This is a genomic window from Rhizobium sp. K102 (genome assembly GCF_022385315.1).
Classification (GTDB): domain Bacteria; phylum Pseudomonadota; class Alphaproteobacteria; order Rhizobiales; family Rhizobiaceae; genus Rhizobium; species Rhizobium croatiense.
In genome coordinates this window covers 4,332,925-4,388,995 of sequence record NZ_CP092436.1, presented here as the reverse complement: position 1 = coordinate 4,388,995, position 56,071 = coordinate 4,332,925, and the positions used below count along the sequence as shown (strand labels likewise).

52 protein-coding genes, 1 tRNA gene, 3 pseudogenes and 1 riboswitch (2 of these 57 running past the window's edge) are annotated in these 56,071 nt (G+C 61.6%); of the genes and pseudogenes, 30 read left to right on the top strand and 26 right to left on the bottom strand.

All coding sequences use genetic code 11. The features are described 5' to 3' along the window. Positions 1-497, bottom strand: partial view of a sensor histidine kinase gene (locus MHI61_RS27440; RefSeq protein WP_239791296.1) — the 5' end (the start) only. The gene continues 1,378 nt to the left of window position 1, outside the view; only the first 497 of its 1,875 coding nucleotides appear in the window; it begins with the start codon at positions 495-497; its stop codon lies off the left edge, out of view. Between the two features lie 111 nt (positions 498-608). On the opposite strand from MHI61_RS27440, the gene MHI61_RS27435 reads away from it, so the two are divergent. After that, positions 609-1,271 carry a sulfite oxidase-like oxidoreductase gene (locus tag MHI61_RS27435; RefSeq protein WP_239791295.1) on the top strand — a complete coding sequence of 221 codons (663 nt, stop codon included), beginning with the start codon at positions 609-611 and terminating at the stop codon, positions 1,269-1,271. Here the strand turns inward: MHI61_RS27435 and MHI61_RS27430 are convergent. The 3 genes from MHI61_RS27430 to MHI61_RS27420 are packed head-to-tail and all read right to left on the bottom strand — an operon-like array spanning position 1,256 to position 2,836. Then, positions 1,256-1,882, bottom strand: coding sequence for a hypothetical protein (locus MHI61_RS27430; RefSeq protein ID WP_239791294.1), 627 nt, complete (start codon positions 1,880-1,882; stop codon positions 1,256-1,258). The genes MHI61_RS27435 and MHI61_RS27430 overlap by 16 nt on opposite strands. Next, positions 1,879-2,613: a CbtA family protein gene (locus MHI61_RS27425; protein ID WP_239791293.1), complete on the bottom strand. Its 735-nt coding sequence runs from the start codon at positions 2,611-2,613 to the stop codon at positions 1,879-1,881. The genes MHI61_RS27430 and MHI61_RS27425 overlap by 4 nt, the downstream gene beginning before the upstream one ends. Positions 2,614-2,626: 13 nt before the next feature. After that, complete coding sequence (locus tag MHI61_RS27420) at positions 2,627-2,836, bottom strand: CbtB domain-containing protein (RefSeq protein WP_239791292.1); 210 nt, start codon at positions 2,834-2,836, stop codon at positions 2,627-2,629. Between the two features lie 50 nt (positions 2,837-2,886). Then, positions 2,887-2,962, bottom strand: a riboswitch (cobalamin riboswitch). Between the two features lie 132 nt (positions 2,963-3,094). On the opposite strand from MHI61_RS27420, the gene MHI61_RS27415 reads away from it, so the two are divergent. The 4 genes from MHI61_RS27415 (at position 3,095) to MHI61_RS27400 (ending at position 9,589) form a co-directional block, all read left to right on the top strand. Then, a complete protein-coding gene (locus MHI61_RS27415; protein WP_239791291.1) occupies positions 3,095-3,649 on the top strand; it encodes a histidine phosphatase family protein in 555 nt (184 codons plus the stop codon). Between the two features lie 484 nt (positions 3,650-4,133). Then, the gene (locus MHI61_RS27410) at positions 4,134-5,705 is read left to right on the top strand and encodes a bifunctional diguanylate cyclase/phosphodiesterase (RefSeq protein WP_239791290.1); all 1,572 of its coding nucleotides are present in this window, start codon (positions 4,134-4,136) and stop codon (positions 5,703-5,705) included. Positions 5,706-5,951: 246 nt separating this feature from the next. Continuing rightward, the gene (locus tag MHI61_RS27405) at positions 5,952-7,130 is read left to right on the top strand and encodes an acetate/propionate family kinase (protein ID WP_239791289.1); all 1,179 of its coding nucleotides are present in this window, start codon (positions 5,952-5,954) and stop codon (positions 7,128-7,130) included. 71 nt (positions 7,131-7,201) lie between these two features. Continuing rightward, positions 7,202-9,589, top strand: a complete 2,388-nt coding sequence (locus MHI61_RS27400) for a phosphoketolase family protein (protein WP_239791288.1) — start codon at positions 7,202-7,204, stop codon at positions 9,587-9,589. Between the two features lie 50 nt (positions 9,590-9,639). Here the strand turns inward: MHI61_RS27400 and MHI61_RS27395 are convergent. After that, positions 9,640-10,529 (bottom strand): annotated as a pseudogene (locus MHI61_RS27395) (helix-turn-helix domain-containing protein). A gap of 118 nt (positions 10,530-10,647) precedes the next feature. On the opposite strand from MHI61_RS27395, the gene pobA reads away from it, so the two are divergent. From pobA to MHI61_RS27360, 7 genes and pseudogenes are all read left to right on the top strand, one after another. After that, positions 10,648-11,820, top strand: a complete 1,173-nt coding sequence (gene pobA, locus MHI61_RS27390) for a 4-hydroxybenzoate 3-monooxygenase (protein ID WP_097604041.1) — start codon at positions 10,648-10,650, stop codon at positions 11,818-11,820. Positions 11,821-11,996: 176 nt separating this feature from the next. Next, complete coding sequence (locus MHI61_RS27385) at positions 11,997-13,169, top strand: ABC transporter substrate-binding protein (RefSeq protein WP_239791287.1); 1,173 nt, start codon at positions 11,997-11,999, stop codon at positions 13,167-13,169. Positions 13,170-13,235: 66 nt separating this feature from the next. Continuing rightward, on the top strand, positions 13,236-14,099 hold the full coding sequence (locus MHI61_RS27380; RefSeq protein WP_097604040.1) for a branched-chain amino acid ABC transporter permease: 864 nt from the start codon (positions 13,236-13,238) through the stop codon (positions 14,097-14,099). Between the two features lies 1 nt (position 14,100). After that, on the top strand, positions 14,101-15,105 hold the full coding sequence (locus tag MHI61_RS27375) for a branched-chain amino acid ABC transporter permease (protein WP_239791286.1): 1,005 nt from the start codon (positions 14,101-14,103) through the stop codon (positions 15,103-15,105). Next, positions 15,102-15,865: pseudogene (locus MHI61_RS27370) on the top strand (ABC transporter ATP-binding protein). The gene MHI61_RS27375 and the pseudogene MHI61_RS27370 overlap by 4 nt, the downstream one beginning before the upstream one ends. After that, the gene (locus MHI61_RS27365; protein ID WP_239791285.1) at positions 15,846-16,562 is read left to right on the top strand and encodes an ABC transporter ATP-binding protein; all 717 of its coding nucleotides are present in this window, start codon (positions 15,846-15,848) and stop codon (positions 16,560-16,562) included. Before MHI61_RS27370 ends, MHI61_RS27365 begins: the two are co-directional and overlap by 20 nt. A gap of 334 nt (positions 16,563-16,896) precedes the next feature. Further along, entirely contained in the window at positions 16,897-17,721 is an 825-nt protein-coding gene (locus MHI61_RS27360; protein ID WP_239791284.1) for a VCBS domain-containing protein, read from the top strand. A gap of 423 nt (positions 17,722-18,144) precedes the next feature. Here the strand turns inward: MHI61_RS27360 and MHI61_RS27355 are convergent. Further along, positions 18,145-18,221, bottom strand: a tRNA-Met gene (locus tag MHI61_RS27355). Between the two features lie 136 nt (positions 18,222-18,357). Next, on the bottom strand, positions 18,358-19,557 hold the full coding sequence (gene mnmA, locus MHI61_RS27350; protein ID WP_239791283.1) for a tRNA 2-thiouridine(34) synthase MnmA: 1,200 nt from the start codon (positions 19,555-19,557) through the stop codon (positions 18,358-18,360). A gap of 500 nt (positions 19,558-20,057) precedes the next feature. Between mnmA and MHI61_RS27345 the strand changes: the two genes are divergently transcribed. After that, positions 20,058-20,324 (top strand): hypothetical protein, encoded by a 267-nt coding sequence (locus MHI61_RS27345; protein WP_239791282.1) that lies wholly within the window; start codon positions 20,058-20,060, stop codon positions 20,322-20,324. Positions 20,325-20,404: 80 nt separating this feature from the next. On the opposite strand, the gene serA is transcribed toward MHI61_RS27345, so the two are convergent. The 14 genes and pseudogenes from serA to ybgC form a co-directional block, all read right to left on the bottom strand. Next, positions 20,405-22,000, bottom strand: coding sequence for a phosphoglycerate dehydrogenase (gene serA, locus MHI61_RS27340; protein WP_010035565.1), 1,596 nt, complete (start codon positions 21,998-22,000; stop codon positions 20,405-20,407). 77 nt (positions 22,001-22,077) lie between these two features. Beyond that, entirely contained in the window at positions 22,078-23,256 is a 1,179-nt protein-coding gene (locus MHI61_RS27335; RefSeq protein WP_239791281.1) for a phosphoserine transaminase, read from the bottom strand. 186 nt (positions 23,257-23,442) lie between these two features. Beyond that, complete coding sequence (locus MHI61_RS27330) at positions 23,443-24,279, bottom strand: outer membrane protein (RefSeq protein ID WP_239791280.1); 837 nt, start codon at positions 24,277-24,279, stop codon at positions 23,443-23,445. 299 nt (positions 24,280-24,578) lie between these two features. After that, positions 24,579-25,931, bottom strand: a complete 1,353-nt coding sequence (glmM, locus tag MHI61_RS27325) for a phosphoglucosamine mutase (RefSeq protein WP_239791279.1) — start codon at positions 25,929-25,931, stop codon at positions 24,579-24,581. A gap of 242 nt (positions 25,932-26,173) precedes the next feature. Then, positions 26,174-28,106: pseudogene (gene ftsH, locus MHI61_RS27320) on the bottom strand (ATP-dependent zinc metalloprotease FtsH). 96 nt (positions 28,107-28,202) lie between these two features. Continuing rightward, positions 28,203-29,684 (bottom strand): tRNA lysidine(34) synthetase TilS, encoded by a 1,482-nt coding sequence (gene tilS / locus MHI61_RS27315; protein ID WP_239791278.1) that lies wholly within the window; start codon positions 29,682-29,684, stop codon positions 28,203-28,205. Between the two features lie 11 nt (positions 29,685-29,695). Beyond that, entirely contained in the window at positions 29,696-30,685 is a 990-nt protein-coding gene (gene ybgF, locus MHI61_RS27310; protein ID WP_239791277.1) for a tol-pal system protein YbgF, read from the bottom strand. Between the two features lie 159 nt (positions 30,686-30,844). Beyond that, on the bottom strand, positions 30,845-31,378 hold the full coding sequence (pal, locus tag MHI61_RS27305) for a peptidoglycan-associated lipoprotein Pal (RefSeq protein WP_239791276.1): 534 nt from the start codon (positions 31,376-31,378) through the stop codon (positions 30,845-30,847). Between the two features lie 151 nt (positions 31,379-31,529). Continuing rightward, entirely contained in the window at positions 31,530-32,837 is a 1,308-nt protein-coding gene (gene tolB / locus MHI61_RS27300; RefSeq protein WP_239791275.1) for a Tol-Pal system beta propeller repeat protein TolB, read from the bottom strand. A 20-nt stretch (positions 32,838-32,857) separates the two neighbouring features. Next, positions 32,858-33,271 (bottom strand): TonB C-terminal domain-containing protein, encoded by a 414-nt coding sequence (locus MHI61_RS27295; protein ID WP_239791274.1) that lies wholly within the window; start codon positions 33,269-33,271, stop codon positions 32,858-32,860. Further along, positions 33,272-34,411: a cell envelope integrity protein TolA gene (locus MHI61_RS27290; RefSeq protein ID WP_239791273.1), complete on the bottom strand. Its 1,140-nt coding sequence runs from the start codon at positions 34,409-34,411 to the stop codon at positions 33,272-33,274. Between the two features lie 8 nt (positions 34,412-34,419). Further along, positions 34,420-34,875 (bottom strand): protein TolR, encoded by a 456-nt coding sequence (gene tolR / locus MHI61_RS27285; RefSeq protein WP_003566333.1) that lies wholly within the window; start codon positions 34,873-34,875, stop codon positions 34,420-34,422. Between the two features lie 18 nt (positions 34,876-34,893). After that, a complete protein-coding gene (gene tolQ / locus MHI61_RS27280; protein WP_004671617.1) occupies positions 34,894-35,613 on the bottom strand; it encodes a protein TolQ in 720 nt (239 codons plus the stop codon). Positions 35,614-35,987: 374 nt separating this feature from the next. Then, entirely contained in the window at positions 35,988-36,443 is a 456-nt protein-coding gene (gene ybgC / locus MHI61_RS27275; RefSeq protein ID WP_239791272.1) for a tol-pal system-associated acyl-CoA thioesterase, read from the bottom strand. 163 nt (positions 36,444-36,606) lie between these two features. On the opposite strand from ybgC, the gene MHI61_RS27270 reads away from it, so the two are divergent. The 6 genes from MHI61_RS27270 (at position 36,607) to MHI61_RS27245 (ending at position 42,223) form a co-directional block, all read left to right on the top strand. Further along, complete coding sequence (locus tag MHI61_RS27270) at positions 36,607-37,827, top strand: NAD-dependent epimerase/dehydratase family protein (RefSeq protein WP_239791271.1); 1,221 nt, start codon at positions 36,607-36,609, stop codon at positions 37,825-37,827. A gap of 184 nt (positions 37,828-38,011) precedes the next feature. Next, entirely contained in the window at positions 38,012-38,836 is an 825-nt protein-coding gene (locus MHI61_RS27265; RefSeq protein WP_239791270.1) for a glycosyltransferase, read from the top strand. Beyond that, on the top strand, positions 38,833-39,750 hold the full coding sequence (locus MHI61_RS27260) for an NAD(P)-dependent oxidoreductase (protein WP_239791269.1): 918 nt from the start codon (positions 38,833-38,835) through the stop codon (positions 39,748-39,750). Before MHI61_RS27265 ends, MHI61_RS27260 begins: the two co-directional genes overlap by 4 nt. A gap of 107 nt (positions 39,751-39,857) precedes the next feature. Further along, on the top strand, positions 39,858-40,445 hold the full coding sequence (locus MHI61_RS27255; protein ID WP_010028170.1) for a 5-formyltetrahydrofolate cyclo-ligase: 588 nt from the start codon (positions 39,858-39,860) through the stop codon (positions 40,443-40,445). A 3-nt stretch (positions 40,446-40,448) separates the two neighbouring features. Then, a complete protein-coding gene (locus MHI61_RS27250) occupies positions 40,449-41,273 on the top strand; it encodes a TIGR00282 family metallophosphoesterase (protein WP_239791268.1) in 825 nt (274 codons plus the stop codon). A 101-nt stretch (positions 41,274-41,374) separates the two neighbouring features. Next, positions 41,375-42,223 (top strand): MBL fold metallo-hydrolase, encoded by an 849-nt coding sequence (locus MHI61_RS27245; RefSeq protein ID WP_239791267.1) that lies wholly within the window; start codon positions 41,375-41,377, stop codon positions 42,221-42,223. A gap of 33 nt (positions 42,224-42,256) precedes the next feature. Here the strand turns inward: MHI61_RS27245 and MHI61_RS27240 are convergent, their stop codons facing one another. Further along, positions 42,257-42,760, bottom strand: a complete 504-nt coding sequence (locus MHI61_RS27240) for a pyridoxamine 5'-phosphate oxidase family protein (protein ID WP_097664113.1) — start codon at positions 42,758-42,760, stop codon at positions 42,257-42,259. Positions 42,761-42,901: 141 nt separating this feature from the next. Between MHI61_RS27240 and MHI61_RS27235 the strand changes: the two genes are divergently transcribed. Beyond that, entirely contained in the window at positions 42,902-43,648 is a 747-nt protein-coding gene (locus MHI61_RS27235; RefSeq protein ID WP_239791266.1) for a YebC/PmpR family DNA-binding transcriptional regulator, read from the top strand. 259 nt (positions 43,649-43,907) lie between these two features. Here the strand turns inward: MHI61_RS27235 and MHI61_RS27230 are convergent, their stop codons facing one another. Both MHI61_RS27230 and MHI61_RS27225 read right to left on the bottom strand, forming a co-directional pair. Continuing rightward, complete coding sequence (locus tag MHI61_RS27230; protein ID WP_239792920.1) at positions 43,908-44,909, bottom strand: LLM class flavin-dependent oxidoreductase; 1,002 nt, start codon at positions 44,907-44,909, stop codon at positions 43,908-43,910. 125 nt (positions 44,910-45,034) lie between these two features. Further along, positions 45,035-47,350: a methyl-accepting chemotaxis protein gene (locus tag MHI61_RS27225; RefSeq protein ID WP_239791265.1), complete on the bottom strand. Its 2,316-nt coding sequence runs from the start codon at positions 47,348-47,350 to the stop codon at positions 45,035-45,037. Positions 47,351-47,593: 243 nt separating this feature from the next. Between MHI61_RS27225 and ruvC the strand changes: the two genes are divergently transcribed. From ruvC to MHI61_RS27175, 10 genes are read left to right on the top strand one after another with little or no spacing between them, the layout of a single operon-like run. Continuing rightward, a complete protein-coding gene (ruvC, locus tag MHI61_RS27220; RefSeq protein ID WP_239791264.1) occupies positions 47,594-48,103 on the top strand; it encodes a crossover junction endodeoxyribonuclease RuvC in 510 nt (169 codons plus the stop codon). A 57-nt stretch (positions 48,104-48,160) separates the two neighbouring features. Then, positions 48,161-48,412, top strand: a complete 252-nt coding sequence (locus MHI61_RS27215) for an AbrB/MazE/SpoVT family DNA-binding domain-containing protein (protein WP_116274670.1) — start codon at positions 48,161-48,163, stop codon at positions 48,410-48,412. After that, positions 48,412-48,825 carry a type II toxin-antitoxin system VapC family toxin gene (locus tag MHI61_RS27210; protein ID WP_239791263.1) on the top strand — a complete coding sequence of 138 codons (414 nt, stop codon included), beginning with the start codon at positions 48,412-48,414 and terminating at the stop codon, positions 48,823-48,825. Before MHI61_RS27215 ends, MHI61_RS27210 begins: the two co-directional genes overlap by 1 nt. Positions 48,826-48,838: 13 nt before the next feature. After that, positions 48,839-49,456, top strand: coding sequence for a Holliday junction branch migration protein RuvA (gene ruvA / locus MHI61_RS27205; protein WP_239791262.1), 618 nt, complete (start codon positions 48,839-48,841; stop codon positions 49,454-49,456). A gap of 54 nt (positions 49,457-49,510) precedes the next feature. Continuing rightward, positions 49,511-49,771: a type II toxin-antitoxin system PrlF family antitoxin gene (locus MHI61_RS27200; protein WP_097604013.1), complete on the top strand. Its 261-nt coding sequence runs from the start codon at positions 49,511-49,513 to the stop codon at positions 49,769-49,771. Further along, positions 49,768-50,166 carry a type II toxin-antitoxin system VapC family toxin gene (locus MHI61_RS27195; protein ID WP_239791261.1) on the top strand — a complete coding sequence of 133 codons (399 nt, stop codon included), beginning with the start codon at positions 49,768-49,770 and terminating at the stop codon, positions 50,164-50,166. The genes MHI61_RS27200 and MHI61_RS27195 overlap by 4 nt, the downstream gene beginning before the upstream one ends. Next, positions 50,163-51,203 carry a Holliday junction branch migration DNA helicase RuvB gene (ruvB, locus tag MHI61_RS27190; protein ID WP_064683337.1) on the top strand — a complete coding sequence of 347 codons (1,041 nt, stop codon included), beginning with the start codon at positions 50,163-50,165 and terminating at the stop codon, positions 51,201-51,203. Before MHI61_RS27195 ends, ruvB begins: the two co-directional genes overlap by 4 nt. Next, positions 51,204-52,106: a metallophosphoesterase gene (locus tag MHI61_RS27185; RefSeq protein ID WP_239791260.1), complete on the top strand. Its 903-nt coding sequence runs from the start codon at positions 51,204-51,206 to the stop codon at positions 52,104-52,106. It begins immediately after the preceding gene. Positions 52,107-52,113: 7 nt separating this feature from the next. Further along, a complete protein-coding gene (locus MHI61_RS27180; protein ID WP_239791259.1) occupies positions 52,114-52,626 on the top strand; it encodes an NUDIX hydrolase in 513 nt (170 codons plus the stop codon). A 49-nt stretch (positions 52,627-52,675) separates the two neighbouring features. Continuing rightward, positions 52,676-53,239 (top strand): DinB family protein, encoded by a 564-nt coding sequence (locus tag MHI61_RS27175; protein ID WP_239791258.1) that lies wholly within the window; start codon positions 52,676-52,678, stop codon positions 53,237-53,239. Here the strand turns inward: MHI61_RS27175 and MHI61_RS27170 are convergent. Together MHI61_RS27170 and mprF are read right to left on the bottom strand one after the other, a co-directional pair. Further along, positions 53,236-54,618: an AcvB/VirJ family lysyl-phosphatidylglycerol hydrolase gene (locus MHI61_RS27170; RefSeq protein WP_239791257.1), complete on the bottom strand. Its 1,383-nt coding sequence runs from the start codon at positions 54,616-54,618 to the stop codon at positions 53,236-53,238. The two genes, MHI61_RS27175 and MHI61_RS27170, sit on opposite strands and share 4 nt — an antisense overlap. Then, positions 54,615-56,071 carry the 3' portion of a bifunctional lysylphosphatidylglycerol flippase/synthetase MprF gene (mprF, locus tag MHI61_RS27165; protein WP_239791256.1) on the bottom strand. Its footprint extends 1,147 nt past the window's final position, so the window shows 1,457 of its 2,604 coding nt (coding positions 1,148-2,604); the start codon falls outside the window, past its right edge; its stop codon occupies positions 54,615-54,617. The genes MHI61_RS27170 and mprF overlap by 4 nt, the downstream gene beginning before the upstream one ends.

Genomic DNA, 56,071 nt, shown 5'->3' with positions numbered 1-56,071 from the left:
GTGCCGAGCGCATAAAATCGAGCCTGCCGGCCTTCGATCGCCTCCTGGAAATAGGGCCGATAGTTGAAATTCTGCCCGACGAAGCTTCCCGGTCCATCATAATTGCTGGCTGCGATCGTCTCCCCGTCCGGCTTCACCACATAGATGTCGGAGGATTTCAACAGCTCGTTGATCTCTTTGAGGTAGAGGTTGGCAGCATCACGCAGCGCCATGTCGTCAGGCGCGCTGACCAGTTCCTTGATGTCGTCATGATCGGCAATCAGCGCCGGCAGCGCCTCGTAGCGGTTGAGATGGCCGCTGAGCGCCGAAACCGCGAGACGCAGCGCCGTTCCCGCCTGCGCCGAGGCCTCCTCCATATAGGCGCGAGTCGCAATCGCGCTTCCATAGGTGAAGAAGGCGAAAATGACGATCGGCACCACCAAAAGCGCCGCTATCGCACGATATCTCGAAGACAGATCCGGCTCCTCCCTTTCTGCCTCCACTCCCCAGCAAGGCATGCCCGACGGGCTCCAAGTCTAATGATACGGACGGGGATTTCCAAGGGTCTGCCGAAACTTGACACCCCGTCGGCCGAATGTCCTATTGCGGCAACGCAAGGAGACCCGCTCATGAGGGACGACCAGACGCCCGCCGACAGCAAGCTGACCAGTTCCAAGCGCCGCTGGGCGGCGGAGGGCAAATTCCTGACCGGCCGCGTCAGCCGTCCGGAAGCCGAGCGCCTGCCGCCCGGCCAGCACCTCGTCAAGAACTGGCCGGTGCTCGATCTCGGCCAGCAGCCGGTCATCTCCACCGCCAGCTGGCGGCTCGAGGTCCGCGGCCTGGTCGAAACGCCGCTCACCCTCAACTGGGCCGCCTTCCAGGCGATCGAGCAGAGCACCAGGATCAGCGATATCCACTGCGTCACCACCTGGTCGCGTTACGACAACAACTGGAAGGGCGTTTCGACGCGGGATCTGCTCGATCTCGCCATGCCGAAGCCGGAAGCGGCCTACGTCCTGCTGACGGGTTATGACGGCTACACCACCAACCTGCCGCTTGCCGATTTCGCCGCCGAGGACGCGATCCTGGCGACCTCATGGGAGGGACTGCCGCTGACGCCGGATCATGGCGGCCCGATGCGCCTCGTCGTGCCGCATCTCTACTTCTGGAAAAGCGCCAAATGGCTGCGCCGGATCGAGCTGATGCCCGCCGACGAGGCCGGGTTCTGGGAAAAGAACGGCTACCACATTTATGGCGATCCGTGGCGCGAGCAACGCTATTCCGACGACTGAGCCTTCGGCCGCAAGACGCGTCCAAGCGCAAGGACAGCAAGACCGAACAGGGCAGCCAGTCCCGTCAACGATGCCATGCTGGCAGGATGAAGCGGCAGCCTGCTCCAATTTGGCTTGACGACCTGGGCGGTGTTGAAAGCCTCGCCGCTGAACTGGCAGGTGATGAGCGCAAGCCCGCGCCGCGCCATGTCGATGTCGATGGCTGAGATGATTTCGCCCGCCGCGGTCGCCTCCCGCGGCATCTCCCGCATCGCCATCAGTACGGCTTTCGTCGCCGCGAGATAGGCATGAGCGCATTCGTTGAAAGGGCTTTCCTCATCCGTGACGCTGCCCGGCATTCGGCCCCAGACGCAATAGGAATACTGGATCTCGGCGTAGTTCAGGACGCGGCGGAACGGTTCGTTCGTATCGACCGCCCGCGACGCCAGCGCTATAATCCCGGTGCGGTAATCGGCAATGACCGCCATCTCGCCGTGGGAAATGGCCGGGATATCGAGGCCGGCATGACTGCCGCCGGCGCTGCGCTCATGGGCTGAAGTGTTTCCCGCAATCAATGGGAACAGGCTTGCGATCAGAGCGAGAGGCGCAAGCCTGCCGATGCGCGGGATCACCGGAAGGCGGGCCGCAGCCCGCCCTTGAGGGCAAGCCGCCTTTCCGCCAGCGCTCCGAAGGCAAGGCCGAGCGTTGCCCAGAGAATCGCGTGCATGCCGAGTGAGGTCGTGCGGAACCGCCAGAGCACCATCGCCGAGAAATTCTCCGGCACTTCGTTGATTGGCGGCAGCAGATAAAGCACGACGCCGATAAAGACGAGATAGGCGAGAGCGGCGACGATTGCGCCGTTCCAAAGCCCGAAACGCTCGGAAAGGCGGCGCGACAGCGCCACGGCGGCAATCAGCGCCCCGACCGAAACAACGATCATCAGGAAGAACAGCTCGGTCCTGACGCCGATCGTGTCAGGATTGCCGACCGCCGGCGGGTTGGCCGGATATTTGATGCCGGGGACGAGAACGATGGCCACGAAGGCGGCAATGGCGATGGCGGCCGAGGTGCCACGCGCCGAAAGAGCGCTGAAGCGGCCATGCACGAAAGCAAAAGCGATGGCAAAAAGCCCGCCGACGGCAACGCTGTAGGCCATAACGCCGGTGAAGAGGCCGAGACCGGCCTGCGTGGCGCGGCTGACGACTTCAGGTTCGGCGGCTTGCCCGGCCGCCTGCGCGCTCGCCTCTTCGAAAGCGATCGCCGCATCGACCAGCGGTTCGCCGAAGATATGGGCGAAAGCGAAAACGAGAATGCCAGCAATCACGCCCGCGAACATGCCGCGAAGCAAAAGGTTTCCAACCATGTCGGGAACTCCCTTAGTGGCAGGGAAAGCCGAGGAGATGACGGCCGTCATGCACGAATTCATGCACATACATGCCGTTGAAGAGCGCCATCGCGCCTTCCTCGGTGCCGACGAAATAGATGGCGATGAGCGTTAGCAGGCCGCCGAAGATCGCCCACGGAAGAATTTCGCCGACGGGGATCGGCGCCGGCGCCGCGACGGGCGTGAAAGTGGTGTCAGACATGTATTCCTCCGGAATGACGCGTTCAGTCGAAAGAGTGCTTGTGCGGCAGGGTCTGACTTCCAGCGCGAAGAGCTTTCGACACGCTGGTTACAGTGGCGCGACCGCGCCGGATTTCCACCGGCTTCCAAACCCGCAACAGCCCGGTTATAGCTGCACGCTGAAGAGACTGTCAACGAAACTTCGCAAGCCGGCAAAGCGTCCTTTGGGCGCCGGAACAGACGCGCGGCGCTGCAGTCGTATCGAGAGGTCAGAACGATCGTGAATACGCGCCTCACCTGGATCTGCCACGGCGCGACGGCGGCGAGCCGCAAGGCCCTTTTCCCGCTCGACGAACCGCTTGAGGCCAAGGCGGAAGAGGAAGCCGGCAAGATCGCCGCCCTCCCCCGCGCGGATCGTATCGTCACGAGCCCCGCCTTGCGCGCCCGCCAGACCGCCGAGGCGCTACGCCTCGAAGCCCTGGCAGATCCGGCGCTTCGTGATTGCGACCACGGCCGCTGGGCCGGCAGGCCGATCGCGGCGGTCGAGGCGGAAGAACCGGAAAGCCTCATGGCCTGGATGACCGAGCCGGCAGCCGCACCGCACGGCGGCGAGAGCCTTGTTGATCTGCGAAAGCGCGTCGCCGGCTGGATGGACACCCAATCGGCCCTCGGCGGTCACGTCATCGCCGTCAGCCATGCGGCCGTCATCCGGGCGGCGGTCGCGCATGTGCTTCAGGCGCCGCCCTCCTCCTTCTGGCTGAGCGACGTCGAGCCGCTCGCCATCCTTCGCATGACCAGCAACGGCAGCCGCTGGTCCCTGCGCTTCCAGCATTAGAGGCTCCTCATTTTATCCAGCCTTACACAAGCAAATTGCGTCATCCCTGTTGAACCCGGTTTTGCGGGGACTACTTCCTTGTCCCAAGGAGATGGAAGAATGACATATGATTGGAGTGGAGAACGGACGCGGCGGCTGCGTTTCATGCGCGTCGCCACGTTCACGGTTCTGGCCGGTCTCATCGTCAGCGTTCCGCTGCTGATCGTCACCGCCTGAAGCACGAGAAAGGGCGAGCATGCGACAGCACGCTCGCCTTCGTTCTTCTTCCTGATCTTTGCAGTGCCAACCATCTGCAGCAATTATTCTCCCTCTGGTCGAAATCAGTGAAACGGCCGCGCTGCCAATTCTGGTTGCATCGCAAGCGTCATCCAGGCTCCTGACGGCGCAGCAGCGCACTTCCCCGTCTGATAATTCGCCTTCTGGTTTCAACGAACATTTCAGACTTTTGTGATATGTCGACGCGGGTGGAGACGGAGAAGGCATAATGCCGGTGTTTTTCCAGAGCAGAGCCGGAAGGCAATGTATGTCGATCGTCGGTTTGGGGATAATCCTCTGGCTCCTCGGGACGCTGCTCCGGTTCGACGACAGCCTCGCTTCATTCATGACCGATTTCGGCGCGTACGGTGCTGACAAGCTCGTTCTCGGGCTCGGCATCGCCGGCGCCATGAGCTTCGTCTATTCGGTGCTGCGCATTGCCGATCTGCGCAAGGAAATGGAATTGCGCGTCGCCGCTCAGGCGAAGGCCGATTGGACGGCAACTCATGATCATCTGACCAAGCTGCCGAACCGTTACGCCTTCGAGCGCAAGGCTCTCGCACGGCCGATCAAGAACGACGAGGCCGAAATCGAGGAATGGGACGACAACGTCACCATCTTTTCCGTCGATCTCGACGGCTTCAAGAAAGTCAACGATCTCGTCGGCCACAAGGGCGGTGACGTGTTGTTGATCGAAGTCGCCAGGCGCATCTGCGCGCTCGGCAATGCCGATTGCGTCTACCGCTTCGGCGGCGACGAATTCATCATCGTCGCCTTTGCCCTGACGGCGCAGCGGGAGGAGCGTTTCGCCAAGCTGCTGATCCAGGCCGTGACCCGGGCGATCCATATCGATGGCTTTGCCGTCGAAGTCGGCGCCAGCGTCGGCTACGATCGCTGGGCTCAGGGAGCCGAACCGCTGGAAGATGCCGCCCACCGTGCCGACCTCGCCATGTACGAGGCCAAATCACGCGGCCCCAACCATTTTCTCGTCTTCGAAACCTCGATGCAGGACAAGGTAACCGAGCGCGCCGCCTTGGAAACCAGGCTGCGCGCCGCCATCGCCAATAAGGACATCAGGCCGTTCTATCAGCCGCTGATCGACCTGAAGACCGGCCAGCTCTGCGGTTTCGAAGCGCTCGCGCGCTGGACGGGCGAGGATGGCATCCACATTTCGCCGCCGGTCTTCATCGACATTGCCGAGGAAACCGGCATGATCACCGCCTTGTTCGAGGATCTCCTCGCCCAGGCCTGCAGCGACGCGCTCACCTGGCCGGCGCATGTCATGTTGTCCTTCAACGTCTCGCCGGTGCAGATGGAAGACAAGCTCTTGACATCCCGCATCCTCAAGGTGCTGTCGGCAACCCGGCTGCCGCCGCAACGCCTGGAAGTGGAGATCACCGAGAACGCGCTGATTCAGGATCCCGCTGTCGCCGCCGTCATTCTCGAAGAACTGCATGCTGCCGGCATCCAGATCGCCCTCGATGATTTCGGCACTGGCTATTCGAGCCTCGCCCAGCTCGCCCGCTATCGCTTCGACAAGATCAAGATCGACAAAAGCTTCATCGCCACCTATCGCGACGACGAACGCCAGGAAAAGATCGTCCGCGCCATGCTTGGCCTCGGCAGAAGCCTCAATATCAAGACGACTGCGGAAGGCGTCGAGGAGCATGGCCAGCTCGCCTTCCTGCTGCAGCTCGGCTGCGACATCGGCCAGGGCTATCTTTTCGGCAAGGCGATGCCCGCCGCCGAGGCGGGCATCTTCATCAGCGATCGCAATGCCAGCCTGGCCTCAACGGCCTGACGCTATGCCTTAAAAGACTTGGGCCGCAGACTAGGACGAGCCCGAACAGCGGCAAGAACCACCTGCCGGCCGAATTCGAGCTGTGGAGTGGGTGGGAAGATGAAGATGCCGCGTCACAATCGCACTCGAAGAAGACGATAGGCTGCACCGGGGCAAAATGACCGACGGACGAATGGATACCTTTCCGCCGGCTGCGCCGGCGCTAAGTTCGACCCATCATCACGACCGTATGGAGTCTGCAAAGACATGCCCTCGAACGACCTGCTTCTGACCTTCAATGCCGGCTCCTCGACGGTCAAGATCGGCATCTTTGCCATGGAAGGCGCCAAGGCGCGGCGCATCGGCAAGGGCGTGATCGATTTCCGCGCCGAACCGCTTTCACTCGGACTGAGTCGGGGGCCGCAGACATTCGACATGCCGTTGAAGGCCGAGGCGACGGAAGACCTGCACGATGTCATCGACGAGACCTTCGCGCGTATCGCCGATCATTTCGACATGGCCGCCAGCCGCGCCGCTGGCCACCGCGTCGTCCATGGCGGCGACCGCTTTACGAAAGCGAGCGCCCTCGACGCCGCGGCAATCGGCGCCATCGATGCACTGACGCCGCTTGCGCCCCTGCATCAGCCGCAGGCGCTGCGTTTCATCCGCGCGCTGGCGCATCTGAAGCCGCATCTTGTCCAGACAGCCTCCTTCGACACCGCCTTCCATGCCACGCAGGACGATCTCGTTCGCCGTCTCGCCATACCGCGCTCGCTGCATGACGAGGGCATCAAGCGTTACGGCTTCCATGGGCTTTCCTACAAGTTCATCGCCGGTGAACTTACCCGCAAGGCGCCGCAGGCGGCCAAGGCTGTGGTCGCCCATCTCGGCAGCGGCGCCAGCCTCTGTGCGCTGGAAGGCGGCATCAGCCGCGATTGCAGCATGGGCTTTTCCACCCTCGACGGCATCCCGATGGCGACGCGCCCAGGCTGGCTCGATCCCGGCGTCATCTTGTATCTGGCCGGAGAGCGAAAGCAATCCCTGGGAGAAATCGAGGATCTGCTCTATCGCCGCTCAGGCCTGCTCGGAGTTTCCGGCATCAGCGCCGACACGCGCGATCTGTTGAAGGATGGCCGGCCGGAGGCGCGCCAGGCGATCGACCTCTTGACGCTGCGCATTGCCGGCGAGATCGGCCGCATGGCGGTAACCCTCGGCGGCCTCGATGCCGTCGTCTTCACTGCCGGCATCGGCGAAAATCAGCCGGAGATCCGCGCCGGGGTGGCCAAACGACTGTCCTGGCTCGGCCTTTCGATCGACGAAAAGGCCAATGCCGCCAATGATTTCACGATCAGCACCGGGCAAAGCCGCATGACCGCCCATGTCATTGCCACGGACGAAGAACAGGTGATCGCCGACGAGGCGCTGTCCCTGCTTGCCGCTCGCTGATCCAGATCAATGGCGCGCCGGCGCCGGCGGCTAGAATTGACGTTGAACGCGTTTTCGAACGGGAGAAGCCCATGGAAAAGCATGTCTCGACCGCCGCCGCCTTGACCGATGCCGAACTCACCCAGATCGACCGCTATTGGCGGGCCGCCAACTATCTCTCGGTCGGCCAGATCTACCTACTTGCCAATCCGCTACTGCGCGAGCCGCTGAAACCGGAACACATCAAACCCCGCCTGCTCGGCCACTGGGGCACGACACCCGGCCTCAACTTCATCTATGCGCATCTCAACCGCCTGATCCGCGCCCGCGATCTCGACATCATCTATATATGCGGCCCCGGCCACGGCGGGCCGGGCATGGTTGCCAATACCTATCTCGAAGGCACCTACAGCGAGATCTATCCCAATATTTCCGAGGATGCCGAAGGCATGCGCAAGCTCTTCCGGCAATTCTCCTTCCCCGGCGGCATCCCGAGCCATGCGGCTCCGGAAACGCCAGGATCGATCCATGAGGGCGGCGAACTCGGTTACGCCCTCGTCCATGCCTATGGCGCCGCCTTCGACAATCCCGACCTGATCGTCGCCTGTGTTGTCGGCGACGGCGAGGCCGAGACCGGGCCGCTGGCGGCGAGCTGGCATTCCAACAAGTTCCTCAATCCCGCCCGCGACGGCGCCGTGCTGCCGATCCTGCATCTGAACGGCTACAAGATAGCCAACCCGACCGTTCTCGGCCGTGCCGGAGACGATGATCTCCGCCGCCTCTTCGAAGGCTACGGTTACGAACCCTTCTTCGTCGACGGCCATGAGCCGCGCGACATGCATCAGCAGATGGCCGCGACGCTGGACCGGATCTTCGACCGCGTTCGTGAGATCCAGAGCCAGGCTCGTGACGGCGAGGCTCCGGACAGCTGCCCGCGCTGGCCGATGATCGTGCTGCGCAGCCCCAAGGGCTGGACCGGCCCAAAAGAGGTCGACGGCAAGAAAGTCGAAGGCTTCTGGCGTGCCCATCAGGTGCCAGTTTCCAACTGCCGCGAGAATGACGGCCATCGCAAAATTCTTGAGGACTGGATGCGCAGCTACGGGCCGGAGGACCTGTTCGGCGCCGATGGCCGGCTGAAACCCGAGCTGCGGGCGCTGGCGCCCGCCGGCAAACGCCGCATGGGCGCCAATCCGCATGCCAATGGCGGTTTGCTGCGCCGGGAACTCGATACCCCCGATATAAGCGGCTATGCAGTCGCGATCGGCAAGCGCGGCAGCGTCGCGGCCCAGTCGACGGAAATTCTCGGCCATTACCTGCGCGACACAATGAAGCGCAACGCGGCGGCGGCGAATTTCAGGATCTTCGGCCCCGACGAGACGGAATCGAACCGCCTCGGCAGCGTCTTCGAGGTCACCGACCGCGTCTGGATGGAGGATATCGAGTCCTATGACGTCCATCTCTCCCGCGATGGACGCGTCATGGAGGTGCTCTCCGAACATCTCTGCCAGGGCTGGCTGGAAGGTTACCTCCTAACCGGCCGCCACGGCCTCTTCTCCTGCTACGAGGCCTTCATCCACATCATCGATTCGATGTTCAACCAGCACGCCAAATGGCTGAAGGTGACGCGCGAGCTTGAATGGCGAAAACCGATCTCGTCGCTGAATTACCTGCTGACCTCGCATGTCTGGCGTCAGGACCATAACGGCTTCAGCCACCAGGATCCCGGTTTCGTCGATCTCGTCGCCAACAAGAAGGCCGATATCGTCCGCATCTATCTGCCGCCGGATGCCAATACCCTGCTCTGGGTCGGCGACCATTGCCTGCGCACCTATGACCGCATCAACGTCATCGTCGCCGGCAAGCAGCCGGAGCCGCAATGGCTTTCGATGGACGAGGCGGTGAAACATTGCGAGGCCGGCATCGGCGTCTGGCACTGGGCAAGCAACGAGGAAGACGCCGTCGCCCCCGACCTCGTCATGGCCTGTGCCGGCGACGTGCCGACGATGGAGACGCTTGCCGCCGTCGACCTGTTGCGCAAGGCCGTGCCGGCGTTGAAAATCCGCACTGTCAATGTCGTCGATCTCTTGGCGCTGCAATCCCGGGACCAGCATCCACACGGCCTGACCGACGAGGCCTTCGACGCCATCTTCACGCCGGACAAGCCGGTGATTTTCGCTTATCACGGCTATCCCTATCTCATTCACCGCCTGACCTATAAGCGCACCAACCACGAGAACATCCATGTCCGCGGCTTCATCGAAGAGGGTACGACGACGACGCCCTTCGACATGACCGTCCTCAATGAGCTCGATCGCTACCATCTCGCGATCGAAGCGATCGAGCGCGTACCGGGCCTGAAGGAAAAGGCGACGGACGCGCTTGCTGCCTTCCGCGATAAGCTTGCCGAGCATCACGATTATGTCAGGGAACACGGCGAGGACATGCCGGAGGTGCGGAACTGGACATGGCCGGCGGCGTGAGACATCGGTGACGTGCGCCCGCGAATGCGACGTCGCCGGATGCCAGAGCCCTATGCGCGGTCGAGTCGGGCCTTTTCCGTCGTGCGCCAGACCCGCGGCGTTTCGCCGGCATATTTCAGGAAGAAGCGCGAGAAATAGGCGGGGTCGGCAAAGCCGAGGCGGAATCCGATCTCCTGAACGCTGCCGAGCGTGAAGACAAGCTGACGCTTCGCCTCCTCGACCAGTTTGGCGGCGATCAGCTCGTGCGGCGTGCTGCCGGTCATCGACCGGACGATCCGGGTAAGGTGCGTCGGCGAGACCCCGAGTTCCCTGGCATAGAAGGATGCCGGCTTGTGGGATCGAAAATGCTGCTGAATGAGCTCGCCCAGCATGTCCATCCGTCGCTCGTTTTCGTTTGACGCAAGCTCCCCCGAATTCCCCTCATGAGAGATCCGAGCCGTCAGCCGCAGCGCCAAACCGACGTAGGCTGCCAAGACCTCGTTGCGGCCACTGCGGCGATTTTCGAATTCGTCGCCCAGCCGCCGCAAAGTCTGCATCACATGGGCAGCCTCGGCATTATCAGGATCGAGCGGCGTCAGATGCGGCGTCGCCAGCCATTCGCCGAGATGGCTCCGCTCACCGGGTGGATGGCTGAGATGGGATCGCAATATGGTGATGACAAGACCGTCGATGTCGCGTGAAAAACGAAAGCCGTGATTGAACCCCGGGGAACCGTAATGACCGCCGGCGGCCGGATGGCATGGCTCCTGTCGCCGAAGATCGCATCGCCCGAACCGGCTTCGATGTACAATATCTGAAAGAAGCTTTCGTGGCGGTGCAGTCGGATTTCCCATTGATGCAGGCTGCTCCGGGAGCGAATTGTTTCGCAATGCAACCAAAATTCCGGCGATCGTCCGACGTTTTCGCCGTAGAGCTCGTAGGTCGGTATATGTCTGCTCATCGGCTCCCTCCCATGCCAATGTTCGATTAGTGCAATTTTTAGGCTGGAATGTCCATTGTGGCGATCCGGTCGGCGCGGCAGAATCTGACAAAACGCAAAAATGGGAGGGAGGAAGCATTTGCGAACTCAGGTCGCCATCATCGGTTCGGGACCATCCGGCTTGCTGCTCGGTCAGCTTCTGACCGAAGCCGGCATCGACAATGTCATTCTCGATCGCGTCAACAAGGACTACATCCTCGGCCGGGTGCGCGCCGGCGTTTTGGAGGATGGCACCGTCGGTCTGCTGGACCAGGCCAAAGCCGGCGCCAGGCTGCACGCCGAAGGCCTGCCGCATGACGGCTTCTCGCTCGCCTTCGACGGACGCGACCACCGCATCGATCTGCATGAACTCACCGGCGGCAGGCGCGTCACCGTCTACGGCCAGACCGAGGTGACGCGCGACCTGATGGAGCGGCGCGAAGCAAGCGGCGCCCTGTCGATCTACGATGCCGCCGATGTCGCACCGCATGATTTCGACGGCCGCTCTCCTTTCGTTACCTATACAAAGGACGGCGCTGCCAGGCGCATCGATTGCGATTTTATCGCCGGTTGCGACGGCTTTCATGGCGCAAGCCGCAAGGCCGTCCCCGAAGGGGCGATCAAAAGTTTCGAGAAGGTCTATCCGTTCGGCTGGCTGGGCCTGCTTGCCGAGGTGGCGCCGGTCAGCCACGAACTGATCTACGCCAACCATCCGAGGGGCTTTGCACTCTGTTCGATGCGTTCGGCGACGCGCAGCCGCTATTACCTCCAATGTCCGCTCGACGAGAAGGTCGAGGACTGGAGCGACGATCGCTTCTGGGACGAGCTCAGACGGCGTCTGCCGGCGCACCACGCCGAGGCGTTGAAAACCGCGCCGTCCTTCGAGAAATCGATCGCACCTTTACGCTCCTTCGTCGCCGAGCCGATGCGTTTCGGCCGGCTTTTCCTTGTCGGCGACGCCGCCCATATCGTGCCGCCGACCGGCGCCAAGGGGCTGAATCTTGCGGCCAGCGACGTCCATTACCTATTCTCCGGGCTGATCGAGCATTACCGCGAAGGCTCGGATCATGGCATCGACGCCTATTCGCAGGTTGCACTTGCCCGTGTGTGGAAATCCGTGCGGTTTTCCTGGTGGATGACGACGATGATGCATCGTTTCCCCGATACCGGTGATTTCGATCAGAGGATTCAGGAGGCCGAACTCGACTATCTCACGCATTCCCGCGCCGCCTCGACGGTCCTTGCCGAAAATTATGTGGGGTTGCCGTTCTGAAGGATTGCGGATGAAGGCTGCGCGGAACGGTGAACACCGGGCGTTCGGGACGCAGAACACATAACCAACAGATCATGTGTTTGGGGTTTTATTTCATTTTACATCACCATTTCGCATGAGAAGCTAACATGAAGTTTAATACGGCGCCGGAGTACGCCGAAAAGGGAGAGAGAAGAATGAGGAAGCTGTTTCTGGCCGCCGCTGCGGCCATCGTCATGGGCACGAGCGCCTATGCCGACACGATCAAGGTCGGCGTCATCGGCCCGTTCTCCGGTCCGTTCGCGCTTCAGGGCAAGAACTTCAAGGCCGGCATCGACGCCTATATGGCGGCCAATGGCAGCAAGGTCGGCAACGACACCGTCGAGATCGTCTATCGCGACGTGCCGCAGGCCGATCCTGCCCAATCCAAGGCGCTTGCCCAGGAACTGATCGTCAAGGAAAAGGTCCAGTATCTTGCCGGCTTCTATTTCACCCCAGATGCCATGGCGGTGACGCCGATCCTGAAGCAGGGCAATGTGCCGATGGTCGTTATGAACGCCGCGACCTCGACGATCGTCACCAAGAGCCCGCTCGTTGTGCGCACCTCGTTCACGACTTGGCAGACCTCGACGCCGATCGCAAAAGTCGCCTTCGACGCCGGCGTCAAGAAGGTAATCTCGGTCGTCAGCGATTACGGCCCGGGCGTCGATGCCGAGAATGCCTTCAAGACCGGCTTCGAAAAGGCCGGCGGCCAGGTGGTCGAGGCGATCCGCATGCCGCTAGCGACCAACGATTTCAGCCCGATCATGCAGCGCATCAAGGATTCCGGCGCTGAGGGCGTCTTCGCCTTCCTGCCATCGGGACCGACGACGCTCGGCTTCGTCAAGGCTTACAACGAAAACGGTCTGAAGGCCGCCGGCATCAAGTTCTTCGCACCGGGCGACCTGACGCAGGAATCCGACCTGCCGGCGCTGGGTGACGCCGCGCTCGGCATCCAGACGACCTTCCACTATGCCGTGTCGCACGATTCTCCCGAGAACAAGGCTTTCGTCGAGGCGGCCACCAAGGCGATCGGCAACAAGGCCGAACTCTCCTTCCCGGCAGTCAGCGCCTATGACGGCATGTATGTCATCTACAAGATGATCGAGGCGACGGGCGGCAAGCAGGATGCTGAAAAGGCTGTCGATGCGGTGAAGGGCCTTGCCTGGGTGAGCCCGCGCGGCCCGGTTTCGATCGATCCGGAAAGCCGCCACATCACGCAGAACATCTATCTGCGCGAAGTCGCCAAGGCCGACGACGGGACCTACGTCAACAAGGAGGTCCAGACCTTCGAGAAGCAGGGCGATCCGGGCCTGGCAGCGGCCAAGTAACATCGGGCGTCAGAACATGCGGCGGACTTGGAATCCCCGGTCCGTCGCATCCAAACAGGTAGTTCCATGCAGACAGTCTTCAGCATAGCCGTCGATGCGCTAGCCTATGGCATGGTGCTCTTCGTGATCTCGATCGGCCTTTCCGTCACCATGGGGCTGATGCGCGTCGTCAACCTCGCGCACGGCGCCTTCGCCATGATCGGCGGCTACATCGCCTCCTATGCCGCACGTGACCTCGGCCTCGGTTATGCCATGGCGATCATCGCTGCCGTGGTCGCCACGATCATCATTGCAATCCCTCTCGAGCGTTTTCTCTATCGCCGGATCTACGGCGCGCCGGAACTGACCCAGGTGCTGATGACGATCGGCATCACCTTCTGCATCATCGGCATCGCCAATTACCTGATGGGACCAACGCTGAAGACCATACCGCTTGCCGCGGCGCTGCAGGGTTCGGCCGATCTCGGCTTTCGCACCATCCCCGTTCACCGGCTTTTCGCCATCCTGTGCGGCCTCGCCGTGGCGCTGGCGCTCTGGTTCGCGATCGAAAGGACCAGCTTCGGCGTCAAGCTGCGCGCCTCCGTGGATGACGCGGCGATGGCCGCAGCACTCGGCGTGCGCACCGAGATCATCTATGCGGTGAGCTTTGCCATCGCCGTCGGGCTTGCCGCCTTCGGCGGCGTGGTCGGCGCCGAACTCTTGCCGGTCGAGCCCTATTATGCGCTGCGCTACATGGTGACCTTCCTGGTCGTCGTCTCCGTCGGCGGCGCCGGCTCCATTCCCGGCGCGCTGATCGCCTGCCTGCTGCTCGGCGCGATCGATACGACGGGCCGCTATCTGATGCCGGAGTTCGGGGAATTCTTCTTCTATCTTGCCGTGATCGCGATCATTTGCGTCTTCCCGCGCGGCCTTGCCGGGAGGGCGAAGTGAGATGGCGCTTGTGTTGAACAACGAAAACGGACGTCTCCAGCATCGGCGCGGTTATGTCAGCCGCGATCTCGCCGGCATCATGGTGATCATCGCCGTTGCCGCCATCGGCTATTTCGCCTTCCCTGATAATCTCGCGCTTCTGACGCGGATGATCACCATCGCGCTGCTCGTGCTCTCGCTTGATCTCGTGACCGGTTATTGCGGCGTTGCGACGCTCGGCCATGCCGCCCTGTTCGGCTCCGGCGCCTATGCCGCCGGCATCCTGTCGGCGCATTACGGCATCAATGATCCGCTGCTGATGCTGCTTGCAGGCATTGCCGGCGGCGTAGCTTCCGGGCTGCTCAGCGGCGCGATCATTCTGCGCGCGCATGGCCTGCCGCAGCTCGTGCTGTCGATTGCCCTCATCCATCTCTTCCACGAATTCGCCAACAAGGCCTCCTCATGGACAGGAGGCAGTGATGGACTTTCCGGCATCGCGCCCGACCCGGTCCTCGGCTTTTTTGAATTCGATCTTTATGGCCGCACCGCCTTCTTTTTCGGAATGACGCTGCTGCTTGTTGTCTTCGTGCTGCTGAGACTGCTGGTGCGTTCACCCTTCGGCATGCTCTGCCGCGCCATCAAGCAGGACCCGTTGCGTATCCGCGCCATGGGTGGTTCGCCGAAGGGCGCGCTCATCAGGATGTACGCCATCTCGGGCGCGGTTGCCGGGGTCGGCGGCGCCTTGAACGCGATCTCGACGCAGGTCGTCGGTCTGGACAGCCTGTCCTTCACGCAGTCGGCGGAGGCGCTCGTCATGCTCGTACTCGGCGGCACCGGCTCTCTCTTCGGGGCGCTCTCCGGCACGATTATCTTCATGCTCTTCGAGGACTATGTCTCGGCCGCCAATCCCTTCCACTGGCTGACCATGGTCGGTGCGCTCTTGATCGCCGTCGTGCTCTTCGCGCCGAAAGGGCTTTACGGAACGGCCGCAAATTTCATTGACCGCCGCAGGGAGCAGCGCTCATGAGCCATGTCTTCGAAGTCGCCAATCTCCGGAAAGCCTTCGGCGGCCTTGCCGTCACCAACGATGTTTCGCTGGCGATGGCCCCCGGCGACCGCGTCGCGCTGATCGGCCCGAACGGCGCCGGCAAGACCACCTTCGTCAACCTCGTCACTGGCAATCTCCCCCCGATTCCGGCGAGGTCCGCCTTGGCGGCGAAACGGTGACGGCGGTCAATGCGATCGGCAGGGTCAAACGCGGCCTCGTCCGCTCCTTTCAGGTGACACGGCTTTTCCAGGACATGACGCCCGCCGAACATGTGGGGCTCGCTGTCCTGCAGCGGGACGGAAAGACCTGGAACATGTTCGGAAATTTCCTCTCGATGCCCGACGTCATGGCCGAGATCGACGACCTCCTGGGAAAGCTCGGACTGACGCCGCTGATGCATCGCAAGGTCAGCGAGATTGCCTATGGACAGCAGCGGCTTCTCGAACTTGCCGTCGCGCTGGCGCTGAAGCCGAAGGTGCTGCTGCTCGACGAGCCGGCCGCCGGAGTGCCGCAAAGCGATACCGGCCGCATCGAGCAAGCGCTTGCTGATCTGCCCGCCGATCTCGCCGTGCTGATGATCGAGCACGACATGGATCTTGTCTTTCGTTTTGCCAAACGTGTCATCGTCCTGGCCGCCGGCGCGATCATCTTTGACGGCCGGCCTGAAGATGTCACCAGGGATGCGCGTGTGCGCGAGGCCTATCTCGGGAGTTATGCCAATGCCAGCCCTGTCGCTTGAGGTCGAAAATCTGTCGTCCGGATACGGGCCGACGCGGGTGTTGGAAGGCATTTCCTTCGCAGTGCCGGCAGGCGCAAGGCTTGCCGTGCTCGGCCGCAACGGCATGGGCAAGACGACGCTGCTGGCAACGCTCGCAGGCCAAACCAGACGCTACGAGGGCCGCATCACCCTTGGCGATGCGGACGTCACAACAGCACCAAGCGCAACACGCGCGCACAAGGGTCTCGGTTATGTGCCGCAGACACGTTGCGTCTTCCCGACGCTGACCGTCGAAGAGAACCTTTTCGTCGGTTTGAAGGCGCGGCCGAAGACGGCGCTGGAGGAAGCCTATGCGCTGTTCCCGCGCCTGAAGGAGCGCCGCCGCAACCTCGGCAACCAACTCTCCGGCGGCGAACAGCAGATGCTTTCGACGGCCCGCACCATTCTCGGCCGCCCGTCGGTCCTGCTGCTCGACGAACCGCTCGAGGGTCTCGCCCCCGTTATCTGCGAGGAACTGATGACAGCCTTCGCCGGACTCGCCAAGTCAGGCGATATGACCATCCTTCTTGTCGAGCAGCGGATCCAGAGCGCGCTCGATTTCGCCGATCAGGTCGTCATTCTCGAACGAGGGCGGCTGGCCTGGGCGGGAACGCCGGCAGACCTATCCAAGGACCACGAAGCCGTCGAAAGCTTGCTCGGAGTGGGCGGCCTGCATTGAAGCAATCAATGCCGTATATCGTCATGATGACGTCATCATCAGACTGGCATTAATACGTTGCCGGAAATACTTCTGCTGGCCGAGAATTGATAGAATGCTTGAAGAGGCAGAAATACCGCATTCCCAGAAGCGGCATCAGCGTAAGACAGCGCATAAATCTTCATTTCCAAGGGAATAGACGCCGGCGTCAGTCCCTTTACTTGGATCTTGAGCTTCAGACAAATTGTGCCTGTTGGATTTGACAGGCTGAATTGATCTGATGCTCGTCAAAATCTCGTTGCCAAGCACCCGATAGGGTTGCATGTTTAAACAGAACTTCAGACGGGAGGTAGAAATGGCAAACCACAAGCCGGTCGCAGCGGACGTATACCAGCCCATTTTCGACATCGACAAGCCGGTTGACGGCAACATCCTGGACGGTTCCAAGGATGCCGACGGAGATCTTCTGCGTCTCAACTTCGTGAACGGGCAGCGAATTCCGCAACCGGCCAATTCGGATGGACGGACCACGACGACGATCGAGGGAAAATACGGCACGCTGACCGTCTATTCCGACGGCTACTACACCTATGAACTCGATCACTCCAATCCCGTGGTATTGGCGCTCGGCCCGGGAGATCAACTCCTCGATCAGTTCAATTTCAAGATCTCGGACGGCAAAGGCGCCACCGACTTCGGCTTGCTCAATATCACTGTCGATCTGCCGGAGCGTGGCGACATCTTCGTCAATTTCGAGGATGTCGGCAAATATGATTTCCCCACAGGCTACAAGGGCTTCGATTGGGGCGCTTGGTACGATGGTGACGATGCAGTGATACAAAAGGAAGCCGACGGCAACCATTATCTGTCAGGCGGCGTCTTCTGGACACCCATCCAGGCCGCCGATGGCGGCACCTTCCAGATCGAGCAATTCAGCGTGGCAAATGGCACATCCGATTATGACAACGTTCTGACGATCGAAGGTAGGCTGAACGGCGATACCGTGTTCTTGGTTACGGTCAACGTGACCGCCGACAGCATTCATGACCCGCAAGTGATTGATCTCAGCGCCTATGGCCAGATCGACTATCTCGTGCTCGACACCGAGCCCGTCATCACCGAAACGAGCGGCCCCGACTATTATGGTGCGCAATACGACAACTTCCACTTTGTCGTTTGAGAGAGAGAAAACGGGCGCCGCATCGCTAAACATTGCATCTTTCCGAGCGCGCGCTGCAGCGACGATCCAGTAGCGATTTCTTGCGATAGCTGATCGACCTGCGCCCTGCTAGCAATAGATCGTCCGAGGAGGGACGATTATCTGGGATGGAGGAACTGATGCAGTCAATGGGAATCAGGTTAGCCGCGGTCATGTTCTCGCTGGCCTTATGGGCAATTATTATCGCTGCTGCATCCCATCTTTGGGCGATGAAAATGCCCATATTGCATTTTATGCTCTACAGATAGTGCTCGCCTCGGCGTCAGCGAAATCCCGAGGTTATTGTCCTGTCGCCGCGCCTTTTGGCGGAGGGACACACTACCGCGGCCGTCGGAACCAGCTCAAAATCGAGCGGCCAGAATCGCAAATTCTGCAATGAAGTGATGGTAGCGGAGGAGGGATTTGAACCCCCGACACAAGGATTATGATTCCTCTGCTCTGACCTACTGAGCTACTCCGCCACTGGTCAAACGATACCTGCTCGCGAAGCGCTGCGGGCTCGTGGGATGAGCGGCTTATAAGGTGCGCTTCGGCTTTGTGTCAAGCGCATGATGGAGAAAAACGCCGGGCTTTGTTGACCGTCGTTTCCTGAGGGTTTCAAGCGGCGACGGGGCTGGCGAGCAGCGCCTTGAGCGAAGCCTCGGCCGAGGGTTCGCGCTCGGAGCGCTCGATGAAGCCGCCGCCGAAGACGCGGGCGTCGTCGCCGGGCGCGGAATAAAGCGCGCAGGCCTGGCCGGGTGCGATACCAGCCTCGCCGACCGTCAGATCGACATAGGTGCCGGTGGCATCGACATGCAGCACGGCCGGTGCCGGCGCCCTGGTCGAGCGGACCTTGGCGTAGCAGGCAAAGCCTTCGCCGGACGCTGCTTCCGTAAGCGTCTCGTCGCCCAGCCAGTTGACGTCGCGCAGATAGACGCGGTGGGTTTCCAGCGCCTCCTTCGGTCCGACGATGACGCGACGCGAGCGGGCATCGAGATAGACGACATAGAGCGGTTCGCCGGTGGCGATGCCGATGCCGCGGCGCTGGCCGATGGTGAAGTGCAGGATGCCTTCATGGCTTCCCAATACGCGGCCGTCGAGATGAACGATCTCGCCGGCGAGCGCCGCATTCGGCTTCAGCTTGGTGATGATGTCGGAATATTTGCCCTGCGGCACAAAGCAGATGTCCTGGCTGTCGGCCTTCTTGGCGACGACGAGGCCCATCTCTTCGGCCAGCCGGCGGGTCTCGGCCTTCGGCAGGCCGCCGAGCGGAAAGCGCAGATAGTCGATCTGCTCCTGCGTCGTGGCGAACAGGAAATAGCTCTGGTCGCGGTCGGCGTCGGCCGGACGGAACAGCGCGCGGCGGCCGGGATGTTCGGGCGAAGGGTTCGGCCGCGAACGGATATAGTGGCCGGTCGCCAGCGCATCGGCGCCAAGCTCCTTGGCGGTCGCCAGCAGATCGGCGAACTTGACGGTCTGGTTGCAGGAGACGCAAGGGATCGGCGTTTCGCCGGCCACATAGCTTTCGGCGAAGGGATTGATCACCGTCTCACGAAAGCGCTTTTCGTAATCGAGCACATAATGCGGAATGCCGAGCGTCTCGCAGACGCGGCGGGCATCGTCGATATCCTGGCCGGCGCAGCAGGACCCGGCGCGATGAACGGCGGCGCCATGATCGTAAAGCTGCAGCGTAATGCCGAGCACGTCGTAACCCTGCTGTTTGAGAAGGCCGGCCACGACGGAGGAATCGACGCCGCCCGACATGGCGACGACGACGCGGGTCTCTTCCGGCTTCTTGTCAAAATCCAGTGTGTTCAACGGTGGTGCCAAATTCTGCGCGCTCATCATCCGCCATTGCGCTGCAATTGCGGCGGATTGCTGTATCAGGCGGGATCGGCCGCCTTTCGATAAGCGATCGATATAGAAAGGATTGTATCGGGACGCAAGGGCCGGCGTTCGAGCGGCCGGTCATTTCGCCGGTGAGAAAGGAAGGCGCGGCCGAAGCCCCGCCTTGAAAGCGGGGGTGCGGCTCAGGTGCCGATCAGCTTGTTGCAGGCGAATGCGATGCCTGGATTGGCGATCACGGCGGTCATGAGCGCCAGTCCGATTATCGAGAATGAATAGCGTTTCATATGCATCCTCCTTCCAGCCAATGCGAATTATGCCGCTCCGGCCGCCGTTCTCAAAATAACGAATGCTTGAGCACCAGCCCGCTCAACCGGAAATCGTCGAGTAAATAATTATCGCCCTATGGAACTATTCTTTCGATCATGCGTTACGGGTGATCAATGTCGCAATCGAATGCTGCGGAGGGTTTCATGGCCAGGTTCGGCACGACGGCGGATTACAATAGGATCAGACACTGGATCGAAGAGCGAGGCGGCCATCCCGCCCGCATCAAGGACGCAAGCGACAGCGAAACCGTCCGCGTCGATTTTTCCTCGGAAACGCAGGAGGAGATTTCCTGGGACGAGTTCTTCCAGGGTTTCGAAGACAGCAGGCGCGCCTTCCTTCATCGCACCAAGGCTGAGGACGATAGAGCCCGTTTCGGCAAGATCGTCCGCCGCAAGCGCTTGCCTCACTGACATGTACCCATTGCTGGCGCAGAAAACCCGGCGCCGTTTCCGGCGCCGGGTTTTCCCTGTTTCCTTGGGAGGAGGAAAACTCAGTCTATGTTGAATGTCAGCAGCTTTGCCTGGCGGATTGCCTGGTGCGCCGTCAGCCGTTCGAGCACGCCGTCCTCCACCTCGCCGTCGACATAGAGCAGCGCGATGGCGTCGCCGCCCTGCTTGTCGCGACCGAGCTGGAAGTTGGCGATGTTGACGCCGGCAGTACCGAGCGTCGTGCCGATGAAGCCGATCATGCCAGGGACGTCGGTATTGGTGATGTAGATCATGTGCGAGCCGACATCGGCATCGAGATTGATGCCCTTGATCTGGATGAAGCGCGGCTTGCCGTCCGAAAACACCGTGCCGGCGATCGAACGCGTCATGCTCTCGGTCGTCACCGTCAGCTTGATATAGCCGTCGAACACGCCTGTCTTATCGCGCTTGACCTCGGAAAGCACGATGCCCTTTTCCTTGATCATGATCGGCGCCGAAACCATGTTGACGTCGGCGACCTGCGGGCGGATGAGACCGGCGAGCACCGCGCTCGTCAGCGCCCGCGTGTTCATGTTGGCGGTGACGCCGTCATAAAGGATCTCGATTTCCTTGATCGGCTCCTCTGTGACCTGGCCGACGAAGGCGCCGAGAACGTCAGCAAGACGGATGAACGGCTTCAGGATCGGCGCTTCTTCCGCGGTGATCGACGGCATGTTGATAGCGTTGGAGACCGCACCCTTGACGAGATAGTCCGACATCTGTTCGGCCACCTGCAGAGCGACGTTTTCCTGCGCTTCGGTCGTCGAAGCGCCGAGATGCGGCGTGCAGACGACGTTCGGCAGGCCGAAGAGCGGGCTTTCCTTGGCGGGTTCGACCTCGAAGACGTCGAAGGCGGCACCGGCAACGTGGCCGGACTTGATGGCTTCGGCGAGAGCCGCTTCATCGACCAGTCCGCCACGGGCGCAATTGATGATGCGCACGCCCGGCTTCGTCTTCGCCAAGGCTTCCTTGTTGAGGATGCCGCGTGTCCTGTCGGTCATCGGCACGTGCAGCGTGATGAAATCGGCGCGGGCGAAAAGCTCGTCCAGCTCGACCTTGGTGACGCCCATCTCCTCGGCGCGCTCCTTGGAGAGGAACGGGTCATAGGCGACGACATGCATCTTGAGGCCGATGGCGCGGGCGCAGACGATCGAGCCGATATTGCCGGCGCCGATCACGCCGAGCGTCTTGCCGGTGATCTCGACACCCATGAATTTCGACTTCTCCCATTTGCCGGCCTGCGTCGAGGTATCGGCTGCCGGAAGCTGGCGAGCGACGGCGAACATCAGCGCAATCGCGTGTTCGGCCGTCGTGATCGAATTGCCGAAGGGCGTGTTCATGACGATGATGCCGCGGCGCGAGGCCGCCGGAATATCGACATTATCGACACCGATGCCGGCGCGGCCGACGACCTTGAGGTTCTTCGCCCCTTCGATGATCTTTTCAGTCACCTTGGTGGCGGAACGGATGGCGAGGCCATCATATTTGCCGATGACTTCGAGCAGACGGTCCTTGTCCTTGCCGAGCTGCGGTTCGAAATCGACTTCGACGCCGCGGTCGCGGAAGATCTGGACGGCGGTTTCCGACAGTTCGTCGGATACGAGAACGCGAGGTGCCATGAGGGACTCCTTCAAAAATGTTCAGCGATGGATGAAATCAGGGGCTCCGCCCTATGGCGGAGCCGGATGCGATCACGTCAGGCAGCAGCCTGAGAGAGCTGCGCCTTCTGCGTTTCGAAGGCCCAGGAAAGCCAGGGCATCAGCTTCTGCATGTCGGATGCCTCGATCGTGGCGCCGGCCCAGATGCGCAGACCCGACGGCGCGTCGCGGTAATGGCCGATGTCATAGGCGACACCTTCCTTTTCCAGCAGGCCGACCAGGCCCTTGGCGAAATTCGCCTGGCCATCGTCGTCGAGCGCCGCGATGTCCTTGTCGACGATCTTCAGGCAGACGGAGGTGTTGGAGGCCGTTTCCGCCTTGACGGCGAGATTGGCGATCCAATCGTTCGCCGCGACGAAATCGTGGATGACCTTGGCATTGGCATCGGCGCGGGCGATCAGCGCCTTGAGGCCGCCGAGCTCCTTGGCCCAAAGCAGCGCATCGATATAGTCCTCGACGCAGAGCATCGACGGCGTGTTGATCGTCTCGCCCTGGAAAATGCCTTCCGTCAGCTTGCCGCCCGAGGTCATGCGGAAGATCTTCGGCAGCGGCCAGGCCGGTGTATAGGTGGCGAGGCGCTCGACGGCGCGCGGCGAAAGAATGATGACGCCATGTGCGCCCTCGCCGCCCAGAACCTTCTGCCAGGAGAAGGTGACGACATCGAGCTTGGCGAAATCGAGTTGCTGGGCGAAAGCGGCCGAGGTGGCGTCGCAGATCGTCAGGCCCTTGCGGTCGGCGGGGATGAAATCGCCGTTCGGCACGCGCACACCTGATGTGGTGCCGTTCCAGGTGAAGACGACGTCACGGTCGAAATCGACAGCCGAGAGATCGGGAAGCTCGCCGTAACCGGCTTCGAGCCTGCGCACATCCTTGAGCTTCAGCTGCTTGACGACATCGGTGACCCAGCCGGCGCCGAAGCTTTCCCAGGCGAGCATGTCGACACCGCGTTCGCCGAGCAGCGACCAGAGCGCCATTTCGACGGCGCCGGTGTCGGAGGCCGGAACGATGCCGATGCGGTACTCCGCCGGCACATCGAGAATTTCACGGGTAAGGTCGATGGCCTGCTTGAGCTTGGCCTTGCCGACCTTCGCGCGGTGCGAACGGCCGAGAGCCGCGTCGGAAAGGGCTTCGAGCGACCAACCGGGGCGCTTCGAGCAGGGGCCAGAAGAAAAATGGGTATTATACGGACGGATGTCCGGCTTTGCGGTCTTCGCCATGATGCTATCCTCTCAGATAGAAAGCCCTTCGTTGGGGAAGGGTGTCCCGCCGCCGTGTGTATGGATCGGCGGCGTCATAGTCAAGATCGAAGTGTCGCAACCGGTAGATATTTTGACGCAGGCGGAGTGGCGAAACTGAAAAAAGCCGCCCCACCGGGGCGGCTCTTTGATGCAAGCGGATTGAATCTACTTGTAGACCGGCTGCTGCAGCGGGATTTCCGGCGGCGGTTCGTAGCTCGCCTGGGCGCAGCCGCCGAACAGATAGCGGGCGCCGACGCGGGCTTCGTGGACGCTCAGACCCTTGTCGCGGCCCGGGCCGCCGTTATCGGCATAGCCGAACATGTTGCCGCCGTCGATATGCAGGTAGCGGTAGCCGACATCGGCCTTGATGTTGCAGGTAACGTCGACCGAGGCACCGGCCATGAGGGCGTAAGTAAAGCGCCAGTTGCCCTTGCCGCCATGGGTGACCTCGTCATCGCAGAAGCTGCCGTCATCGGCGCAGGCGACGTTGCGCAGGTTTTTCCACTTGACGTAGGAGCCGCCGATACCGGCGCCGACATAAGGCGTGACGTAGCCGTAGGTGCCGAGATCGACATAGGCGTTGGCGAGCAGCGTATAGGCCGTCAGCGACGAGCGGTCGCGCGAGGTGCAATCCACCAGCGGGAAGCCGCACTGACCGACCGTCGAGCCGCGGAAGTCGGCCTGGGTGAGATAATCGAAGGTCAGATCGGTGCGCAGGTAGCTGTTGATCTGGTAACCGACACCGCCGCCGATCGTCCATGCGTCGTCGAGGTCAGCGTCGTCGAAATCGACTTCGGTGGCATTGCTGCCTTGGAAATAACGGGCGCCGCGCAGATCGGTAAAGGCATAACCGACATCGCCGCGCAGGTACCAGCCCGTCGCTTCACTGACCGTCACCTCGGGCGGCTGCTCCGGGATGGGCTCGGCCGGAGCGAAGTCGGCGGAATAGGCATTTGTCGTGATCAACAATGCCGCGAAGATGCCGGACAAGCTTCTTTTCATGGATCCCACTCCAAAATCCGTTACATCGGCAGGCTCAAGTCGCCGCCAATCTGATACGCTTCGTATGGATAATGAACCGGAAACGTTAAAAGCTGCTTAACCACGATTATTTACTGTATTCGACAGATACTCCTGGAAGAAAAACAGGGGCGCAGTGATGACAATTCGATTTGCAGCGACCACAGATTGTGGCTGGACCAATGCGCAACCAAAAAGCCGGCGCATATGCACCGGCTTAGTTTGTCGACGCCCCCATATCCGACGTCATCCTCGGCCTTGAGCTGCCTTGAGCCAAAAAATCAGGCGGCGGTCCGGACGTTTGAAATCGTGCCAATCAGCTCGTTGACGATGCGCTCGATCTGGGCGCGATCGTCGCCCTCGGCCATGACGCGGATCAGCGGCTCGGTGCCGGAGGGGCGGATGACAAGCCGGCCGGTCTTGGCAAGCTCGGCTTCGGCATCAGCAATCGCCTTCTGCACATGGATATCCTCCAGCGGCTTGCCGCCGCTGATGCGGACATTGCGCAGCAGCTGCGGCACCGGCTCGAAGCGGCGGCAGACCTCGCTGACGGTCCTGCCGGTGCGTTTGACGGCGGCAAGGATCTGCAGTGCGGCAACCAGGCCGTCGCCCGTCGTGCCGTAATCCGACAGCACGATATGGCCCGACTGCTCGCCACCAACATTGTAATTGTGCTGGCGCATATGCTCGACAACATAACGGTCGCCGACCTTCGTGCGGGCGAGCGCCATGCCGCGCTCGTCGAGAAAACGCTCGAGGCCGAGGTTGGACATGACAGTGGCGACGATGCCATTGCCACGAAGCTGCTGGCTCTCGGCCCAGCTCTCGGCAATGACGGCCATCAGCTGGTCGCCGTCGACGATCGAACCATTCTCATCGATGATGATGACGCGGTCTGCATCGCCATCGAGCGCGATGCCGATATCGGCACGCACCTCGTCGACCTTCTTCTGCAGCGCGACCGGGCTGGTGGAGCCGCAATTGAGATTGATATTGGTGCCGTTCGGCTCGTTGCCGATGGTGACGACGTCGGCGCCGAGCTCCCAGAGCACGGCAGGCGCCACCTTGTAGGCGGCGCCGTTGGCGCAGTCGATGGCGATCCGCAGGCCCTGCAGGGTCACGTCGCGCGGCAGGGTACGCTTGGCGTGTTCGATATAACGGTCATGCACGCCGTCGACGCGCTTGGCGCGGCCGATGTCATCGGACTTGGCGAGCTGCGCGCTCAGATCCTTTTCGAGCAAATCCTCGATCTCGGCCTCGATGTCGTCGGACAGCTTATAGCCGTCCGGCCCGAACAGCTTGATGCCGTTATCCTCATAGGGATTATGCGAAGCCGAGATCATCACGCCGATATCGCAGCGCAGCGAACGGGTCAGCATGGCGACGGCAGGCGTCGGGATCGGGCCGAGAATGAAAGCATCGAGACCGGCGGCCGTGAAGCCTGCGACCATGGCGTTTTCGAGCATATAGCCGGAAAGGCGCGTATCCTTGCCGATGACGACGCGATGGCGATGGTTGCCGCGGCGGAAGATCGTGCCGGCGGCGATGCCGACCCGCATGGCGAGATCCGGTGTCATCGGGAAGACATTGGATTGGCCGCGAATGCCGTCGGTCCCGAAATAGCGTCTTTTCATCTACACTCCTGCACTTTCCGCGCGCCATTCAAGGCAGCGCACCGTTCCAAGCGAATCTGGCTTCAATGGAATGTCGTCGATCCAGGAGCGTGATTCATGCTTGCCTCAATTCAGCGGAATGCCACAAAATGCGGCGATCGGCACGTAAATTAGCAAGAAAAATGATTATATCCCGTTACCAATAGAAAAGGCCGGATCTCCCGCTTGGGAAATCCGGCCTTGTCGAAGATGGCGTTGGCGGCTCAATGCGGCTGCGGTTCGAGGCCGGCTTCGGGCTCGTCGCCCTTGGTCGCAGGCCGCGCGCCGGCCTTCGGCACCGCCGAACCACGGCTCGGCGGTGAAGTCGTCGCCGAGATCGCGAGACGGCTTCTCGCCGCGAATCAGCGCCTTGATCTCTTCGCCGGTCAGCGTCTCGTATTCCAGCAGTCCCTCGGCGAGAGCGACGAATTCGTCGTGCTTTTCCGTCAGGATCGTACGGGCCTGGGTATAGGCTTCGTCGATCAGGCGGCGCACTTCATTGTCGATCTTCTGCGCGGTCGCTTCCGAAACGTTCTTCGACTGAGAAACCGAGTGGCCGAGGAAGACCTCCTGCTGGTTCTCGCCATAGGCGACCTGACCGAGTTGATCAGAGAAGCCCCACTGCGTGACCATGGCGCGGGCAAGCTTGGTCGCCTGCTCGATGTCGGAGGAGGCACCCGAGGTGATGTTCTCCTTGCCGAAGGTGAGTTCTTCGGCGACACGGCCGCCCATCATGATGCAGAGGCGCGACACCATCCACTTGTAGCTCATCGAGTAGCGGTCGCCCTCGGGAAGCTGCATGACCATGCCGAGCGCGCGGCCGCGCGGAATGATCGTCGCCTTGTGCAGCGGATCGGCGACAGCGACATTGAGCGCGGTGATGGCGTGGCCGGCTTCGTGATAGGCGGTGAGCTTCTTCTCCGCCTCGGTCATCGCCGAGGAGCGGCGCTCGGCGCCCATCATAATCTTGTCCTTGGCGTCCTCGAATTCCTGCATGGTGACGACACGCTTGTTGCGGCGAGCGGCCATCAGGGCGGCTTCGTTGACGAGGTTCATCAGGTCGGCGCCGGAGAAACCGGGCGTGCCGCGGGCGAGAACCTTGAGATCGACATTCGGCGCCAGCGGCACATTGCGGGCATGCACCTTGAGGATGCGCTCGCGCCCGACGATGTCAGGGTTCGGCACCACGACCTGACGGTCGAAACGGCCGGGACGCAGCAGCGCCGGGTCGAGAACGTCGGGACGGTTGGTGGCGGCGATCAGGATCACGCCTTCATTCGCCTCGAAGCCATCCATTTCGACCAGCAGCTGGTTCAACGTCTGCTCGCGCTCATCGTTGCCGCCGCCGAGGCCGGCGCCGCGATGGCGCCCGACCGCATCGATTTCGTCGATGAAGATGATGCAGGGCGCATTCTTCTTCGCCTGTTCGAACATGTCGCGGACGCGGCTTGCGCCGACGCCGACGAACATTTCGACGAAGTCGGAACCGGAAATCGTGAAGAATGGCACATTGGCTTCACCGGCGACCGAGCGGGCGAGCAGCGTCTTGCCGGTACCCGGAGGGCCGACGAGCAGCACGCCGCGCGGGATCTTGCCGCCGAGACGCTGGAATTTCTGCGGATCACGCAGGAATTCGACGATTTCTTCGAGATCCTGCTTGGCCTCGTCGACGCCGGCGACATCATCGAAGGTCACGCGGCCATGCGCTTCGGTCAGAAGCTTGGCCTTGGACTTGCCGAAGCCCATCGCGCCGCGCGAGCCACCCTGCATCTGCCGCATGAAGAACAGCCAGACGCCGAGAATGAGAAGCATCGGCAGGAGCGTGCCGAGATAGCTCAAAAACCCCGAGGAACCATCCGTTTCCGGACGGGCGGAAACCAGAACATTCTTCTGCTGCAGGCGATCGAGCAGGCTGTCGTCGATTACAGGGGAGTAGGTCTGAAAGGTGGTGCCGTTTTCAACATAGCTTCCGGAAACACGGTTGCCCGTGACCACGACGTCCTTCACCCGGCCCGCATCGACCTCACGCAGAAACTGCGAATAAGGGATTTCGCGGGAGCCCGTCTGCGCCGGCGCCGTCTGAAACATACTGAACAGGGCGATCAGCAGAAGCGCGATGATCGCCCACAAGGCAAAATTACGTAAGTTAGGGTTCATTGAACTCCCCAGCACTGGAACAGCCGCCTCATGGCGACCGTCTTATTCATTCTAACATAGGGTTGCGCCGTGCTGTTGCCAAGGCAATCCCCCAGGTCAGATGGTTTTTCCGTCAATACTTCTTAAAGGCGGTCCCGCATAGGGCGCCATCGCGAAAACCGCCGAAAGCCTGTCGGCAAAGATGAAATCAAATCGTGTCAAAAAGCGGTCGAAGGGTGCGAAATAGGGCGCCAGACGGATCGAGCCGACAGATTCCAGAGATAGAGGGTGTCCATCGACGGAAAAAGCCGGCGCTGAGGCGGCGGCACGTTTCCATGCCGCCTTGGGCAGGCCCCTGCTCCACTCCCCCTCATTCCTGTGCTCGTCATAGGATTCCAGCACGCCCAAGTCCTTGGGCGCGGAAGACTTGTCCTGTTTTGTCGAGTTATTCACCGCGTCGACGCGCGGTAGCTGGATTCCTGTGACATCCCTCAGGCGAAGCCCTGAGGATACAGGAATGAGGGAGGAGCGGGCGGCCTGCGCCTCTATCCTTATGATCGCTCCGGAGCCGTTTGCGGCTTCAAACCTCCCGTCCCAAACCCCCGCCTCCCCAGGGCGTAGCGTCAAAGGCAATATCCCTCGGCTCTCGCGCGAGAGATAAAGCCCGTCACGCCTCAGATCGAACACCACTCGACCGACAGTCATCCGCCCCGGTTCCCCGCCGGTGACAAATGAGAGAAGGCGCTCCATATGCGCCCTCCCCGGCACGAATGCCTGCCCGCCGAAGACGGCCGTCAGGCGGCCGAGCGCATAGTCCAGAACTGCGCGATCCTGCCGCAAACCATCGACAGATACCTGCCCAAGCAGGCCGCCATGAAGCCTGAAATGGCGGTCCAGCCATTCGGCGGCGCGTAGCGATAGAGCCAGCCGCGTTTCCCAGGCCGCGCGAATATCCGTCTCCGTCGCTCGATCGGCGGATAGCTGCCGGCGCACCCGCACGCGCTCGTATTTCACATCCTCATTGCTGGGGTCGTCGATCCACGAAACACCCTGATCTTTAAGAAAAGCGCGGATATCAGCCCGGCTGGAAAAGAGAAGCGGCCGCAAAATCCAGAACCGCCGGTCGAAGAGCACCGCATCGGCGATACCTGATGAAAGTTGCTCTGTTCGCACGCCGCGCATCTGCAATGTTTCGCGCTGATCGTCGAGCGTATGGCCGGTGACGATGAGATTGGCGCCGAGCCTCTCTGCCGATTCCGCCAAGAGGTCGTAGCGAGCCTCGCGGGCCGCAGCCATGATGCCGGTTTTCGGCTTTTCGCCCTTCCAGGCTGCGATGATGTGGGAAATGCCGAGCGATGCACAGAGCGCGGCCACCTGTTGCGCTTCGTCCGCGGAGCCGGCGCGCAGCCCGTGATCGACGGTGGCAGCACAAAGGGAAATCTTGAGATGAGGCGCGGCCTTGACGGCTTCGTCGAGGAGGAGAAGCAGGCCGGTGGAATCGCTGCCGCCCGATATCGCGACGAGAAGGCGCGCAGGGCTTTGAAGCGATTCGAGAAACTGGAGGATCGCCGCTTGAGGCGATGCGGCTTCCGGAGACATTCCGGAAGACCTTAGCAGGCGAGGCGTTTCTGTTCGCTCGCAACCTTGCTTATGACTGCGCGTGACGCCTTCGGATAGCGCTTCGAGACTTCGCGCAACGTCGCGCAGGCCGTCTCCTTATTATCGAGGGCCGCAAGCGACATGCCGAGTTTCAGCAGCATTTCCGGCGCCTTTTCCGAGCTGCCGTATTTCTGATGCGCGTTGAGGAAGGTCTTGGCCGCCTCGTTATATTTACCCTGCGAGTAGAGCGCTTCGCCGAGCCAGAAATTGGCGTCGGCCGCCCGCGCGCTGCTCGGGTAACGGGCGATGTATTGGTTGAATTCCTGCTCTGCGGTGCCGTAATCGCCGGAAAGCACGTGGCCATAAGCTGCCTTGTACTGATCCGCCTCACTGCCGAGTGAGGCAGTCTGCTGCGGTGTGCGGCCATTGGCATCGGGAATCGGGCCGGAGCCGATGCTGGCATTTTCGTCGACGGTTCCGCCGATCGGGTTGCCGTTCTGATCGAAGTCGATCGAGCCAAGCTGCTTCGGCGGCTGGCCGAGGCCGGTATTATCAGGCACATCGGTGGAGGGAGCCGTTTCGGCTCCCTGCGGTGCTTGGATCACCCTAGCGACATCGTCCCCGCCGGACGCTGCCGGAGCGGGATCAGTCTCGCTCTTCTTGACGGGAGCCTTGGCGCCACCGCCGCCGGAACCGGTCTTTTCGAGCTGCTGGAAGCGGAATTCATTGTCTTCCTGCTGCTTGCGGATCGTCTCCTGCATCTGCAGCAGCTGGAAGCTCATCTCCTCGATTCGGCCGTTCAGCTGCCGCAGCTGCTCTTCGAGCTGTTGCACGCGAACCTCGGCGTCGCCGCTCTGCACCTTGACAACGGGCGCTGACGCCTGGTTCTCCGCGGATCGGCCGCCGAGATGCAGCCCCAAGAACGAGGCCGAATAGGCCACCCGCTCGCTCCCGGTCACAGCCGCGAGGCACAGCATGCCTGCCACGACAAGTTTCTTCATATGTATCGTCCTGTCCCAGTGATTCTTCGCGCCTTGAGGCACGAACAGGAGATTTTTCCAATTGCTGTCAAAAAGCAACGGAGTCTGGCCAAAGTGTGGTCAAAAAGAAAAGGCGGCCCCTCACGGGACCACCTTCCGAAAACGAATTATATCCGAAGATTACATGCCGGCGCCACCGAGCACGGTGACCGCGCGGCGGTTCTGCGACCAGCAGGAAATATCGTCGCAGACGGCGACCGGACGTTCCTTGCCGTAGGAGATCGTCTTCATGCGCTGCGCCGGAACGCCGCGCGAAGCGAGGTAATCCTTGGCAGCAGCGGCACGGCGGGCGCCGAGCGCGAGGTTGTACTCGCGCGTGCCGCGTTCGTCGGCATGACCTTCGACAGTGATCTGGTAGTTCGGGTAACGGCCGAGCCACTGCGCCTGACGGTCGAGCGTCTGCGAGGCATCGGCGCGGATCGACGAGGAGTCGGTATCGAAGAAGATGCGGTCGCCGACATTGACCGTGAAGTCCTGGGCCGAACCCGGCGTTGCGGCACCACCCGCGCCGGCGCCGAGGCCGAGCTCACCGGCGCTGTTCGGCGGCTTCTTGGCGCAGCCTGCAAGCGCGAGACCGGCCAGAAGCGCGATCATGACGGGGTTGCGGGCGAAATTCTGCATGCGGCTCATTGCCGGGGTGTGAATTCGGCTCATGGCCGGGTCTCCTTGCGATTTCAGGGTTTCCGGACAGTAACCGCACTCGGTTAACCGCCCCTCAAAGATTATGGTTAACAATTTACTGATTTGTCCCGTAGTCGCCCGGTTTCCATGATTTTGGGGCGACATGAAGGCATTGCCGCGCCTCTTACTCCAGAAGCGGCGACCAGGCCGGGTCTGAACCATAGGTCGGCGTTTTGACGAGTTGTTCGTTGTAGCCGGTCAGGTCGATCGAATAGAGCTGCGGACCGCCGGAGCCCGCCGCCTGGCGGAAGAACATCAGCACGCGGCCGTTCGGCGCCCAGGTCGGGCCCTCATTATGGAAGCCCGTCGTCAGGATGCGTTCGCCCGAACCGTCCGGCTTCATCACGCCGATCGAGAACTTGCCGCCGGACTGCTTGGTGAAGGCGATGAGATCGCCGCGCGGCGACCAGACCGGCGTCGAGTAGGACCCGTCGCCGAAGGAAATGCGGGTCTGACCCGAGCCATCGGCATTCATCACGTAGATCTGCGGCTTTCCGCCGCGGTCGCTTTCGAAGCTGACACGCGCGCCGTCAGGCGAATAGGAGGGCGAGGTGTCGATTGCCGCCGTCGACGTCAGGCGCGTCGTGGTGCGCGAGCGCAGGTCCATCGTATAGATGTTGGAATTGCCTTCCTGCTGCAGGCTCATGATCACCTTCTGGCCATCCGGCGAAAAGCGCGGCGAGAACGTCATGCCGGGAAAATTGCCGACGACCTCGCGCTGCCCGGTTTCGAGCTGCAGCAGATAGACGCGCGGCTGCTGATTGGCAAAAGACATGTAGGTGACTTCCTGCCGGCTCGGCGAGAAGCGCGGCGTCAGCACAAGATCGCTGCCATCCGTCAACATGCGCACGTTGAAGCCGTCCTGATCCATGATCGCCAGCTGGCGCTTGCGCTGCTGCTTGGTGCCGGATTCGGAGACGAAGACGACGCGGGTGTCGAAATAACCCTCTTCACCGGTGATCTGCTTGTAGATCGCATCGGCGATGATGTGAGCCACACGGCGCCAGTTCTCCGGCTGCGTATAGAACTGCTGACCGGTCATCTGCTGTCCGGCGAACGGGTCCCAAAGCCGGAATTCGGCACGAAGGCGGCCATCCGCTTCCTTGGTAACCCGGCCGGTGACCAGCGCCTGTGCATTGATGACCTTCCAGTCCTCGAAACGCGGCGATGCATCCGGATTGGAGATCTTTTCGATAAAGGCGGTTTTGTTGATCGGTGCGAAGAGACCGGACCGCTGCAAGTCGGCGGCGATGACTTGCGAGACCTGTGCCCCCAAATCACCCTGGAAATCGGTCACCGCAATCGGCATCGGCTGAACGTTGCCTTTTCGAATATCGAGGGTGACCAGTGCGTTGGCCGGCGTCGCAAAGACGGCCGCGGCCATCAGACCGACTGCAACCAAAATGGCGCGGAAAAAGGAACACTTTGTCATACCAAACAGCCTTTCAGCATCTATGGAGCCGGATCGCCGGATTCGAAGTGCAGGACGACTTCGTTCCAGGATTCGTATTTTTCTTTCGGGAGCATCGTGAATGGCGACGAGCGCTGCACCGCCCGAAGAGCCGCGGCCGACATGCTTTTTCGAGCAGCGTCATTGCCGCCCGAGGCTGTTACCTCGGGTGAACCAACGATCGCCCCGTTCTTGTCGAGCCGCAGATGGATGGTGATCACGACTTTGCCGCCGCTCGCCTGCCCGGGAGGAACATTGAAGGAGGAAGCGATTGCGTGCTGTAAATCCATGGCTGACCTCTCGGAAGCCGCTGCGTCGGCCGACTGTGCCAGCACCTCAGGCGCACCAGCCAGAATCGCTCCAAGCATGATGGCGGCTGCAAAAGACTTGTTGCCATGGGACAGATCCGTCAGCATCTAGATTCCCATAGAGCTCGGATCGAAATTCAGGTCGAACTCATTCCAAGCCTCATACTTGTCCTTCGGAAGCATCGAGAAGGGGGCGGACTTCATGACAGCTCTATAGGCCCCGCCCTCCAACGCACGGCGTGTGGCATCGCTGCTGCTGCCGCCCGATGACTCGACTTCTGGCTGACCAATAATATTGCCATCCTTGTCGAGTTTCATATGCACCTTGATGACCATGCCGGAAAGGCCTTCCATCCCTGGGGTGACAAGCCAATTCCCCTCGATCAAGCCGCGCACCGCATCTTCTTCGCTCTGGCTGAGCTTGGAACCACCATTGCTCTTCTTCGCACCCAGCGACGCTTCCTGCGTCGAGCGCTTGGCGCCGCCGGCAGAAGGATCGGTCTTGTTGAGCAAGATCGAAATCTCATCCGCGTTGAAATCGCTCTTCATTGACGAGGCGGATTTCGCCACTTCCTGTTTCTTGTCGGCTTTCTTCTTGTCTGTCGGTTTTTCCGCAGCCTTCGGCTGGTCTGGAGTCTTTTCCGGCGGCTTTTCAGCAGCCTTCTGTGGTTCCGGCGGCTTTACCTGCGGCTTGACGACCGGCGTCGGCACCTTGTCCGGCAATGCTTCCGCATCCGGCTTCGGCGGCTCCTCAGGCTTGGCCTGTTCTTCCGGCGGCTTTTCCTCGGGCTTCGGCGGTGTCGCTTCAACCGGCTTCGGCGGCGGAATGGAAGCAACTTCCTTCGGCTGCTCGACCTCGGTCTCTTCCTTGTTGACTTCCTTGACGTCGTTCGGCTTGGGATCGACCTGTGGCTGCGGCTTTTCGCTGGAATTGGCGGCAGCCGCTTCGCTGTTGCTGGGCTTGGCGTTCGGAACCGGCGGCGTCTTCAGGTCGATATTGTTGTCACCGGCATTTTCGGCCGGCTGGGCGATCGGCGGCCGCGTCGTCGGCACCGGCGCGGAGGTCTCCTTCTTCGGAGCCTTCTTGTCGCCCTGCTGCATCTGGGTGATGGATTCCACCGGAACGAGATCGACCGGCATCGCCTCGAAATCCTCCACCTTGAAGGATTCCGGCGCGCCAAGCGATACCATCGCCCAGGTCAACACCAGGCAGTGCAGAACAGCAGATGTGACGACGCTGGTCTTCATCTTGAACGCTACTGGTCCTTCTTCTGCTGCGTCACCAGGCCGATATTCTTGAAGCCGGCGCCCTGGATGCGCGCCATGACGTCGGCGATGACGCCGTAGGGCGCCGTTGCATCACCGCGCACGAAGATACGTTCGTTATAGCCGGTGGTCGCGATCGCCTCGAGCTTGGCGGCGATCTCGGCGGCCGGGATCGGCGTTTCCTGCAGGAACACCTCGCCGTCGTTCTTGACGGAGATGGTGATCGGCTGCGTCTCGGAATTCAGCGCCTTGGCCTGCGTTTCCGGCAGGTCGATCGGCACGCCGACCGTCATCATCGGTGCGGCGACCATGAAGATGATCAGAAGCACCAGCATGACGTCGACGAGCGGCGTCACGTTGATTTCGGAGATCACGGCCTTGTTCCGACCGCCGCGACGGCGGCGTCCGCCGCCCCCGCCGCCATTGCCTCCAACAGCCATACCCATGTCAGTATTCTCCGTTGGTTATTGAGCGGCAGCGCGCGGCTGCAGCTTCTCGTCGATCTGGCGCGAAAGTATGGCGGAGAATTCATCCGCGAAACCTTCCATGCGCGCCGAGAGCTTGCCGGCGTCGGCGGAGAACTTGTTGTAGGCGATGACCGCCGGGATAGCGGCGACGAGGCCGATCGCGGTGGCGAGCAGCGCTTCCGCGATACCGGGGGCGACGACCGCGAGATTGGTCGACTTCGAGCCGGCGATCGCCTGGAACGAGGTCATGATGCCGACGACGGTGCCGAAAAGGCCGATGAACGGACCGGCCGAACCGATCGTCGCAAGCGACCCGAGACGGGCGCCGAGATATTCGGTTTCACGGGCGAGCGTCACGTCCATCGCGCGGTCGATACGCATCTGCAGGCCGATCGGCGAGCGGGCGCCGCGTTCGAAGGACTTCTTCCACTCGCGCATGGCTGCGACGAAGATCGACGCCAGGCCGGTATTGTTGCGCTCCGACAGGGAGCGATAGAGTTCTTCCAGCGACTGGCCCGACCAGAACACCTGCTCGAACTTATCGAACTGGCGCCGTGCGCGGCCATAGGCCAGGTATTTGTCGATGACGATCGCCCAGGTCCACACAGAGGCTGCGATGAGCCCGAGCATGACGAGCTTGACGACGATGCCGGCCTGCATGAAAAGCGACCAGAGGCTGACGTCCGTCGTGGCTGCTGCCAATCCTACTTGTTCCATTGATCCAAAATCCCCGAATCCAAACGCCCGGTGCTGGACCGGGCGGCACAAAGTGATCTCGCAAGAAGTGTCCGGCGGCCGCCGCCCAAAGCCCTGGTCAAGCTTCCAAGCTCATCTTCCGCCTTCTTGCCGTCAAATTTGGTCAAAGGAAGGCGTGCACCGCACAAACTCCGACTTTCCCAGTAAGACACTATTATGGTTAATAGATCGTTAGTGCCGGACTGTGACAGCAAGCCTGTATTCGCAAGATTTTATTCCTGGATTACTTGACCGGAGCAAGCTCCGGCTGCCGAAAGAGCGCTCATCCTGCGGCGCGGAAATTCCTTCACATAAAACTCAAGTTTTTACAAGGCCGAATTTCGAGCGATTCGGCGCTATAGCGGCGTGCTGCCTTCCAGGAACTTCGCCGCCAGCGTTTCCGGCAGCCGTCGCGGCCGCCCCTTGGCGTTGATGACGGCGATGATCACCTTGGCTGAAATTAGCAGCGTCTCGGCGCAACGGATCTGCTGGTTGAGTACCATCTTGGCGCCGCCGGCCTTCTCCGTATGCGTCAGGATCGTCAGCACGTCGTCCATGCGTGCCGGGCTCTTGAAATCGATCTCCATACGGTGGACGACGAAGACGAGCCCCTCCTCGTCGGCGCTGACGAGCTCGCGCTGCTCGACGCCGAGGCAGCGCAGATAATCGGTGCGGCCGCGCTCCAGAAAATGCAGGTAGCGGGCGTGATAGACCAGCCCGGAGAAATCCGTGTCCTCATAATAAACCCGCTGGACGAGGCGATGTCCGGCCTCCGTCAGCTCTCCCGAAATGGAAAAAGGGCGTTCCGTCATAATTTTCTCCAAACTGAGGTGCCCTCTTTGGCGCAACGCCTCTCGACAGGCAAGCATTGAATGCCCGGCAGGCAGGCCTTGAATGCGCCGCCGCCAGGCATTGAATGATTGTCATAATTTCTAACTATTCCCGATAATGAGCGACCGATCAGGAGACGATATGATGAAGATTGCGGTTATGGGCGGAGACGGTTTCATTGGTTGGCCAACGTCGCTGCATCTCTCCGACGCCGGTCACGACGTCCATATCCTCGACAATCTCTCGCGCCGCTGGATCGACACCGAACTCGGTGTTCAATCGCTGACGCCGATGGATTCGATCCAGGAGCGCACCCGCATCTGGCATGCCGAAACGGGACGCCGCATCCACTTCAACCTGATCGATCTCGCCAGGGATTACGAACTGCTGAAGAAATGGCTTTCCGAGAATCGCCCCGATGCCATCATCCATTTCGCCGAGCAGCGGGCGGCGCCCTATTCGATGAAGAGCGACCGCCATAAGAACTACACGGTCAACAACAATGTCAGCGCCACGCACAACCTTTTGAACGCCCTGACCGAGCTCAACCTCGACGCTCATCTCATTCATCTCGGCACCATGGGCGTCTACGGCTATTCAACGGTCGGCGCGGCGATCCCGGAAGGGTACCTGCCGGTCGGCATTGAAACAGCGGGCGGCGAGACGGTCAGCCAGGAAATCCTCTATCCCTCCAATCCCGGCTCGATCTACCACATGACCAAGTGCCTGGATCAGCTTCTCTTCCAGTTCTACGCCAAGAACGACGGCTTGCGGATCACCGACCTGCACCAGGGCATCGTCTGGGGCACGCATACTGAACAGACGCGCCGCCACGCGCAGCTCATCAACCGTTTCGACTATGACGGCGATTACGGCACGGTGCTGAACCGCTTCCTCATCCAGGCGGCGATCGGCTATCCGCTGACCGTGCACGGCACCGGCGGCCAGACCCGCGCCTTCATCCACATCCAGGATTCGGTGCGCTGCATCGAGCTGGCGCTGCAGAATCCTCCCGCCCGCGGCGCCCGCGTCGAAATCTTCAATCAGATGACGGAAACCCACCGGGTGCGCGACCTTGCCGAAATGATCGCCAGGATCAGCGGCGCGACGATTGCCTGGCTGCCCAATCCACGCAAGGAAGCCGCCGAAAATGAACTGATCGTCCGAAACGAAAAGTTCCTCGATCTCGGCCTCGAACCGATCACCCTGGAAACAGGGCTGCTCGGCGAGATCGTCGACGTCGCGAAGAAATTCGCCTACCGCGTCGACCGTGCCCGCGTGCCGGCCGTCTCCGCCTGGACCAGGGATATTGCCGCGACGATCAACCACGATCCGGAAGGCATGCGGCTGAAATCGGTGTCATGAGCAATGGTTTGTTATTAGAACGCCGTCAGTCCGACGAACTCCCCCTCATTCCTGTGCTTGTCACAGGAATCCAGCGCGCCCAAGTCTTTGGGCGCAGAAGAGTCATTCACGGCGCGGACGCGCCGTGGCTGGATTCCTGTGACAAGCACAGGAATGAGGGCACGCGTGGAGGCGGCAGGGACCGATGACGTCTACCTCGAGCCTCGCCTACGTCACCCTCGTCACCAACGCCGACTACGCCATGGGCGCGACTGCGCTTGCCCGCTCCTTGCGCCGAACCGGCACCACCGCCGAAATCGTCGTCCTCCATACCGGCGGCGTCGATGCAGCCGCCCTCGCCCCGCTCGCGACCCTCGGCTGCCGCCTGATCGAAGTCGAGCACCTGCCGCTGTCCGACGCCTTCAACGAACGCCACGCCCGCGGCCAACTCCATTCCGCAGCGCCTTTCACCAGGGGCCGCAAGCCGGCGTTCCATTCGCCGCTCGACAATTTCTGCAAGCTCAGGCTGTGGCAGCTCGTCGAATACGAGCGCTGCGTCTTCATCGACGCCGATGCCCTGGTGCTAAAGAACGTCGACAGGCTCTTCCTTTATCCGGAATTTTCCGCCGCCCCCAATGTCTACGAAAGCCTCGCCGACTTTCGCCGCATGAATTCCGGTGTCTTCGTCGCCACGCCGTCGCATGACACGTTCCGGCACATGCTCGAAAGGCTCGACACGCCGGAAGTCTTCTGGCGCCGCACCGATCAGACCTTTCTTGAGACCTTCTTCCCGGATTGGCACGGCCTGCCGGTCTATTTCAACATGCTGCAATATGTATGGTTCACCATGCCGGCGCTTTGGGACTGGAAGAGCGTCTCGATCCTGCACTACCAGTATGAAAAACCGTGGGAAAAAGATCATCCCAAGGCAGCGCAGCTACAACCTTTGATCGATTTATGGCATCGTTTCCACGATGGCGGCGATGTGCCCGAGATCGCGGCGCTGGACAATCCGGAAGGGGCAGCATGAAGGTATTGGTATCCGGCGGAACGGGTCTCGTCGGCCGCTATGTCGTCGAGGAGCTTCTGACCACCGGCTATCAGGTGATCGTCGGCGGCCGCCGGGCGCCGCATCCCCGCCTCTTCTCCCGCCCGGTCGAGTTCGCAGCGCTCTCCCTCGATCCCGATCAGGATCAGATCGACATTTTCGACGACGCCTATTTCTTCGTCCACGCCGCCTTCAGCCATGTTCCCGGCAAATATCGCGGCGGCGAAGGCGATGACCCGAAGAGCTTCCACAGGTTGAACCTCGACGGCACCGTCCGGCTTTTCGAAGCGGCCAAACGCGCCGGCACACGCCGCTGCGTCTTCCTGTCCAGCCGGGCGGCCTACGGCGAACACCCTCCTGGAACCGAGCTTACCGAAACAATGCTGCCGAAGCCGGAGACGCTCTACGGCCAGATCAAGCTCGACGCCGAAGGCGCGCTGACCCACCTCTCGACGCCGGGTTTTGCCGGCATCAGTCTGAGGGCGACCGGCGTCTATGGCGATCTTTCGCCGAACAAATGGGACGGCCTCATCGCCGATTATCGCGCCGGCCGGCCGGTCGCTCCCCGCGCGGCAACGGAGGTTCACGGCCGTGACCTCGGGCGCGCGGTGCGGCTGATGCTGGAGACGGAAAGCACTCGCATCTCCGGCGAGATCTTCAACGTGTCGGACATCGTCGTCGACACCCGCGACATCCTTGCCCCCATCCGCCGTGAGACGGAATGTCGTCATGCGCTGCCGGCTCCGGCCGACAGGACAACGCTCAATCCGATGAGCACGGCAAAAATCCGCGCGCTCGGCTGGATGCCGGGCGGAACCCCTCTGTTCGAGGAAACAATGCGGCGGCTGGCCGTCGCGCTGCCGGCGTCGCCACACGAATCGACGCAGGAGCGATAGGCATGCTCCACACGGCGTGAAACCGCTGCGCTCCTGTCGCACCCTGCATTTGCATCGGACCTCCAGCCGTCTATGCTCGGCCGAACCTCTCACATCTGGCAGATCGAATGACCGCACGAGAACTGAAAGCGCAGTTGCGCAATGAACGGCTGGCCGCCCGCGACGCCATCGCTCCTGAGGAGCGTATCTCCAAAAGCCTTGCAATGGCAGAACATGCCGGCGAGGCGGTCGCCTTTGCGCCCGGCACGATCGTCTCCGGTTTCCTGCCGATCCGGTCCGAGGCCGATCTGCGGCCGCTGATGGCCCGGTTTGCAGCGCGCGGCGCACGGCTGTGCGTGCCGGCGATCCTCGACAAGCAGACCATCGCCTTTCGGGAACTGACGCAAGACGTGCCTCTCATCGAGACCGGCTTCGGCACGGTGGCCCCCGGCACGGAGGCCGACATTCTCGATCCCGAGATCATGCTGGTGCCGCTTTCGGCCTTCGATATCCGCGGCCATCGCATCGGCTACGGCGCCGGCTATTACGACCGCGCCATCAGCCGGCTAAGAGAGAAACGCCTGCATCCGAAGCTGATCGGCATTGCATTCGACTGCCAGGAAGTGGCACATGTGCCCGACGAGCCGCATGACATAAGCCTGGATGCCATCCTGACAGAAAGCGGCCTGCGCTTTTTTGCCTCTTGGATTGGATAGGGAATGCGGCTGCTTTTTTTGGGTGACATGGTCGGCAAGACGGGACGCACGGCGGTCTGGGACCGCCTCCCCGGCCTGATCTCCGACCTCCGGCTCGATTTCGTCATCGTCAACGGCGAGAACGCCGCCGGCGGCTTCGGCATCACCGAGGACATTTTTCTGGAAACGATCAATGCCGGCGCAGATGTCGTAACGACCGGCAATCACGTCTGGGACCAGAAGGAAGCGGTCGCCTTTGCCGGGCGCCACGATCAGTTTCTGCGGCCGGCCAACTATCCCCAAGGCACGCCCGGCCGCGGCTCCGGCCTTTTCTATGCCAGGAACGGCGCGCGCGTGCTCGTCGCCAATGTCATGGGCCGGGTCTTCATGCATCCGGAACTCGACGATCCCTTCAAATCGGCGGAGGTGATCCTCGACGCCTGCCCGCTGAAGGAGCAGGCCGATGCGATCATCTTCGATTTCCATGCGGAAGCGACCAGCGAGAAACAGTGTTTCGGCCATTTCGTCGACGGCCGCGCCAGCTTCGTCGTCGGCACGCATACCCATGTGCCGACCGCCGACGCGCAGATCCTGAACGGCGGCACGGCCTATATGTCGGATGCCGGAATGTGCGGCGATTACGATTCCTCGCTCGGCATGGACAAGGAGGAGCCGCTCAACCGCTTCATCTCCAAGATGCCGAAGGGCCGTATGGAAGCGGCGAGCGGCCCGGCGACGATCTGCGGCGTCGGCGTCGAAATTTCCGACGCGACAGGACTGGCCGAAAAGATCGCGCCGCTCCGGCTCGGGCCGCGCCTGTCCGAGACCGTGCCGGAGTTCTGGCGGTAACCCACCGCGACCAACACGCAAATGTGAGCAGCCTCGGTCTGGACCCCTGCGACCTCTTGCCGCATTCTCCGGCCTTCACGTGAAAGCGCCGGAGGGGTGGCATGAGGCCGCAACATCTTGTCCTCGCGATCGCATGCCTTACCGCCTTCATCGTGTCGGGTCGCGCAGCAACGGCGCAGGAACAGCGAGCGCCCGTCAGCCAGTGCCAGGCGATCGCGCAGACCATCCCCAAGGCGACCTTCGCCAGCTTTTCCGGCGCCCAGCCGGTCACACCTGCCGTCTCCGAGGGCGAGGACGTCAAATTCACCTTCCTCGGCCACTCCACTTTCGAGATCGATACGCCCGCCGGCATCATCATCGCGACCGACTATAACGGCTGGTACCGGCCGGCGGCGCTTCCAGATGTCGTAACGATGAACAAGGCGCATACGACCCACTTCACCTTGGCGCCTGAGCCGGGGATCAAGCATGTGCTGCATGGCTGGAGCGATGTTCCCGGCGAGGCAGCCAAGATCGATCTTGTGGTCGGCGACGCCCATATCCGCAACATCGCCACGGATATCCGCTTCAGCTATGGCCTCGGCGGCTCGCAGCAGAATGGAAACTCGATTTTCGTCTTCGAAATTGCCGGCCTTTGCATCGGCCATCTCGGTCACCTGCATTACGAGCTGACGGATATCCATTATACCGAGATCGGCCGCCTCGACGTCGTCATGGTGCCGGTCGACGGCGGCCTGACCATGGGCGCCGACAGCATGAGCCGTGTGATCAAGCGGCTGCGCTCGTCGCTGATCCTGCCGATGCACCGCCGCGGCCCGCCGGTCAGCGCCTTCGTCGCCATGTTCGGCAAGGACTTCGATGTCGCTTATGCGCCCGATGACAGCATCACCGTCTCCATGCGCACGCTGCCGAAGAAGCCGCTGATCTACGTCATGAAAGGCGTGCAGTAAGAAGGTCCGGCGGGTTCCTTCAAGCCTTGCGTATCAGGCAAACTGCAGGTGGCGTTTCACGCCGACGTCGGGCATCTTGTCGTCGTCGAGATTGGCCTTGGCGATCTCCCACCCGAATTTCAGGGTGTTGCCGGTGGAAACCCAGATCTCGGCATCATCGACATGCAGGGAAAGCATGGTGAGTTTCGGGTCTTTCTTGCCGCCGTCATACCAGGCCGCCACCATCGAACTCCAATATTCCTCGATCTTGGAAGGGTCGGGGTGTACCTCGATCACGCCGGAAAGGCAGGCGTGATAATCGTGATCCTTGCCGATGACGCAAAAATGCGCGCGGCTGCCGGGCTTGATGGCGCGGACGATATCGGCGTCGGTCTTGGTGAAGAACCAGATGGTGTTGGTGGTGGGATCGGCATGCGGCGCCATCGGCTGCATGTGCATATCAAGCCCGGAAATTCCAAGCATGCCGGCATGAACGCCGTTGACCTGATCCCAAAGCTGACGTGCTGGTTGCTCCCGCGCCTCGCTGAGACTTGCCATGACCGTTCCTTTCCGTTGGATGGAGTTCGATTGAAACGTCATCCTTTCGCCTTTGTTCCGAACTGCTTTTCCCTTGAACAGGTGCGGTTTCGCTCTTATAAGGCGCCCCATTCCGAACAATGAGACGTGAACAGGGGTGCCATGGCTGGCCATTCACAGTTTAAAAACATCATGCACCGCAAAGGCCGTCAGGATGCCGTGCGGTCGAAAATGTTCTCCAAGCTTGCGCGCGAAATCACCGTTGCCGCCAAGGCCGGCCTGCCCGACCCGACGATGAATGCCCGTCTTCGCCTGGCGATCCAGAACGCCAAGGCCCAGTCCATGCCGAAGGACAACATCGACCGCGCCATCAAGAAGGCAGCCGGTGCCGATGGCGAAAACTACGATGAAGTCCGCTACGAGGGCTACGGTCCCGGCGGCACGGCGATCATCGTCGAGGCCCTGACCGACAATCGCAACCGCACCGCCTCCAACGTCCGCTCGATCTTCACCAAGGCCGGCGGCGCCCTCGGCGAGACCGGCTCCGTTTCCTTCTCCTTCGACCATGTCGGCGAAATCACCTACAAGCTTTCCATCGGCGATGCCGACAAGGTGATGGAAGCCGCGATCGAAGCCGGCGCCGACGACGTCGAGACCGACGAAGAGGGCCACTACATCACCTGCGCCTTCGAAGCCCTCGGCGAAGTATCGAAAGCGCTGGAATCCGGGCTCGGCGAAGCCGAAACCGTCAAGGCCGTCTGGCGCGCCCAGAACAATGTGCCGGTGGACGAAGAAAAAGCCCAGTCGCTGATGAAGCTCATCGATAGCCTGGAAGATGATGACGACGTGCAGAACGTCTATTCCAACTTCGAGGTCTCGGAAGAAGTGCTGGCCAAGCTCTCGGCCTGAGTTTTTCGGACATCCCGATAGAAAACCCCGCTGCAGCGTCGGGTTCAGTTTGTTGACAAACCTTGCTCTTTACTCGGCGTCATCCTCGGCCTTGTGTCGAGGATCTGCTGCAGCCACGGCAGATGCTCGGGACAAGCCCGAGCATGACGAAAGAGTGGTTGGCCGCCTTCGAACCCGGTTGCGACGCCGGGCTTTTTCTGACGGGTAGCTCCTCGCCTCGCATACGATGTTCCGCTCTCAAAACGCTCGTTGCGAACCCCTACGCGGCCACGCGCATGAAGTTTCCCAGGCCCGCGAATAGTTCCACCGATCTCAGCCGCGTCTCGATATCATGGATCGGCATGGAGATGATCACCTCGTCGGCCTGCGTTTCCTTGAGAAACGCCGTCAGTTTTGCCTCTGCCGTCTCCGGCGAGCCGACCACGGCATAACGCAGCGTGTGTTCGACGTTCATCTTCTCCATCGGCGACCAGAACGCCTCCATATCGGCCACCGGACGCGGGAACGGACCGCGGACATTGCGGCGCAGGTTGACGAACTGCTGCTCGGCGGAGGTGAAATGATAGCGCGCCTCCTCGTCCGTCGCCGCCACCGCGCCCATGACGCCGACCATCACATAGGGCTTGTCGAGCATTGCCGAGGGCTGGAAGCGGTCGCGGTAGATCGCGATCGCATCGAGCAGCATGTCGGGCGCAAAATGCGAGGCGAAGGCATAGGGAAGCCCGAGCATGGCGGCGAGCTGGGCGCTGTAGAGGCTGGAGCCGAGCAGCCAGATCGGAATATGCGAACCGTTGCCGGGGACGGCAAGGATCGCCTGGTTCTCGACCGGCGTGCCGAGCAGTTGCTGCAGTTCGACCACGTCGTTCGGGAAGCTGTTGGCGCCGGCCTCGAGATTGCGCCGCAGCGCCTGGGCCGTGCGCATATCCGTCCCCGGCGCACGCCCGAGGCCGAGATCGACGCGGCCGGGGAAGAGCGCCTCGAGTGTGCCGAACTGCTCGGCGATGACGAGCGGCGAATGATTGGGCAGCATGACGCCGCCGGAACCGATCCGGATGTGCTTCGTCGCCGCCCCGACATGACCGATGACGACGGCGGTGGCCGCGCTGGCGATCCCCGGCATGCCGTGATGTTCGGCGAGCCAGAACCGCTTGTAACCGAATTCCTCGGCCTTGCGGGCCATCCGCGCCGAACTCTCGAGCGACTGGCTGACGGTGCTGCCTTCGGCAACGGGGGAAAGGTCGAGGATGGAAAAGGGAACCATGAAAAACCTGCCGGCCGGTTGAAGGATGCAGCCTATGTAGGTTCGCATCCGCGCCATTCCAAACCATGCAGGCAAACAAAAGGGCCGCGCGGACGCGACCCCTTATTCGGGTTGAAAGCGACGGCTTAGCGGTGACGGCGCAGCACATGCACCTCGGCGCTCGGCCTGTGATCGCCCTGCGGCAGCGTGAAATTGCCGAGCTGGCGATCCATTTCCAGGGCTTCCGTCGCCAGCCGGTGGATCGCTTCCGTCGTCTCCTCGACCATCGAGGCATTCTGCTGCGTCATCGCGTCGAGTTCGGCGACGGCGCTGTTGATCTCCCGCAGCGTATTGGCCTCCTCGCGGGTCGCACCCATGATCTCGTTGATCTGCCCGTTGATCGCCTCGACATGTGCGCCGATGCCGGTCAGCGCGACCCCTGCCCTTTCCACAAGCGACACGCCGCTTTCGACCTCATGCGTCGATTTCTGCAGCAGGCTGGAGATCTCCTTGGCCGCGCTCGACGAGCGCTGGGCGAGCTCGCGCACTTCCATTGCGACGACGGCAAAACCCTTGCCGGATTCGCCGGCGCGCGCCGCCTCGACACCGGCATTGAGCGCCAGAAGATTGGTCTGGAAGGCGATGTCATCGATGACGGAGATGATCGTGTTGATCTGGCGTGAGGAGGTCTGGATCGCCTCCATCGCTGCGATCGTCTCGCGCATGATCTGGCCGGAGCCGGTCGTCTCCTTCTTGGCGTCGCGGGCGATGCGCTCGGCCTGTTCGGCCCGCTCGATCTGCCGGCGGACGGACTGGGTGATGGCGCTGATCGCATTCGCCGTCTCGGTGATCGAGCCGGCCTGGCGCTCGGTGCGCCCGGCAAGCTCGTCGGCGCCGGTGCGCATCTCCTCGGAGCCGGCGCGCACCGCCATCGAGTTGCCGCCGATTGCCGTCATGGTCTCGCTCAGCGTCGCGAGCGCCTCGTTGAAATTGATGCGCAGGCTTTCGAGCTCGTTCGGGAAGCGTGTGTCGATCTGATAGGCGAGATCGCCGCTCGCCAGATGATGCAGGCCCTCATCGATCGCCTCGACCACCTGCTGCAGCGACTTCGCCTCGGCCTCGCGCTCGGCAAGGTTCTGCTGGCGGTCTTGCTCGGCCTGAAGGCGCGTCTCTTCGCTGGCGGCTTCCAGTTCGCGGCTTTCGATCAGCGACTGCCGGAAGCGGGCGAGCGCATTCGCCATCGTACCGATCTCATCCTTGCGGTTCAGGCTGCCGATCTCGCTGTCGAGCTTGCCATCGGCGACATCGCGGGTGACGCCGGCAAGCCGCGCAAGCGGCGAGAACAGAAGATTGGTGACAAGCCCGGTGGCGATCGCCATGACGACGAGCACGCCGATGCCGATCATCGTCAGCAAAGTGGCGATCTCGATCGAGCCGGCATTGAGTTCGCTGAGCAGCACGCTTTCGACCACGAGGAAGCGGTCGCCGCGATAATCGATGCCGCGAACATAGGCGCGCGCGGAGCCATCCGCCCGGTCGAAATCGGCCACCGTCATCGCCGAACTGGCAAGCGCGTCCTTGATGAAGGTGAAGGGGGTGGCATCGAGCGTCGCAAGCTTGCCGCCGGCATCGAGACCGATCGCGGAACCATCGGCGGAGACGATCGCCGCCCGCGCGGTGCTGCCCTGAACAATGCCCTTTGCAAGGATGCTGGCGACGATGTCGTCACGCACCTTGAACAGGATGATGCCCTTGGCGGCACCGAGCTTGACGATCGGCACGGCATAGAAGATCGCCGACCTGCCGCTGGCGGCATCGACGCGGAGCCCGGAAAAGCCTGTCGGCGCGGCATCTTCGGTCGCCTTGGCGGTATTCTCGAGCGCCTTGGCGAAAGCAATGCCGGCGCCGGTCGTCTTCCAGGCGTCCGTCGTCAGATTCTCGGCGAAGTCGTCCAGCTTCTTGTAGGAATAGAGGACGGAACCGTCGAGATCGGCGATCAGCAGATCGCTGAAAGCGGTATCCGCGAGGTCGCGGGCGACCTCGCTCTGCGTCTTCTCATGATTCGAATAATAAAAACCGCTCGGCCCTTCCGGCTTCATCAGCTTCTCGCGCTGATCGGCCGGGTTGGGATTGGCCGTGATAAAAACTTTTTTCAGCTCGGCGCGGGCATCGCCAGAGGTTTTCTCGATGGTCTTCCAGCCGCTCTTCAGACTGGTGATCGACATCTGCAGCGCCTCGATGCGGGCGATGGAATTGGCCTGGTTCTCGAGCTGCGCCAGCTGGTCCTGCAGCATGTCGCCGCGGAAGATCAGCACGCTCTCCTTGGCCTTCAGCGCCTGCTCGTCGGAAATGCGGCTGCTGGCGAAATAGGCGAGCACGTCGATCACCGCGATCGACAGCACGGTCATCAGGATGAATGTGGCAATGACCTTGAAGGACAGGGATTGAAATCTCCGAGCCATGTACGACGAACCCCTTCTGAACGCGCCTGCCGGCGCGGGCAGGCAACGCATGCCTGATCGACCGGTCTTCAAACAGAACATCGGGGGCTTATCTCTTTGCGACACGAGACCCCCTTCGTATTCGACACTAGAATTCAAGCATCTGTTTTAATTCGCGGTAAATGGAGCGGCTTAAATCCGGGAAGGTTTTTGTTTTGTTCACATATCGATGGCACTTATTTCGCAGTCGCTATAGGTTGAACCATGCAAAATACGATTCGCATCGTCGGCATCGATCCCGGACTTCGCCGCACCGGCTGGGGAATCATCGACACGTTGGGCAATTCTCTGCGGTTTGTGGCCTCCGGAACCGTGACCTCCGATGGAGACATGGACCTCGCCTCCCGCCTCTGCCAGCTGCATGACGGCCTGGCAGAGGTTGTGCACGCTTACAAGCCGCATGAGGCCGCCGTCGAACAGACCTTCGTCAACAAGGACGCGGTTGCAACCCTGAAGCTCGGCCAGGCCCGCGGCATCGCCATGCTGGTGCCGGCCCGCGCCGGTCTGCACGTCTCCGAATATGCGCCGAACGCCGTCAAAAAGGCCGTCATCGGCGTTGGCCATGGCGAAAAACATCAGATTCACATGATGTTGAAGATCCTGATGCCGAAAGTCGAATTCAAGGGCGACGATGCTGCCGACGCCCTGGCGATCGCCATCTGCCATGCCCATAATCGCGGCAGCAACCGGATGCGGCAAGCACTGGCCGGGTAATCCGTTCTTGACTTGTTCCAACAGTAAGGATAATTCTTACTTCGAAGGAGCAGTAAGATGCGCGTCACGTCCAAAGGCCAGGTCACCATTCCTCGCGATCTCAGAGAGCTTGCGGGCATCGAGGCCAACAGCGAGGTGATCTTCTCGATCGAGAACGGCAAGCTGGTTCTCTCGCCGAAGAACGGCAAGCAGGAGATCGAGGATCGGGGCCGGCTCGACCGTTTCCTGCAGACGATCCGCCGTCTCGAAGGCACCGGCGATCAGGCGATCAATGCCGAAGACCTCATGTCGATGACCCGTGATCGCTGATGGCAACGCTTGTCGATACAAACATACTCGTCGATCTGGCTGTGGCCGGTTCGGACTGGCACGGTTGGTCGCGTCGAAAAATGCTCGACGTCTTCAGAGATGGCCCGGTCCTCATAAATCCGATCATCTATTCCGAATTTTCCGTTCGCTACGACGATATGGATGAAGTCGAGCAACTGCTTCCGCAGAATGAATTCCGCCGCGAGAACCTGCCTTGGCCGGCTGTCTTCGCCGCAGCTCAAGCCTTCCGGCTTTACCGTCGCGCCGGCGGAGGGCGCGAACAGATCTTGCCCGACTTCCTCATCGGCGCCCATGCGGCGATAAGGGGCTACAAGATTTTGACCCGCGACCCCAGCGGATACCGATCTTATTTCCCCTCCGTTGAACTTATCACGCCCGAAACGCACCCTTGAGAGACCACGCCCCATGATCGGCAAGCTGAAAGGCACCATAGATGAGATCGGCGAAGATTATGTGCTCGTCGATGTGCACGGCGTCTGCTACGTCGCTTACTGCCCCGCCCGCACCCTGTCCAAGCTCGGCTCGGCCGGCGAGGCCTGCGTGCTGTTCATCGAGACCTATGTGCGTGAGGACCAGTTGAAGCTCTTCGGCTTCATGACCGCATTGGAGCGGGAATGGTTCAACCTGCTCCAAAGCGTTCAGGGGGTCGGCGCCAAGGTGGCGCTTGCCGTGCTCTCGACCTTGACGCCGGGCGAACTCGCCAATGCGATTGCCCTGCAGGACCGCGCCGCCGTTTCCCGCGCGCCGGGCGTCGGCCCGAAAGTGGCGATGCGCCTCGTCACCGAGCTCAAGAACCGGGCTCCCGCCTTTGCCGGGGAAGCGATCAATATCGCCCTCAAGCAGGAACTCGGCGAAGGCGTCGCCGCCGCACCCGTGGCCGACGCGGTTTCCGCGCTGACCAACCTCGGCTACAGCAGAGACCAGGCGGCAAATGCCGTTGCTGCGGCGATGAAGACGGCCGGCGAAGGCGCAGACAGCGCTAAGCTGATCAGGTTGGGATTGAAGGAACTGGGGCCGCGGTGACCTCCTTGAATATATCGCAATTCCTTACTAAACTTGAATGGTAAGGAGATCCGGATGAATATCTACTACGGTACAATGACGTCGAAGGGCCAGACAACAATTCCGGCGGAAGTTCGTGAATTGCTGAATCTGAAGTCCGGTGACAGGATCCGCTACATCAATCGCGATGGCGAAATCATCATGAAAGCCAAGAACAAGCGCGCCATTGACCTTGCAGGCAAGTTTCACGATCCAAATCGGCGGACGATCACTTTAAAGGAAATGGACGAGGCTATCGGAGAAGCCATCGCCGCTCATGTGAATATAGCAGGATGATCGGCCTCGACACCAATATCCTGCTGCGCTTCCTCCTGAAGGATGATGCCGCCCAGACAGAGAAAGTCATAGCGCTGTTCGAGAACCTCTCCGATACGGCACCTGGCTATATTAACTGCATCACGCTGATGGAATGCACGTGGTTCCTGCGGCAACGGATCAAGCTGAAGAGAGAACAGATCGTGGAGGCGATTTCAGATTTGTTGGACTCAGCGGATCTGATCCTTGAAGATGAAAGAGTGGTCGAGGAGGCGCTCGGAATCATGGTGCGGACGAATGCCGAATTTGCGGATGTCTTCATCGCTCTTCGCAACCGTGACGCCGGTTGCGTGACAACCAAGACATTTGACGCCCAAGCTGCAAAAACCATACCTGGAACGGAACTTCTTTCATGAGCGAACCCGCCCGCCTGATATCGCCGGAAAAGCGGGGCGAAGACCTTGATGTCACGCTGCGCCCGCAATCGCTGGACGAGTTCACCGGCCAGGCGGAGGCGCGCGCTAATCTCAAGATCTTCATCGAAGCGGCGAAGAACCGCGGCGAGGCGCTGGACCACGTGCTCTTCGTCGGTCCGCCCGGTCTCGGCAAGACGACGCTGGCGCAGATCATGGCGAAGGAACTCGGCGTCAATTTCCGTTCGACCTCAGGCCCAGTGATTGCCAAGGCCGGCGATCTCGCCGCACTGCTCACCAATCTCGAGGAGCGCGACGTACTTTTCATCGACGAAATCCATCGTCTCAATCCCGCCGTCGAGGAAATCCTCTATCCGGCCATGGAGGACTTCCAGCTCGACCTGATCATCGGCGAGGGCCCTGCCGCCCGCTCGGTGAAGATCGACCTGTCGAAATTCACGCTGGTGGCGGCGACCACTCGTCTCGGCCTGTTGACGACGCCGCTGCGCGATCGTTTCGGCATTCCGGTGCGCCTGAGCTTCTATACTGTCGAGGAACTGGAACTGATCGTGCGCCGCGGCGCGCGGCTGATGAACCTGCCGATCACCGAAGAAGGCGCCCGCGAGATCGCCAGACGCGCCCGCGGCACGCCGCGCATCGCCGGCCGGCTGCTGCGGCGCGTGCGCGACTTCGCCGAGGTGGCAAGGGCGGAAGCCGTCACCCGCGAGATCGCCGACGAGGCGCTGACCCGCTTGCTTGTCGACAATGTCGGCTTCGATCAGCTCGACAAACGTTACCTCAACATGATCGCCGTCAATTTCGGCGGCGGCCCGGTCGGCATCGAAACCATCGCCGCCGGCCTTTCCGAGCCGCGCGACGCAATCGAGGACATCATCGAGCCTTACATGATCCAGCAAGGTTTCATTCAGCGCACGCCGCGCGGCCGTGTTCTGACCGCAATCGCGTGGAAACATCTCGGAATGCAACCGCCCAAGGACATGGAGGCGGCGCAGTTCCGGCTGTTCCAGGAGGATAACTGAGTGATCACCCGCCGCGGATTTTTCAAGGTTCTCGGCGGTGGTATCGCAGGCGTTATGTCGCTTGGTGGTTACGCCTTCGCCTATGAACCGCTGGCGCGGCTCGGCATCGCCCGTTACCGACTGACGCCACCGGGATGGACACCGGGGCTGAAGCTCCGCGTCGTCGCGCTCGCCGATATCCATGCCTGCGAGCCCTGGATGTCGGAAAGCCGCATTACCGCGATCTGCCACAGGGCCAACGAGCTCGAAGGCGACGTGACCGTGCTGCTCGGCGATTATGCCTCGGGCATGAACATGGTGACGCAGTACGTGCATTCGAGCCGATGGTCGAAGGCGCTGGCCACCCTGCAGGCCCCTCTCGGCGTCCATGCTGTCATGGGCAATCATGACTGGTGGGAGGACAGAACCGCCCAGGAGAACGGCGGGATGGAAACATTCGGGCACCGGGCTCTTGCCGGCGTCGGCATCCCGGTCTACGGCAACCGCGCCGTTCGGCTCGAAAAGGATGGCCGCGGCTTCTGGCTCGCGGGCCTCGAAGACCAGCTGGCACTGCTGCCCGGCACGAAATGGGGCCGCACGCGCATGCTCGGCCTCGACGACCTCGATGGAACGATGGCACAAGTGACCGACGATGCGCCCGTCATCCTGCTCGCCCATGAGCCCGATATCTTTCCGCGCGTGCCCGAGCGCGTCTCGCTGACGCTGTCCGGCCACACCCATGGCGGGCAGATCCGTTTCCTCGGCCGGTCGCCAATCGTCCCCTCGCGTTACGGCAATCGCTACGCCTATGGCCATATCATCGAGGAGGGGCGTAATATCATCGTGTCCGGCGGCCTCGGCTGCTCCATCGCGCCGGTCCGCTTCGGCGTACCGCCGGAAATCGTCGTCATCGATCTCGGATAGTCATCCCATGAGCAAGCGCACGCACATCCGTCTGACCGTAGGGGTCGAGCGTTTCAATCATCGCGTCGCCGGCCTCGCCTTCCGTGATGGTCATGTGCTCGTCCATCGCGCCGTGCACGAGCCCTTCTGGACTTTTCCCGGTGGCACGGCGGAAATCGGCGAGACGTCGGAGGAGACACTGAAACGGGAGATGGTGGAGGAACTCGGCGTCGAGGTCACCGTCTCCCGCCTGCTCTGGGTCGTGGAGAATTTTTTCCACTATGAGCAGCGCGACTGGCATGAACTCGGCCTCTATTATCTGATGGAGATCCCAACCGAATTCCCCTTTCAGTCGCACGAAATCATCCATTGGGTCGAAGACGGCGACAACCATCTCGAGTTCAAATGGGTGCGGGCGACGCGCGAGGCCCTGACCGCGCTCGACATCCCGCCCTATTTCATCGCTGATGACATCGAGAACCTGCCGACAGCACCCCGTCACCTCGTCTGGCGCGACGGCAATCTCGACGAAAAGAACTGACGTCGTAACGTCATGCGTATGGCCGCAACGCCGAAGAGGAGATGTCTCGATGCTGACCTTCGATCCCGTTCGGGCGTTTCGCAAACTTGCCTATAACAACGCCCTTGCCAACCGCCGCCTGCTTCACGCCTGCGCAACCTTGAAGCCCGGCGAATTCGAAGCGCCGCGCACGAGCTTCTTCCCGTCGATCAAGGAAACCTTGAACCACATCATCACCGTCGACTGGTTTTATGTCGATGGCCTGGAAGGTGGCACGCTTGGCTACCAGGCCTTCGAGGTCGAAGAGCCATTCGACGACATAGCCTCGCTCGGCGCTGCGCAAGCGGCGGTCGATCAGCGCCTGACGGCGCTCTGCGAGGCTCTGACTCCGGAAAAGCTCGTCTCCATCGTCAAACTCCATCGCGGCGACCGCATCCAGGAGGAGCGCATGGAGGATGTGCTGGCTCACCTCTTCCAGCACCAGACCCACCATCGCGGCCAGGTGCATGCCATGCTTGCCGGCACCAGCGTCGCCCCGCCGCAGCTCGACGAATTCATCGTCGCCGATGATGCACGGTTCCGCGGCAAGGAACTCGCCGAACTCGGCTGGAGCGAGGAAAAACTGATACGTTAATTCTGCAGCCGCCGCTTCAGCCCGTCGATGATCGTCTTGGTGAGAAGGTCGTAATTCTCATCGAAGTGATGATCGCCGGGCAGCTCGATGACCTCGGCGCCGCTGTCCTTCAGCGCCGGACAGGCGACGTCGTCGTCATCGTCCTTGCCGTAGACGCATTGCACGAGTTTGGGATCGACGTTCTTCAAATCGGCGACCGGGTCGCCTCCCGCCCCTTCCGTCTTCTGGCCGAGCCAGCCGAGAACGGAGATGACGTAGTCGACTTCGTGCGAGAGCGACAGCAGCGACAATTGCGCCACCGCGGACTTCTCGGCCGGCTTCAACAACTGGTAGGTCGCAGGCACGACGTCGGCGCCGAAGGAATAACCGACGAGCAGCACATGCTTCACCTTCCACTGTTTGCGGTAGAAATCGATGATCTTCGAAAGGTCGCTGGCGGTCTCCTCCGGCTTACGCTCCGACCAGAAATAATGAAGCGAATCGACGCCGACGACAGGAATGCCTTCCTTCTGCAGGGTGCCGCCCACCTCCTTGTCGATGTCGCGCCAGCCGCCGTCGCCGGAATAAATCACCGCCATCGTATCGAGGGTGGGGGTGGCATCGAGGATCGCCAGCGGCAGGCCGAGCGGATTGCCGAAGGCGCCGGAGGCGGTGACCAGATCATCAAGCGTATCGGCAAAGACCGTCTGCGCGGCGTCGGTGGAATCGCGGATCTCGATCGCGGAATGGGCTTTCTTCAGCGCTTCGGCATGCGCCCGGCCGTCCTTGTCGGCGTCGGGCGTAAACACTGTTATAACGGGATCCGGCAGAGCGCCGTCACTCAGCCCGTAGACCATGCGTTCGCCGACGGCCTTCTTGGACGCCGGCGTGCAAAGCTCCTTGGTCAGCGGAATGCCGGCCTTCGGATCGACGGCGAGCGTCTGACTGATCGTCGCGTCCGGCGTCTGCGCCGCGATCGCCAGCGCCAGGGCCCCGCCCTCGCCGATGCCGGCGACGATCGGCAGATGGTAGGCATTGTTGCCGGTCGCACGCTGCACCTGCTGGCTCAGCGACTCGATATCCGAGACCATGTAGAGGCAGCCGTCATTGAGGCTGACATCGTAACGGCTGAGCGCCTGGATATAGGAAGGAAAGTCGACGCCGATGACGACGGCGCCTTCGGCGACAAGCCTGTCGGCCTCGGCCTTCTCGTAATCGCCCCAGCCGGCAGCATCCGAGATCAGCATCACCGTGCCCTTCACCTCCCCTTCCGGCAGGAAGATGTGTGGCGAGGGGATCAGTCCGCTTTCGAAGCTCTGCGTAGTTTCCTCGGCGGCATCGGCCGGTGCGGCCGCGAGCATGCAGGCGCATGCCGTGGCAAGAAGGATTGTCCTGATCATTTTCTCACTACCCCTTTCAATCCGCCCCCGATCAGAAACGTCGCGTCCATCAACGCGATCATCGGATTGCCCCCTCCGGAGACCGCAAGATAGCGCGGTTGCCAGTGCGGATGAAACTTGGATTTGAATGCCCGAAGGCCTTTGAAATTATAGAAGCGCTCACCGTGCTCGAAGACGGTGCTGCCGATGCGGTCCCAGACGGGTGCCGCCTCGCGTTTCGACATGCCGGAGAGAGGCGCCATGCCGAGATTGAAGTGGGTGAAACCCTGACCGCGCAGATATTCCATGATCTGCACGAAGAGAAAGTCCATCGAGCCCTTCGGCGCATCCGGCGAGAAACGCATGAGATCGATCGTGCCCTCCTCCCGGGATTCGGTGACGAGGATATTGGCAAAGGCAACGATCTTGCCGTCCTTCTTCAGAATGCCGACCGGTTGAGAGGAGACATAATCGGGATCGAAGGCGCCGAGCGAGAAGCCCTTTTCCTTGGCGTTGTGGTGCTCGAGCCAGGCCGAGGAAACCGCGGCGAGATCATCGATGACCACGGGCACATCCTGCGGTTCGATAACGGCAAACTCCAGCCCGTCGCGCTGCGCCCGGCTCGCAGTCTGCCGAAGATTTGCCCATTTGCCGCCCTTCATCTCGAAGGTCCTGAGATCGGCCACCGCCAGTTCGCCGAGCTTGAAGGCACGCAGGCCGGCATCGGCGCAATGGGAAAGCAAGGCCGGCGAGATCTGGTAAAAAACGGCGCGGCAGCCCGCCGCCCGCGCCGCCTCGACGAAGCGCCAGACGAGTTCCTGCACGGCACGATGATCGCCGACCGGATCGAAGAGTGCGATCCATGAGCGGCCCTGCCGGCCGTACATGATGAAGGCGTCGCTTTTCTCCGAAAACATGATGCTCTTGTCGCCCATCCGCACCAGATTGGCGTCGGCATTGCCCTGCTTCCTGACGATGTCGACGGCACGCGCCAGCGCCTCCTCCGTCGCCGGCTCCGGCCGGAAGGCCGCCGGCCGGAGCAGGCTGAAAATGGCAATGGCCGACGAGATGATGGTGATGCCAAGCAGGGCACGCAGTCCCCGCGGCGCCTCGGCGGTGAATTCGAACTGCCACCAGAGCTGGTTGCTGTATTCGACATCGCGATAGACGAAGAGCAGGATGACGACGGCGCCGACGACGATGACGGCGATTGCCATCAGCCAGGATGCCGTCATTGCCTGGTTGAGCAGCGACGCATGGCGGGTAAAGAGCCGGCGACTGACGAAGAGCCCGAAGATGAGGAAGGCGAGAAAAGCGGCTTCGACGAGCGCAATCGCCTTCAAGAGCGACAAGGTCAATGCCGCAACGGCCGAGAACACCGCCACCCACCAGGCGCCGTCGAGCCTCTGACCAAGGCCGCGCGCGGCGACCACCAGCGCCAGCCCGAGAAGGCTGGAGAGGAAGTGCGCGCCTT

What these genes read in the sequence shown, in the direction of transcription:
- MHI61_RS27435 (WP_239791295.1), top strand. Translation starts at nt 609, where the DNA reads ATGAGGGACGACCAGACGCCCGCCGACAGCAAGCTGACCAGTTCCAAG.
- MHI61_RS27425 (WP_239791293.1), bottom strand. Translation starts at nt 2,613, where the DNA reads ATGGTTGGAAACCTTTTGCTTCGCGGCATGTTCGCGGGCGTGATTGCT.
- MHI61_RS27420 (WP_239791292.1), bottom strand. Translation starts at nt 2,836, where the DNA reads ATGTCTGACACCACTTTCACGCCCGTCGCGGCGCCGGCGCCGATCCCC.
- MHI61_RS27410 (WP_239791290.1), top strand. Translation starts at nt 4,134, where the DNA reads ATGCCGGTGTTTTTCCAGAGCAGAGCCGGAAGGCAATGTATGTCGATC.
- MHI61_RS27405 (WP_239791289.1), top strand. Translation starts at nt 5,952, where the DNA reads ATGCCCTCGAACGACCTGCTTCTGACCTTCAATGCCGGCTCCTCGACG.
- MHI61_RS27400 (WP_239791288.1), top strand. Translation starts at nt 7,202, where the DNA reads ATGGAAAAGCATGTCTCGACCGCCGCCGCCTTGACCGATGCCGAACTC.
- MHI61_RS27385 (WP_239791287.1), top strand. Translation starts at nt 11,997, where the DNA reads ATGAGGAAGCTGTTTCTGGCCGCCGCTGCGGCCATCGTCATGGGCACG.
- MHI61_RS27380 (WP_097604040.1), top strand. Translation starts at nt 13,236, where the DNA reads ATGCAGACAGTCTTCAGCATAGCCGTCGATGCGCTAGCCTATGGCATG.
- MHI61_RS27375 (WP_239791286.1), top strand. Translation starts at nt 14,101, where the DNA reads ATGGCGCTTGTGTTGAACAACGAAAACGGACGTCTCCAGCATCGGCGC.
- MHI61_RS27365 (WP_239791285.1), top strand. Translation starts at nt 15,846, where the DNA reads ATGCCAGCCCTGTCGCTTGAGGTCGAAAATCTGTCGTCCGGATACGGG.
- MHI61_RS27360 (WP_239791284.1), top strand. Translation starts at nt 16,897, where the DNA reads ATGGCAAACCACAAGCCGGTCGCAGCGGACGTATACCAGCCCATTTTC.
- MHI61_RS27345 (WP_239791282.1), top strand. Translation starts at nt 20,058, where the DNA reads ATGGCCAGGTTCGGCACGACGGCGGATTACAATAGGATCAGACACTGG.
- serA (WP_010035565.1), bottom strand. Translation starts at nt 22,000, where the DNA reads ATGGCACCTCGCGTTCTCGTATCCGACGAACTGTCGGAAACCGCCGTC.
- MHI61_RS27335 (WP_239791281.1), bottom strand. Translation starts at nt 23,256, where the DNA reads ATGGCGAAGACCGCAAAGCCGGACATCCGTCCGTATAATACCCATTTT.
- MHI61_RS27330 (WP_239791280.1), bottom strand. Translation starts at nt 24,279, where the DNA reads ATGAAAAGAAGCTTGTCCGGCATCTTCGCGGCATTGTTGATCACGACA.
- glmM (WP_239791279.1), bottom strand. Translation starts at nt 25,931, where the DNA reads ATGAAAAGACGCTATTTCGGGACCGACGGCATTCGCGGCCAATCCAAT.
- tilS (WP_239791278.1), bottom strand. Translation starts at nt 29,684, where the DNA reads ATGTCTCCGGAAGCCGCATCGCCTCAAGCGGCGATCCTCCAGTTTCTC.
- ybgF (WP_239791277.1), bottom strand. Translation starts at nt 30,685, where the DNA reads ATGAAGAAACTTGTCGTGGCAGGCATGCTGTGCCTCGCGGCTGTGACC.
- pal (WP_239791276.1), bottom strand. Translation starts at nt 31,378, where the DNA reads ATGAGCCGAATTCACACCCCGGCAATGAGCCGCATGCAGAATTTCGCC.
- tolB (WP_239791275.1), bottom strand. Translation starts at nt 32,837, where the DNA reads ATGACAAAGTGTTCCTTTTTCCGCGCCATTTTGGTTGCAGTCGGTCTG.
- MHI61_RS27295 (WP_239791274.1), bottom strand. Translation starts at nt 33,271, where the DNA reads ATGCTGACGGATCTGTCCCATGGCAACAAGTCTTTTGCAGCCGCCATC.
- MHI61_RS27290 (WP_239791273.1), bottom strand. Translation starts at nt 34,411, where the DNA reads ATGAAGACCAGCGTCGTCACATCTGCTGTTCTGCACTGCCTGGTGTTG.
- tolR (WP_003566333.1), bottom strand. Translation starts at nt 34,875, where the DNA reads ATGGGTATGGCTGTTGGAGGCAATGGCGGCGGGGGCGGCGGACGCCGC.
- tolQ (WP_004671617.1), bottom strand. Translation starts at nt 35,613, where the DNA reads ATGGAACAAGTAGGATTGGCAGCAGCCACGACGGACGTCAGCCTCTGG.
- ybgC (WP_239791272.1), bottom strand. Translation starts at nt 36,443, where the DNA reads ATGACGGAACGCCCTTTTTCCATTTCGGGAGAGCTGACGGAGGCCGGA.
- MHI61_RS27270 (WP_239791271.1), top strand. Translation starts at nt 36,607, where the DNA reads ATGAAGATTGCGGTTATGGGCGGAGACGGTTTCATTGGTTGGCCAACG.
- MHI61_RS27265 (WP_239791270.1), top strand. Translation starts at nt 38,012, where the DNA reads ATGACGTCTACCTCGAGCCTCGCCTACGTCACCCTCGTCACCAACGCC.
- MHI61_RS27260 (WP_239791269.1), top strand. Translation starts at nt 38,833, where the DNA reads ATGAAGGTATTGGTATCCGGCGGAACGGGTCTCGTCGGCCGCTATGTC.
- MHI61_RS27255 (WP_010028170.1), top strand. Translation starts at nt 39,858, where the DNA reads ATGACCGCACGAGAACTGAAAGCGCAGTTGCGCAATGAACGGCTGGCC.
- MHI61_RS27250 (WP_239791268.1), top strand. Translation starts at nt 40,449, where the DNA reads ATGCGGCTGCTTTTTTTGGGTGACATGGTCGGCAAGACGGGACGCACG.
- MHI61_RS27245 (WP_239791267.1), top strand. Translation starts at nt 41,375, where the DNA reads ATGAGGCCGCAACATCTTGTCCTCGCGATCGCATGCCTTACCGCCTTC.
- MHI61_RS27240 (WP_097664113.1), bottom strand. Translation starts at nt 42,760, where the DNA reads ATGGCAAGTCTCAGCGAGGCGCGGGAGCAACCAGCACGTCAGCTTTGG.
- MHI61_RS27235 (WP_239791266.1), top strand. Translation starts at nt 42,902, where the DNA reads ATGGCTGGCCATTCACAGTTTAAAAACATCATGCACCGCAAAGGCCGT.
- MHI61_RS27230 (WP_239792920.1), bottom strand. Translation starts at nt 44,909, where the DNA reads ATGGTTCCCTTTTCCATCCTCGACCTTTCCCCCGTTGCCGAAGGCAGC.
- MHI61_RS27225 (WP_239791265.1), bottom strand. Translation starts at nt 47,350, where the DNA reads ATGGCTCGGAGATTTCAATCCCTGTCCTTCAAGGTCATTGCCACATTC.
- ruvC (WP_239791264.1), top strand. Translation starts at nt 47,594, where the DNA reads ATGCAAAATACGATTCGCATCGTCGGCATCGATCCCGGACTTCGCCGC.
- MHI61_RS27215 (WP_116274670.1), top strand. Translation starts at nt 48,161, where the DNA reads ATGCGCGTCACGTCCAAAGGCCAGGTCACCATTCCTCGCGATCTCAGA.
- MHI61_RS27210 (WP_239791263.1), top strand. Translation starts at nt 48,412, where the DNA reads ATGGCAACGCTTGTCGATACAAACATACTCGTCGATCTGGCTGTGGCC.
- ruvA (WP_239791262.1), top strand. Translation starts at nt 48,839, where the DNA reads ATGATCGGCAAGCTGAAAGGCACCATAGATGAGATCGGCGAAGATTAT.
- MHI61_RS27200 (WP_097604013.1), top strand. Translation starts at nt 49,511, where the DNA reads ATGAATATCTACTACGGTACAATGACGTCGAAGGGCCAGACAACAATT.
- MHI61_RS27195 (WP_239791261.1), top strand. Translation starts at nt 49,768, where the DNA reads ATGATCGGCCTCGACACCAATATCCTGCTGCGCTTCCTCCTGAAGGAT.
- ruvB (WP_064683337.1), top strand. Translation starts at nt 50,163, where the DNA reads ATGAGCGAACCCGCCCGCCTGATATCGCCGGAAAAGCGGGGCGAAGAC.
- MHI61_RS27180 (WP_239791259.1), top strand. Translation starts at nt 52,114, where the DNA reads ATGAGCAAGCGCACGCACATCCGTCTGACCGTAGGGGTCGAGCGTTTC.
- MHI61_RS27175 (WP_239791258.1), top strand. Translation starts at nt 52,676, where the DNA reads ATGCTGACCTTCGATCCCGTTCGGGCGTTTCGCAAACTTGCCTATAAC.
- MHI61_RS27170 (WP_239791257.1), bottom strand. Translation starts at nt 54,618, where the DNA reads ATGATCAGGACAATCCTTCTTGCCACGGCATGCGCCTGCATGCTCGCG.